General features: G+C 67.0%; 55 protein-coding genes (2 of these 55 only partly in view). 31 read left to right on the forward strand and 24 right to left on the reverse strand.

Annotated features, from left to right (window positions below; all coding sequences use genetic code 11):
• On the forward strand, window positions 1-157 hold the 3' portion of the coding sequence (locus tag AAFN89_RS00260; RefSeq protein WP_347534697.1) for a response regulator. 674 nt of this gene lie to the left of the window's left edge; 157 of the gene's 831 nt are visible here — the last part of the coding sequence; its start codon lies beyond the left edge, outside the window; its stop codon occupies window positions 155-157.
• A 4-nt stretch (window positions 158-161) separates the two neighbouring features.
• Here AAFN89_RS00260 and AAFN89_RS00265 read toward each other — a convergent pair whose 3' ends face one another.
• The 7 genes from AAFN89_RS00265 to AAFN89_RS00295 all read right to left on the reverse strand — a co-directional run bounded on the left by AAFN89_RS00265 (window position 162) and on the right by AAFN89_RS00295 (window position 8,048).
• On the reverse strand, window positions 162-2,042 hold the full coding sequence (locus AAFN89_RS00265; RefSeq protein ID WP_347534700.1) for a YjbH domain-containing protein: 1,881 nt from the start codon (window positions 2,040-2,042) through the stop codon (window positions 162-164).
• An 84-nt stretch (window positions 2,043-2,126) separates the two neighbouring features.
• Window positions 2,127-3,524, reverse strand: coding sequence for a cytochrome P450 (locus tag AAFN89_RS00270; protein WP_347534702.1), 1,398 nt, complete (start codon window positions 3,522-3,524; stop codon window positions 2,127-2,129).
• Window positions 3,525-3,598: 74 nt separating this feature from the next.
• Window positions 3,599-3,838: a hypothetical protein gene (locus tag AAFN89_RS00275; RefSeq protein WP_347534704.1), complete on the reverse strand. Its 240-nt coding sequence runs from the start codon at window positions 3,836-3,838 to the stop codon at window positions 3,599-3,601.
• Window positions 3,839-3,952: 114 nt separating this feature from the next.
• Entirely contained in the window at window positions 3,953-4,597 is a 645-nt protein-coding gene (locus AAFN89_RS00280) for an acyl-homoserine-lactone synthase (RefSeq protein WP_347534706.1), read from the reverse strand.
• A gap of 108 nt (window positions 4,598-4,705) precedes the next feature.
• Window positions 4,706-4,939, reverse strand: a complete 234-nt coding sequence (locus AAFN89_RS00285; protein ID WP_347534708.1) for a hypothetical protein — start codon at window positions 4,937-4,939, stop codon at window positions 4,706-4,708.
• Window positions 4,936-5,730, reverse strand: a complete 795-nt coding sequence (cysQ, locus tag AAFN89_RS00290; RefSeq protein ID WP_347534710.1) for a 3'(2'),5'-bisphosphate nucleotidase CysQ — start codon at window positions 5,728-5,730, stop codon at window positions 4,936-4,938. The genes AAFN89_RS00285 and cysQ overlap by 4 nt, the downstream gene beginning before the upstream one ends.
• Complete coding sequence (locus AAFN89_RS00295; protein WP_347534712.1) at window positions 5,727-8,048, reverse strand: xanthine dehydrogenase family protein molybdopterin-binding subunit; 2,322 nt, start codon at window positions 8,046-8,048, stop codon at window positions 5,727-5,729. The genes cysQ and AAFN89_RS00295 overlap by 4 nt, the downstream gene beginning before the upstream one ends.
• A gap of 124 nt (window positions 8,049-8,172) precedes the next feature.
• On the opposite strand from AAFN89_RS00295, the gene AAFN89_RS00300 reads away from it, so the two are divergent.
• Window positions 8,173-8,691, forward strand: coding sequence for a thermonuclease family protein (locus tag AAFN89_RS00300; protein ID WP_347534714.1), 519 nt, complete (start codon window positions 8,173-8,175; stop codon window positions 8,689-8,691).
• Between the two features lie 6 nt (window positions 8,692-8,697).
• On the opposite strand, the gene AAFN89_RS00305 is transcribed toward AAFN89_RS00300, so the two are convergent.
• The 3 genes from AAFN89_RS00305 to AAFN89_RS00315 all read right to left on the reverse strand — a co-directional run bounded on the left by AAFN89_RS00305 (window position 8,698) and on the right by AAFN89_RS00315 (window position 10,885).
• Complete coding sequence (locus tag AAFN89_RS00305) at window positions 8,698-9,192, reverse strand: hypothetical protein (RefSeq protein ID WP_347534716.1); 495 nt, start codon at window positions 9,190-9,192, stop codon at window positions 8,698-8,700.
• An 84-nt stretch (window positions 9,193-9,276) separates the two neighbouring features.
• Window positions 9,277-9,795, reverse strand: coding sequence for a hypothetical protein (locus tag AAFN89_RS00310; protein WP_347534718.1), 519 nt, complete (start codon window positions 9,793-9,795; stop codon window positions 9,277-9,279).
• Between the two features lie 112 nt (window positions 9,796-9,907).
• Entirely contained in the window at window positions 9,908-10,885 is a 978-nt protein-coding gene (locus AAFN89_RS00315; RefSeq protein ID WP_347534719.1) for a sugar-binding transcriptional regulator, read from the reverse strand.
• A 239-nt stretch (window positions 10,886-11,124) separates the two neighbouring features.
• On the opposite strand from AAFN89_RS00315, the gene AAFN89_RS00320 reads away from it, so the two are divergent.
• The 6 genes from AAFN89_RS00320 to AAFN89_RS00345 all read left to right on the forward strand — a co-directional run bounded on the left by AAFN89_RS00320 (window position 11,125) and on the right by AAFN89_RS00345 (window position 16,855).
• A complete protein-coding gene (locus tag AAFN89_RS00320) occupies window positions 11,125-12,438 on the forward strand; it encodes a sugar ABC transporter substrate-binding protein (RefSeq protein ID WP_347534722.1) in 1,314 nt (437 codons plus the stop codon).
• Between the two features lie 79 nt (window positions 12,439-12,517).
• The gene (locus AAFN89_RS00325) at window positions 12,518-13,405 is read left to right on the forward strand and encodes a sugar ABC transporter permease (RefSeq protein WP_347534724.1); all 888 of its coding nucleotides are present in this window, start codon (window positions 12,518-12,520) and stop codon (window positions 13,403-13,405) included.
• A 7-nt stretch (window positions 13,406-13,412) separates the two neighbouring features.
• On the forward strand, window positions 13,413-14,234 hold the full coding sequence (locus AAFN89_RS00330; RefSeq protein WP_347534726.1) for a carbohydrate ABC transporter permease: 822 nt from the start codon (window positions 13,413-13,415) through the stop codon (window positions 14,232-14,234).
• A gap of 28 nt (window positions 14,235-14,262) precedes the next feature.
• A complete protein-coding gene (locus AAFN89_RS00335) occupies window positions 14,263-15,039 on the forward strand; it encodes an SDR family oxidoreductase (protein ID WP_347534728.1) in 777 nt (258 codons plus the stop codon).
• A 10-nt stretch (window positions 15,040-15,049) separates the two neighbouring features.
• On the forward strand, window positions 15,050-16,087 hold the full coding sequence (locus tag AAFN89_RS00340; RefSeq protein ID WP_347534730.1) for an aldo/keto reductase: 1,038 nt from the start codon (window positions 15,050-15,052) through the stop codon (window positions 16,085-16,087).
• A 48-nt stretch (window positions 16,088-16,135) separates the two neighbouring features.
• A complete protein-coding gene (locus AAFN89_RS00345; protein WP_347534732.1) occupies window positions 16,136-16,855 on the forward strand; it encodes an HAD family hydrolase in 720 nt (239 codons plus the stop codon).
• 675 nt (window positions 16,856-17,530) lie between these two features.
• Here AAFN89_RS00345 and AAFN89_RS00350 read toward each other — a convergent pair.
• From AAFN89_RS00350 to AAFN89_RS00365, 4 genes are all read right to left on the reverse strand, one after another.
• A complete protein-coding gene (locus AAFN89_RS00350) occupies window positions 17,531-18,337 on the reverse strand; it encodes an ATP-binding cassette domain-containing protein (protein ID WP_347534734.1) in 807 nt (268 codons plus the stop codon).
• Window positions 18,334-20,280, reverse strand: a complete 1,947-nt coding sequence (locus AAFN89_RS00355; RefSeq protein WP_347534736.1) for a dipeptide/oligopeptide/nickel ABC transporter permease/ATP-binding protein — start codon at window positions 20,278-20,280, stop codon at window positions 18,334-18,336. The genes AAFN89_RS00350 and AAFN89_RS00355 overlap by 4 nt, the downstream gene beginning before the upstream one ends.
• On the reverse strand, window positions 20,277-21,227 hold the full coding sequence (locus AAFN89_RS00360; RefSeq protein ID WP_347534738.1) for an ABC transporter permease: 951 nt from the start codon (window positions 21,225-21,227) through the stop codon (window positions 20,277-20,279). Before AAFN89_RS00360 ends, AAFN89_RS00355 begins: the two co-directional genes overlap by 4 nt.
• A 118-nt stretch (window positions 21,228-21,345) precedes the next feature.
• Window positions 21,346-22,953: an ABC transporter substrate-binding protein gene (locus AAFN89_RS00365; RefSeq protein ID WP_347534740.1), complete on the reverse strand. Its 1,608-nt coding sequence runs from the start codon at window positions 22,951-22,953 to the stop codon at window positions 21,346-21,348.
• 150 nt (window positions 22,954-23,103) lie between these two features.
• On the opposite strand from AAFN89_RS00365, the gene AAFN89_RS00370 reads away from it, so the two are divergent.
• Genes AAFN89_RS00370 through AAFN89_RS00380 form a run of 3 tightly spaced genes read left to right on the forward strand, consistent with a single transcriptional unit; the run spans window position 23,104 to window position 25,915 of the window.
• Window positions 23,104-23,943, forward strand: a complete 840-nt coding sequence (locus AAFN89_RS00370) for an FCD domain-containing protein (protein WP_347534742.1) — start codon at window positions 23,104-23,106, stop codon at window positions 23,941-23,943.
• Entirely contained in the window at window positions 23,940-24,656 is a 717-nt protein-coding gene (locus AAFN89_RS00375; RefSeq protein ID WP_347534744.1) for a DUF1028 domain-containing protein, read from the forward strand. The genes AAFN89_RS00370 and AAFN89_RS00375 overlap by 4 nt, the downstream gene beginning before the upstream one ends.
• Window positions 24,653-25,915, forward strand: coding sequence for an allantoate amidohydrolase (locus tag AAFN89_RS00380; RefSeq protein WP_347534746.1), 1,263 nt, complete (start codon window positions 24,653-24,655; stop codon window positions 25,913-25,915). The genes AAFN89_RS00375 and AAFN89_RS00380 overlap by 4 nt, the downstream gene beginning before the upstream one ends.
• Here AAFN89_RS00380 and AAFN89_RS00385 read toward each other — a convergent pair.
• Window positions 25,879-26,820: a hypothetical protein gene (locus AAFN89_RS00385; protein ID WP_347534748.1), complete on the reverse strand. Its 942-nt coding sequence runs from the start codon at window positions 26,818-26,820 to the stop codon at window positions 25,879-25,881. The two genes, AAFN89_RS00380 and AAFN89_RS00385, sit on opposite strands and share 37 nt — an antisense overlap.
• Before the next feature lie 225 nt (window positions 26,821-27,045).
• Between AAFN89_RS00385 and AAFN89_RS00390 the strand changes: the two genes are divergently transcribed.
• Genes AAFN89_RS00390 through AAFN89_RS00400 form a run of 3 tightly spaced genes read left to right on the forward strand, consistent with a single transcriptional unit; the run spans window position 27,046 to window position 29,877 of the window.
• Window positions 27,046-28,017, forward strand: a complete 972-nt coding sequence (locus tag AAFN89_RS00390; protein WP_347534750.1) for a TRAP transporter substrate-binding protein — start codon at window positions 27,046-27,048, stop codon at window positions 28,015-28,017.
• A 39-nt stretch (window positions 28,018-28,056) separates the two neighbouring features.
• Window positions 28,057-28,563, forward strand: a complete 507-nt coding sequence (locus AAFN89_RS00395) for a TRAP transporter small permease (RefSeq protein WP_347534752.1) — start codon at window positions 28,057-28,059, stop codon at window positions 28,561-28,563.
• Window positions 28,564-28,581: 18 nt separating this feature from the next.
• A complete protein-coding gene (locus AAFN89_RS00400; protein ID WP_347534754.1) occupies window positions 28,582-29,877 on the forward strand; it encodes a TRAP transporter large permease subunit in 1,296 nt (431 codons plus the stop codon).
• A 181-nt stretch (window positions 29,878-30,058) separates the two neighbouring features.
• On the opposite strand, the gene AAFN89_RS00405 is transcribed toward AAFN89_RS00400, so the two are convergent.
• From AAFN89_RS00405 to AAFN89_RS00430, 6 genes are read right to left on the reverse strand one after another with little or no spacing between them, the layout of a single operon-like run.
• A complete protein-coding gene (locus AAFN89_RS00405; protein ID WP_347534756.1) occupies window positions 30,059-30,583 on the reverse strand; it encodes a hypothetical protein in 525 nt (174 codons plus the stop codon).
• Window positions 30,584-30,612: 29 nt separating this feature from the next.
• The gene (locus tag AAFN89_RS00410; RefSeq protein WP_347534758.1) at window positions 30,613-31,218 is read right to left on the reverse strand and encodes a hypothetical protein; all 606 of its coding nucleotides are present in this window, start codon (window positions 31,216-31,218) and stop codon (window positions 30,613-30,615) included.
• The gene (locus AAFN89_RS00415) at window positions 31,215-31,844 is read right to left on the reverse strand and encodes a hypothetical protein (RefSeq protein ID WP_347534760.1); all 630 of its coding nucleotides are present in this window, start codon (window positions 31,842-31,844) and stop codon (window positions 31,215-31,217) included. Before AAFN89_RS00415 ends, AAFN89_RS00410 begins: the two co-directional genes overlap by 4 nt.
• Window positions 31,841-32,593 carry an ABC transporter ATP-binding protein gene (locus tag AAFN89_RS00420; protein WP_347534762.1) on the reverse strand — a complete coding sequence of 251 codons (753 nt, stop codon included), beginning with the start codon at window positions 32,591-32,593 and terminating at the stop codon, window positions 31,841-31,843. Before AAFN89_RS00420 ends, AAFN89_RS00415 begins: the two co-directional genes overlap by 4 nt.
• Window positions 32,590-33,642, reverse strand: coding sequence for an iron ABC transporter permease (locus AAFN89_RS00425; RefSeq protein WP_347534764.1), 1,053 nt, complete (start codon window positions 33,640-33,642; stop codon window positions 32,590-32,592). Before AAFN89_RS00425 ends, AAFN89_RS00420 begins: the two co-directional genes overlap by 4 nt.
• Before the next feature lie 10 nt (window positions 33,643-33,652).
• Complete coding sequence (locus AAFN89_RS00430; RefSeq protein WP_347534766.1) at window positions 33,653-34,726, reverse strand: ABC transporter substrate-binding protein; 1,074 nt, start codon at window positions 34,724-34,726, stop codon at window positions 33,653-33,655.
• Window positions 34,727-34,943: 217 nt separating this feature from the next.
• Between AAFN89_RS00430 and AAFN89_RS00435 the strand changes: the two genes are divergently transcribed.
• From AAFN89_RS00435 to AAFN89_RS00480, 10 genes are all read left to right on the forward strand, one after another.
• Window positions 34,944-35,942, forward strand: coding sequence for a BMP family protein (locus AAFN89_RS00435; protein ID WP_347534768.1), 999 nt, complete (start codon window positions 34,944-34,946; stop codon window positions 35,940-35,942).
• A gap of 62 nt (window positions 35,943-36,004) precedes the next feature.
• On the forward strand, window positions 36,005-37,540 hold the full coding sequence (locus AAFN89_RS00440; RefSeq protein WP_347534770.1) for an ABC transporter ATP-binding protein: 1,536 nt from the start codon (window positions 36,005-36,007) through the stop codon (window positions 37,538-37,540).
• Window positions 37,530-38,579: an ABC transporter permease gene (locus AAFN89_RS00445; RefSeq protein ID WP_347534772.1), complete on the forward strand. Its 1,050-nt coding sequence runs from the start codon at window positions 37,530-37,532 to the stop codon at window positions 38,577-38,579. Before AAFN89_RS00440 ends, AAFN89_RS00445 begins: the two co-directional genes overlap by 11 nt.
• Window positions 38,580-38,587: 8 nt before the next feature.
• A complete protein-coding gene (locus tag AAFN89_RS00450) occupies window positions 38,588-39,529 on the forward strand; it encodes an ABC transporter permease (RefSeq protein ID WP_347534774.1) in 942 nt (313 codons plus the stop codon).
• A complete protein-coding gene (locus AAFN89_RS00455; RefSeq protein WP_347534776.1) occupies window positions 39,526-40,818 on the forward strand; it encodes an amidohydrolase family protein in 1,293 nt (430 codons plus the stop codon). The genes AAFN89_RS00450 and AAFN89_RS00455 overlap by 4 nt, the downstream gene beginning before the upstream one ends.
• A 99-nt stretch (window positions 40,819-40,917) precedes the next feature.
• Window positions 40,918-42,096 carry an ABC transporter substrate-binding protein gene (locus tag AAFN89_RS00460; RefSeq protein WP_347534778.1) on the forward strand — a complete coding sequence of 393 codons (1,179 nt, stop codon included), beginning with the start codon at window positions 40,918-40,920 and terminating at the stop codon, window positions 42,094-42,096.
• Window positions 42,097-42,150: 54 nt separating this feature from the next.
• Window positions 42,151-43,071: a branched-chain amino acid ABC transporter permease gene (locus tag AAFN89_RS00465; protein ID WP_347534780.1), complete on the forward strand. Its 921-nt coding sequence runs from the start codon at window positions 42,151-42,153 to the stop codon at window positions 43,069-43,071.
• On the forward strand, window positions 43,064-44,077 hold the full coding sequence (locus tag AAFN89_RS00470; RefSeq protein ID WP_347534782.1) for a branched-chain amino acid ABC transporter permease: 1,014 nt from the start codon (window positions 43,064-43,066) through the stop codon (window positions 44,075-44,077). The genes AAFN89_RS00465 and AAFN89_RS00470 overlap by 8 nt, the downstream gene beginning before the upstream one ends.
• Window positions 44,074-44,823: an ABC transporter ATP-binding protein gene (locus AAFN89_RS00475; RefSeq protein WP_347534785.1), complete on the forward strand. Its 750-nt coding sequence runs from the start codon at window positions 44,074-44,076 to the stop codon at window positions 44,821-44,823. The genes AAFN89_RS00470 and AAFN89_RS00475 overlap by 4 nt, the downstream gene beginning before the upstream one ends.
• Window positions 44,820-45,530 carry an ABC transporter ATP-binding protein gene (locus tag AAFN89_RS00480; protein ID WP_347534787.1) on the forward strand — a complete coding sequence of 237 codons (711 nt, stop codon included), beginning with the start codon at window positions 44,820-44,822 and terminating at the stop codon, window positions 45,528-45,530. Before AAFN89_RS00475 ends, AAFN89_RS00480 begins: the two co-directional genes overlap by 4 nt.
• On the opposite strand, the gene puuE is transcribed toward AAFN89_RS00480, so the two are convergent.
• Window positions 45,527-46,441 carry an allantoinase PuuE gene (gene puuE, locus AAFN89_RS00485; RefSeq protein ID WP_347534789.1) on the reverse strand — a complete coding sequence of 305 codons (915 nt, stop codon included), beginning with the start codon at window positions 46,439-46,441 and terminating at the stop codon, window positions 45,527-45,529. The genes AAFN89_RS00480 and puuE overlap by 4 nt on opposite strands.
• 180 nt (window positions 46,442-46,621) lie before the next feature.
• Here puuE and ilvD point away from each other — a divergent pair, with 180 nt between their 5' ends.
• Window positions 46,622-48,316 (forward strand): dihydroxy-acid dehydratase, encoded by a 1,695-nt coding sequence (ilvD, locus tag AAFN89_RS00490; RefSeq protein WP_347534791.1) that lies wholly within the window; start codon window positions 46,622-46,624, stop codon window positions 48,314-48,316.
• A gap of 14 nt (window positions 48,317-48,330) precedes the next feature.
• Complete coding sequence (locus AAFN89_RS00495) at window positions 48,331-49,152, forward strand: transporter substrate-binding domain-containing protein (protein WP_347534793.1); 822 nt, start codon at window positions 48,331-48,333, stop codon at window positions 49,150-49,152.
• Window positions 49,153-49,161: 9 nt separating this feature from the next.
• Here AAFN89_RS00495 and AAFN89_RS00500 read toward each other — a convergent pair whose 3' ends face one another.
• Both AAFN89_RS00500 and erpA read right to left on the reverse strand, forming a co-directional pair.
• On the reverse strand, window positions 49,162-49,941 hold the full coding sequence (locus AAFN89_RS00500; RefSeq protein ID WP_347534795.1) for an exodeoxyribonuclease III: 780 nt from the start codon (window positions 49,939-49,941) through the stop codon (window positions 49,162-49,164).
• Window positions 49,942-50,005: 64 nt separating this feature from the next.
• A complete protein-coding gene (gene erpA / locus AAFN89_RS00505; protein ID WP_347534797.1) occupies window positions 50,006-50,359 on the reverse strand; it encodes an iron-sulfur cluster insertion protein ErpA in 354 nt (117 codons plus the stop codon).
• A 117-nt stretch (window positions 50,360-50,476) separates the two neighbouring features.
• On the opposite strand from erpA, the gene AAFN89_RS00510 reads away from it, so the two are divergent.
• From AAFN89_RS00510 to AAFN89_RS00530, 5 genes are all read left to right on the forward strand, one after another.
• Window positions 50,477-51,640 (forward strand): deoxyguanosinetriphosphate triphosphohydrolase, encoded by a 1,164-nt coding sequence (locus tag AAFN89_RS00510; RefSeq protein ID WP_347535505.1) that lies wholly within the window; start codon window positions 50,477-50,479, stop codon window positions 51,638-51,640.
• Window positions 51,641-51,748: 108 nt separating this feature from the next.
• Window positions 51,749-52,600, forward strand: coding sequence for an SPOR domain-containing protein (locus AAFN89_RS00515; protein WP_347534799.1), 852 nt, complete (start codon window positions 51,749-51,751; stop codon window positions 52,598-52,600).
• Complete coding sequence (gene nagZ, locus AAFN89_RS00520; RefSeq protein ID WP_347534801.1) at window positions 52,590-53,522, forward strand: beta-N-acetylhexosaminidase; 933 nt, start codon at window positions 52,590-52,592, stop codon at window positions 53,520-53,522. Before AAFN89_RS00515 ends, nagZ begins: the two co-directional genes overlap by 11 nt.
• Before the next feature lie 3 nt (window positions 53,523-53,525).
• Entirely contained in the window at window positions 53,526-54,206 is a 681-nt protein-coding gene (locus tag AAFN89_RS00525; RefSeq protein WP_347534803.1) for a site-2 protease family protein, read from the forward strand.
• Between the two features lie 14 nt (window positions 54,207-54,220).
• Window positions 54,221-54,898, forward strand: the 5' portion of a protein-coding gene (locus AAFN89_RS00530) for a ScpA family protein (RefSeq protein WP_347534805.1). The gene runs 102 nt beyond the window's last position; only the first 678 of its 780 coding nucleotides appear in the window; its start codon is at window positions 54,221-54,223; its stop codon lies off the right edge, out of view.

Genomic DNA, 54,898 nt, shown 5'->3' on the forward strand with positions numbered 1-54,898 from the left:
TGACGTGCCCGTGATCTTCGTAACGGGCTATCCCGAAAAGCTGCTGACAGGACAGCGGCCGGAGCCGACCTACGTACTCAGCAAGCCTTATGAGCCTGAAATCCTGAAAACGGCGATAGGGCACGCGCTGTCCATCCATCCTCCGCAAGCAGTTTAAGAAATCACTTCAGCAGACGCGGCCATTCTCTTGATATAGCGCTATAACCTGCTGAATCCGTCAGGCCCATAAGAGATAGCCGCTGGTCGACCCGCCGAGCCGCATTGGCGTCCCGATCCTCGACCGTCACCTCCGCTATCGATCGCAGGCCGCGTGGCGCCAGCGCGTGAAGCGGCACCGACAGGCGCACCGAGGGATGGAACCGGTCCGCGCCGTCATTCAAACCCAGCACCGCCCCGACGACCACACCATTCGGGAAGCGGCGGGCAAGTCCGATCTCCGCCCCAAACTCCCCGCCGGTAAAGCGGCCAAATGACAGCCGCGTCTCCAGTCCGTCGATCGACGGGCGGTAGTGCAGGTCAAGAAAGCCGCTTGCCACCGCCTCCCGCTCCAGCGCGAGCGCATGGCCTTCCGCCCTGCGGGCGATCATCCCGATAGAGCCGCCGATGGCCCAGCGGGCGCGGTAGGGGCGGTAGAGAACTTCCGTCTCAAGGCCCGCATGATACTCGTCGAACCAGCCGGCGCTGATGCGGCCGAACAGATTTCGTCCGACGGGACGGAGCCAGGAGATATCCAGCCGCTCGACATCGAGCGATCGTTGTCGCTGGTCGGTATAGGCCGCCCGCGCCGCCGCGCCCAGAACGATGCCGGTGCGGTGATGGTATTCCGCCTCGGCAACGAGCCCGGCGCGATGGCCGTCGCCGTCGGGATCGAGGTCCAGGAACGGATACAGCCCAAAGCCGAGGCCGGAGGGCGGGGACGGATTGCCGAACGGTCGCGGATCGGCGGTCCGCCACATCTCTTCCGCGCTGACGGCGTGACGGGCCGTCCGCTCGATATCGTCGCGGTAGAGGGTGACTTCGCTGACGCCGAGCCCACGGTTCGACATGCCGATATCGAAGGCCCGGACGGGTGCTCCGGCATAGCGGGTCGCGACGCGGGCGGCCCGGCCTGCCGTGGTCGGAAGCGCCTCTCCCGGACGATGCTCGACGGCGATCGCCAGCGTTCCCTCCGCCGGTTCGGCGACGGATGCTGCAATCCCCTCCGACCGCAGGGCCTGCTCCAGCGCCGTGACATCGGTCGCGGCGGGAGCCTGTTCTCTCGGCACGGGAACCGGCGGAACGCTTGAGGGTCGGGCGGTAGGGATGTCGTTCGCGCCGAGACGGAAGGTCGCCCGCACCCCGACCCGTCCCTCGACATCCCAACTCGCACCCGCCTGAAACCAGCTTGTCGGTTGCCAAGCCAATCCGACGCGCAATGCGGAGGTTTGGTCTCCGGTCGAAAGCGGTCCCCTCTCCAGTATGGCGGTCACGCCGGGGATCGGCGTATCGGCGGCGATTCCGGCCATGATCCCGATCTCCGGCCCGGAGAGGGCGGCGTTCCAGACATGGTCGCCCGATGACCGCGCCTCGCCAAAGCCGGAACCGAGCGCGCGGAGCGGATTGGGCAGGTCGCCATCGCCCGCGAAGCGTCCCCAGCCGACGCCGAGATGGAAGTCAAATCCGCCGAACCGCTTGGCCAGGACAAGATATTCTCCCTCGGTCCCGCTCTCCGAGCCGAGACCGCTGAAGCCGAAGGCGAGGGCGGGTTGGTAGCGCCCCTCGTCCAGCAACGCGATCTTCGCGTCCAGCACGGTTGTTCCGCCGTTCGTCGCGGCAGGCTCGTTCCGCCGCAGCACCAGTTCCGCCCAGGGCAGCGGCTGGAATCCGGCGTAGAAGACGGTCCTGTCTTGATCCATACCGGCGCCGGCCCAGAGATCTCCTTCGTCGAAGGTCCGGACGCTGGGCCACACCGCCAGCCCCGCCCCGCCATCTTCGGTGACGGGCTGGGCGAAGGATGGAAAGGATGCGAACAGGATGGAGAGAAGAAGGAGAGGGCGATGCATGGATGGTGACGTGACGGAACCGATGCCCCTGTCGGGCAGTGGACTGTCGCCGTCGTCGCTTGTCGATGCAACCCTCGGATGATCTCAGGCTGCCAATCGTTCCTTCTTTTTGACGGTGTGTGCGGTAGCCCAGATCCCGTCGCGAGGGCGCAACGTGATCATCGGCTCCGGCGTCACGGGGCGGCCGGGGACTAGGTCCAGGCGGAAACGCTGCGCGGTCATGGCGAGGATGAGGCAGCTTTCCATCTGCGCGAACCTGTTGCCGAGGCAGGTCCGGGGGCCGCCGCCGAACGGGAAGTAGGCATACCGCTCCCGTGCCTCGATCCGGTCGGGCAGGAACCGCGTCGGATCGAAGCCTTCCGGATTTTCCCAAAGCGACGGGTTCCGGTGAACGGCGTAGGCGCAGGCCATTACCGTCTGCCCGGCCTTGACGGTGACCCCGTCCATGGAATCGTCCGCCAGCGCCCGGCGGGAGATCGTCCACACCGGCGGGTAGAGTCTCATCGATTCCTCGAAGACCATCCGGCAATAGGGCAGGGATTTGAGATCGGCATAGTTCGGCGGCCGGCCCTCCAGCACGCGATCGACCTCTTCAGTCAGCCGCCGTGCGACGTCCGGGTTTCTTGACAGAAGCGCGAAGACCCAGCCGAGCGCGATGGCGGTGGTCTCATGGCCGGAAAGGATGATCGACAGCACCTGGTCCCGCAGCAGGCGCTGGTTCGTAGCATCGTCCGGTCCGTCGCCCTCATGAGTCCTCACCAGATGCGTCAGCAGATCGTCGGGCGGATCGGCCATCGCCCGACGATCGGCGATGACCTGGCCCGTAACCTCGTCCAGAATGCGCAGCGATTTCAGCCCGCGCCGGTCGAACACGTCCAGGATTCGCGGCGGCAGGGGCGTCCAGACCCGTCTCTCCGCCCGGCGCAGGAGGGCGGTCAACGCGCCGTAGATCGCCCTATGATCGTCCTCCAGCCGGATGCTCAACAGCGCGCGGACGGCGCAATCCAGCGCCAGCCGCATCATCTCCATCGACAGGTCGAAGGCCGTGCCGGCTCGCGCATAATCCTCCCAACGGTCCAGCGTCTCGTCCGTAGCGGCCACGATATCCCGCGCCATGCGCTCGAACTGGGCGCCGGCGAAGGCCGGGCTGGCGGATCGCCGCTGCGCCAGCCACTCATCCCCTTCGGAAAGGAAGATGCCGTTCCCCAGGATCGGCCTCAGCGGCTCATAGAAGCGGCTCTTGACGTAGTTCCGGTGGTTGTCCTGGAGAACGTGGCGGATCAGCCGCGGCGCGTTCAGCATCACCACCCGGTCCAAGCCTATATCGTATGAGACGGCGTCCTCGTGCCGCCGCATCATCTCCACGAAATGGCGGAGCGGATCGCGGCGGATGTCCAGCAGGTCGCCCAGCACCGATTTCCGGCGACGAGCAAGCGGGTCGGGCAGGACCTGCTGGAATGTCGTTTCGGCAAGGCTCGTCATGAATCCGCTCCTCGGATGACCAGTCCGGGGAGACGGCGGCGGATCCTACCCCGCCGGGACGGCGCGGTTTCTCCTCAGCAGGTCGTCTTTCCCGGCGTGAAGGCGATTACATTGTCGTCGGAAGGCTGGTCGTCGGCGATGTCGCGCACCGCTTCCGCCGCTGCGCCGACCAGTGCGGCGGCAAGGGCGAAGCCGGCGCGGGACGTCTCCATCTGCAGATAGTCCAGGCAGTGGAGCAGCGTCTCCGCCGATGCCGGCGCGTCAGGGCGGTCGCCCGCGGCATGGGGCCGTATAGGAAAACCGAACACATTCATCACTTCGCTCCCGATAGGGGCGGCGGCGGAATTTTCCGCCTCCGGATATCGGAAGCATTGGACTGCATGCGCATGCATTCGGCAGTCCCCCAAAAAGGGGGGAGTGGACGGAAATCATGCGGCCTGACCTTTCCGCCAGGGCGCGTGCCCGACGACGCTGCCCGATATGCCGGTCGCCTCCCTTATGGCGGCCAGCATCGCCGGGCCGGCATCGAACAGGCCGGCATGGGTCGGGACGCCGCCGATCGGCATCGGTCCGACGGTCCATAATGGATGGCAGCCCACGCGCGGCAGCAGCCGGGCGATCCGCCGATCGTACACGGTCAGGATCTCCTCGATTCCTTCCGCCATGCAATGTTCGACAAGACCGTGGAACAGCTCCGCTGTGATCTGGCCGACCGCCGCCAGCCCGCCGTCGCTGCCCGACCCCATATCGACGGCGAAGCGGCTGGCTTCCCACAACCGTGGCCTGCGCGGCGCTTCGCCATCCTTCAACAGCGGGTGGAAAGCCTCGGTATCCTTCATCATATAGGGGCCGGTCGTCGGCAGGAGCCGCCATGATCCGGCCACCGCCCCTGTCGGACCGAACGCCAGCAGATAGGTCGGATCCAGATCGTCGAAAGCGTCACGCTCGCGGCCGTCGCGGCAATCGACCTCCCAGCCCAACCGATCCTTGAAAACCCGGCCGCGCAGCAGGTGCATCGCGTCGAAATCCTCCGCCCGCGCCCTGCGGTCGACATTCGTCAAGATGTCGATCACCCCGTCCTCCGTCATCCATGGCGATGACGGAATTCGACCGCTAAAAGGTGCGCGCGGCACTTCCCCCCGAAAGGGGGCAGGCCGATGCGATGATATGCGAGGTCGAGGCTAGTTCGGCGGCGGCTTCAGGGTGAAGTCGCCCCGGCGGATGCGATCCGGCAGATCGTCCATCAATCGGGCGATGGCCTCTTCCCCATGCTCCTCCACCATGTCGGTGAGGGCGGTATAGATGGCCGTGGTCGCCAGAAGCTCCGGCGCCACGCCCTGCCGCAAGGCAGCGTCCCAGGCGTCCAGAAGCAGGTTCAGCGCGATCCGCTTCTGTTCCGCCGGATCCCGCGTCAAGACCGGCATCCGAAAGCGATGAAGTCCGTATTCTCGAATCCCGGCTTGCCGTAGTGGAGCGGCGCGCCGTCCTCGGTCTCCACCGATCCGCCGGCTGCATTCAGCACCGCGTGTCCCGCGGCCGTATCCCACTCCATCGTCCGGCCGAAGCGGGGATAGATATCCGCTTCGCCCGCCGCGATCAGGCAGAATTTGAGGGAGGAGCCGACGCATTTCTCCTCCGCGACCGGCATGTCGGCCAGGAAGGCGCGCAGCCTGTCGGCGTCGCCATGGCGGCGGCTCGCCACCACCACGGCGCCCGCCGCCGGCGGCGGGCGGGCGGCGATGGTCCGGGTCGGCTGGTCGGAATCATCCAGCATGGCGCCGCCGCCGACGCGGCCGCAGAAGGTCCGGCCCAGCGCCGGCGCATGGACGACGCCCAGCACCGGGCGGCCATGCTCCACCAGGGCGATGTTGACCGTGAACTCCCCGCTGCGGTTCAGGAACTCTCGTGTGCCGTCCAGCGGGTCGACCAACCAGAACCGATCTCCCCCCGAAGCGGGGCAGCAGCCGGCGCTGTGCGCTTCCTCCGCGATCACCGGGATGCCGGGCGTAAGGTCGCGCAGCCCCTTCAGGATGATCGCTTCAGCCGCCGCGTCCGCCGCCGTCACCGGGCTGCCGTCATCTTTGATCGTGGCGGCAAGGTCGTCGCCGCCATAGATCTGCAGGATCGCGCGGCCGGCTTCTATGGCCAGCACGCGGACGGCGCTGCGCAGCCGCTCATCCTCGGATATCGCCGTAACGACCGTCATGGCTGAGCCGCTCCGCGTTCGGAGATAAGGGTCCATAGAGCCTCCGGCGTCGCCGGCATGTCGACATGGGCGACGCCATGATCCGACAGGGCATCGACCACCGCATTGATGACCGCCGGCGGCGCGCCGATCGCGCCGGCCTCGCCCGCGCCTTTCACACCCATGGGATTGGTCTTGCAGGGTACGACGTTGGTGCGAAAGGTGAGGAACGGCAGATTGTCCGCCCGGGGAAGGGCGTAATCCATCAGCGATCCGCTGAGCAACTGCCCGTTCTCGTCATAGACGGTGCGTTCATGCAGCGCCTGACCGATCCCCTGGGCCACGCCTCCGTGGACCTGGCCTTCCAGCAGCAGGGGATTCAGCACCACGCCGAAATCATCGACTACCGTATAGGCGACGATCTCCGTCGCGCCGGTGTCGGGATCGATCTCCAGTTCGCATACATGGGCGCCGTTGGGAAAGGTGGCGGCGGGCGGTTTGAAGTCGCCGCCCTCGTCGAAGGCGATGTCTTCCGCGCTGGCCTTCGCCACCTCGACAAAGGCGATCGATCGGTCGGTGCCGACGATGGTGAAGATTCCGTCGGAGATCTCGATATCCGCCGTCGCCGCTTCCAGCATGTCGGCCGCCTTCACCTTCGCGGTCTCCAGGATCGCCTCCGACGCGCTGGATATCGCCATGCCGCCGACCGGGATGGAGCGTGATCCGCCCGTGCCCGTGCCGGTCCTGATTCGCGCGGTGTCGCCCTGGACCACCGTCACCGCCTCCGGCGACAGGCCGAGGCGGCTGGCGACGATCTGCTTATAGGCGGTTTCGTGCCCTTGGCCGTTCGACTGTGTACCGGCATAGACCGTCGCCTCGCCCGATTTCTCCACGACGATGCGAGCGGCCTCCGCCGGGCCGCCGGCACATGCCTCGATATAGGTGGAGAGCCCGAGACCGCGCAGTTTGCCTCGCCTGCGTGCCTCCCGCCGCCGGTCCTCGAAACCGGCCTGGTCGGCGATCTCCAGCGCGTCGGTCATGTTCTTGTCGAACGCGCCGCTGTCATAGGTGAGGCCCAGCGCCGTGTCGTAGGGCATGGCATCCTCCGGGATGAAGTTGCGGCGCCGCAGTTCCCAGGGCGGGATGCCGATCTCCCGCGCGGCTGCGTCGACCAGCCGTTCGACCAGATAGGCCGCCTCTGGACGCCCGGCCCCGCGATAGGCGTCGACCGGTTGGGTGTTGGTGTATGCGCCCCGGACGGAGACGTGGACAGCAGGCATCCGGTAAAGCCCCGTCAGCATCCGGCAACCGGCCATCGTCGGAATGAAGGGGCCAGCGGCGGAGAGATACCCGCCCATATTGGCGACCGTCTCCACCTTCAGGCCCAGGAACTTCCCATCGGCATCCAGCGCCAGTTCGGCGTTCGTGACATGATCGCGGCCGTGATCGTCGCTGATGAAGGCTTCCGACCGTTCCGAGGCCCATCTCACAGGCCGTCCGAACTTCCGCGCGGCGTAGAGGGTGCAGACATATTCGGGATAGAGGAAAAGCTTCATCCCGAAGCCGCCGCCGACATCCGGCGTGATGACGTGGAACCGGTCGTGCGGCAGGCGGAAGATATCGCCGGCCAGCGTGTCGCGCATGTCGTGCGCGCCCTGGCTGGAGACGTAGAAAGTGAACTTCCCGTCGCTATAGTCGGCCACGCAGGCGCGCGCCTCCATCGGGTTGGCGACCACCCGGTTGTTGACCAGCTTCAGGCTGACGGTGCGGTCGGCGCGCGCCAGCGCGTCGGCGACTTTGCCGGAATCTCCCAACTCCCAGTCGAAGGCCAGATTTCCCGGAATCTCGTCCCACAGCGCGGGTGCCCCGCCTTCCAGGGCTTTGACAGGATCGGCCACGGCGGGGAGCATGTCGTAGTCGATGTCGATCAGTTCGGCCGCGTCGCGGGCGATCTCCAGCGTTTCCGCGACGATCAGTGCCAACGGCTCCCCGACATGGCGTATCCGGCTGCGGGCCAGCGCGGGACGCGGCGGCTTTGTCAGATCGCTGCCGTCGCGGTTGTTCAGCCCCACCTCGCATGGCAGCGTTCCAATCCCGTCGGCGTCCAGATCGGCGGCGGTGACGATTCCGATGACGCCCTCCACTGCCAGGGCCTCGGACGTTTCGATCGCGCCGATGGTCGCATGGGCGACCGGCGACCGCAGGAAATAGCCGTGGGCTTGCCCGGGCAGGACGACATCGTCGGTATAGCGTCCGCGGCCGGTCAGCAGCCTCGGATCCTCGCTGCGGCGGATCGCTTGGCCTATTCCGAACTTCGCGGCGGCGGTTTCTGCCGTCATGGGCGGGGGCTCCGATGGCTTTGGGGGAGGGCAGGGAAGATCGTTCTAACATCGCCATGCGAAGGGGAACGGTCAACTCGGCGTTAAGCAAAAGGCAACCCGGCTCTGGTACGCTCCCTCTCCCATGCGTTGGATCCTTTCTTCCCTGCTTCTCGCTGTATCGTTCCTGCCGGCCGGCCCTTCGTCGGCGCAAAGCCAGTTCGATCCATACGAGGAGATCACCGGCCTGACCCAGGTGCTGGAAGGCGATCTCCTGTCCGTGAACGGGATGATCGTCAGGCTCTACGGCATAGACGCGCCGGAGCTGGGCCAGTTCTGCGAAACCCGCGACGGCCGCCCCTATGATTGCGGCCTGGCCGCGAAGAACGTCCTGACCCGCCTGCTGAACGGCCGCGATGCGAGTTGCACCCTGTTCGCCGCGCTGCCTTCGACCAACCGTTCGGGCGTCTGCCGGCTTGAAAACGTCGACCTGGGCGGCGTCATGGTGCTGAAAGGCTGGGCCTTCTCCTATCGCGGCCTGTCGAACCGCTATGAGCCCCATGAGGCGCGGGCGCAGGCGACGGGCCAGGGCATGTGGTCGGGCCGGGCGCAGCGCCCATGGGTCTGGCGGCAGGAGCAGGCGGAGCTTCGGAGCGCCGGCTAGTACCGGCTAGCGTCGGAGCTTGTCGATCACGCCGATGATCGCCGAAACCCGGCCGCTATCGTCGACGAAGGGGCAATCCACCGATTCGAAGGCGATGTGGCTCCGGTCGAACATGCTGAGCGTACCCGTGCAGATGCGGCATCGCCGCTCGGTGACCACGGTGGTGTAATAGGCGTGGAGCGCGTGGCCGTATTCGCTGCCGTCCCCGGGCATCACCAGATTGCCGGTATTGTTGCGCCCGAACATCCGGATCACCTCTTCGCCATGAAGCTTCAGCAGGAAGTTCCCGTCATTCTGGGCCTCCACGAGGAACAGCTTGCCCACGACGCCCTTGTGTTCGGTCACGTCGAACAGGCGGCGGTTTGGCGGCAAACCATCGGCCGCCTCCAGCCACCATCGATAAAAGCTGCCCACCGCCCGGCTTTGGAAGTCCGTGTCTCCGTCGACTGGCGTGTCGCGCAGATCCAGAACCTGACTGAAGGCTGAGGGACGGGATAGCATCGCTCACCATTCCAGAAATCGTCGCGACACGGGTTCTAACGTGTCGGCATCGTCTTCGTTCGCGATTTGACGATCTTCGATGGATTATTGCAACGTGCGGCCTTCCTGCCGGGGCAGCGCCCATGGCGCCGTCCGGGGAATGGAAATCTCATGCCAGTCGCCATGCTCCAGGCTAAGATGGACCGCGCAGCAGATCAGCATGTCGACCTCCACGCCGTCCATGGACAAGGGCGCGACCAGCCCCACGGTCCTCTTCATCGCCTGCGGCTCGACCGCGAAATGATCGGCGATCTCGATCGGCTGATGGAGCGTGAGGCATCGTCTGAAATCCTGGGCCAGACCTGAGATGAGGGGATTCTCCCGGATCATCTCCTTGAGCCGGCGTCCCCGAGGATGAGGGCCATAATCATACACCAAATTCTCGCCGCGCAGCCGGCACAGGAAATCGTCGCCATCGCCGATCACCTGCCATAGCGATACGTTGGCCAGGATGGCGCCCAAATCCTCCGGGACGATGTCGGCCTTCGCGGGAAGCAGCCCGTCATGGCAGCGCGACCGCCAGTAGGCCCCGAACCTGATCACCTTCTCATGCGTAACCTGCATGGCCGCCTCGCCATCGCTCCCGCACATTGCCTAAACCGTACAGCCGGAAAAGGACGGCGGAGAAGCTGGGAACAAGGGGCTTATCCCAAAGGCGTACACCTGCGCTTTGGCGTCAGGGCACGGCGGAAAGGATCGCGGCGGCCGCGGCCTCGTCGGTGATCAGGCCGGTGAGCAGGCGACCTTTCAGCGCCGCCCGGATGGCCGGCGCCCTGTTCTCGCCTGCAGCGATGCCGATGGTGAGGTTGCCGGGCGGCTGGTGCGGGGGCAGGGCGGTCACCCGGTCGTTCGTGCCGCCCTCGACGATCCGCCCGTCCGTGTCATAGGCCCAGCCCGCGATCTCTCCGACAGCGCCCAACTCGATCAGCTCCGCCAGTTCGGCGTCCTTGATGAAGCCGTCGATATGCAGGGGAGCGTTCCATCCGATCGGGCCGACACCGAAGAAGGAGACTTTCGCGGCCGAGGCCATCTCCATCACCACTTCCGCCCAATGCTGGGCGTGGAGGAAGGTCCGTTGCTCGCGACTTTCGGCGATCAGCGGCATGGGCAGGGGGAAACATTGCGCGCCGACCCTGTCGGCCAACCGGATGACGACATCGTAGGGCGTCGCCCTGCCGTCGCGGGTCAGGTTGCCGACGACGGAGACAACCTTGTGCTGCGGCTGGTCGGTCGGCGACACCTCCCGGATCGTGGCGCGGAGCGTCCGGCCGGTGCCGAAGGTGAGGATCTGGGGGGCGCGTTCGGAAAGATAGCGGTCGATCACCACCGACGCCGCGGCGGCCAGCCCGGCCACATGACCGGGCTTTGCGGGGTCGCTGGGCACCACCTCGCAATAATCCAGCTTGAACCGCTCCGTCAGCCGTTCCGCCAGTTCCATGCAGGCGACGATCGGATGGTCGATCCTGAAGCGGATCAGCTTCTCCGTCTGCGCCAGCGCGATCAGGCGTTGAGCGCCGGGACGGGAGAGGCCCAGCTTCGTCGCGATCTCATCCTGGGTGTTGCCCGCGATGTAGTAGAGCCAGGCGGCCCTCGCCGCCTGATCCAACCGCCTAGTACCCGCAGGAGCGATCTCGCTCTTGATCGGATCGGTCATCCTGGCCCTTTCCCGCCACACAAACGCTCATTGCTTCTTAGAGTGCCCATCGGCGTCCTTTCAAGCATTTGCGCGCCGCTTGGCTATATTGCGCTGCAATAATAGATCGTCATGCCTATGCGCATCTTGACATAAATTCCATCAAGAGTGAGCATATGATTGCCAATTGAGCGAATGCTCAAACAAGCAGGTGCCTCGTCAAGGGCATCTCGGACCATCAAAGACAGGAGGAGGCGCACATGTCGGTATCCCGCTATGCCTTTCTCGCGACGGGACTTCTGTTCTGCGCGACGGGGACGGCCGCCGCGCAGGAGACGTTGACGATCGCCACCGTCAACAACGCGGACATGATCATCATGCAGCGCCTGTCCCCTCAGTTCGAGGAGGAGACGGGCATCGACCTGGAGTGGGTCGTGCTGGAGGAGAACGTGCTGCGTCAGCGCGTGACGACGGATATCGCGACGCGCGGCGGCCAGTTCGACATCGTCACCATCGGCGCGTACGAGACGCCGATCTGGGGCGCCCAGGGCTGGCTGCTGCCGGTCGACGATCTGGGCGAGGAATACGACTACGACGACATATTCGACCCGGTGAAGAACGGCTTGTCCCATGACGGGACGCTCTACGCCGTGCCCTTCTACGCTGAAAGCTCCTTCACCTACTATCGCACCGACCTCTTCGAGGAAGCCGGGCTGACCATGCCCGAGGAGCCGTCCTACGAGGACATCCGCGGCTTCGCCGAAACTCTTCACGATCCGGAGAATGACATCTACGGCATCTGCCTGCGCGGCAAGCCGGGCTGGGGCGAGAACATGGCCTATGTCGGCACGCTGGTGAACACCTTCGGCGGCCGCTGGTTCGACATGGAATGGCAGCCGCAGCTAACCAGCCCGGAATGGACTGAGGCGATCAATTTCTATGTCGACCTGTTGGGCAATTATGGCCCGCCGGGCGCCAGCTCCAACGGCCATAACGAAAATCGGGCGCTGTTCGCCTCGGGCAATTGCGCGATGTGGATCGACGCCACTTCGGCCGCCGGATACATCTACAATCCGAATGAAAGCCAGGTCGCCGACGTGACGGGGGTTGCAGCCGCGCCGGTCGCGGTGACGCCCAACGGTTCGGCCTGGTCCTGGTCATGGGCGCTGGCCGTCCCGGCCTCGTCCTCGAAGGAGGAGGCGGCCAAGCAGTTCCTCGCCTGGGCGACCTCCAAGGAGTACATCGCGCTGGTCGGCGAGACGGAAGGGTGGGTGGCCGCTCCTCCCGGCACCCGGCAGTCGACCTACGACAATCCGGCCTATCAGGAAGCCGCGCCCTTCGCCGATCGGGTGCTGAACGCCATCCTGACCGCCGATCCGTCCAACCCGACGCGCGACCCGGTTCCTTATACCGGCGTCCAGTTCGTGGCGATTCCCGAATTCCAGGGTATCGGCACGCAGGTCGGGCAGGTGATCGCCGCGGCGCTGGCCGGCAATATCAGCGTCGAGGAAGCGTTGCAGTCGGCGCAGGAGGCGACCGAACGGACGATGCAGCAGGCGGGCTACATCGACTGACGAAGGATCGGCCGGGGCGAGGGTGCAGGCTCTCGCCCCGGCCCTCCGCTCGTACCCCTCCAGCATCGGGAATGCGCTCATGGCGATCAACCGCTTCATGCAGCAGCGCCGGCGGGTGAACACGCTGCCGCTCGTCGCGCCTTCGGTTCTCGTCCTCCTGGTCTGGATGATCGTGCCGCTGGCGATGACGCTCTGGTTCTCCGTCCAGCGCTATAACCTGCTGAACCCGACGCTGACCGGCTTCGCCGGGCTCGACAACTATGTCTATCTGCTGAACGACCCGGCGCTCTGGCGGGCGATGTGGAACACGCTGGTCCTGGTCGGTTCGGTGCTGGCCATCACGGTCGTCTTCGGCACCCTCCTGGCCGTGCTGTTCGATCAGCATTTCCCCGGCCGGTGGGCAGCGCGGCTGCTCATCATCGCGCCCTTCTTCATCATGCCGACGGTCGGGGCGCTGATCTGGAAGAACATGCTGATGCACCCGGTGAACGGCATTTTCGCCTGGATCACGGATTTATTCGGCCTGCCTCCTGTCGACTGGTTCGCCAACCTGCCGATGCTCTCGGTCATCATCATCGTCTCATGGCAATGGATTCCCTTCGCGCTGCTGATCCTGCTAACCGCTATCCAGTCGCTGGATAATGAGCAGAAGGAAGCCGCGCGCATCGACGGGGCGGGGCCGGTGCAGATGTTTTTCTACATCATCCTGCCCCACCTTCGCCGGTCGATCTCCGTCGTGGTGATGATCGAGACGATCTTCTTCCTGACCATCTTCGCGGAGATCTATGTCACCACCTCCGGCGGTCCCGGCCTCGCCACCACGAACCTCGCCTTCCTGATCTATATCAAGGCGCTGCTGCAGTTCGACATCGGAGCGGGATCGGCCGGCGGCGTCATCGCGATCGTGCTGGCCAACATCGTCGCCATCTTCCTGATGCGCACAGTCGCGCGAACCATGGATTCGTGAGGCCGCGATGCGTGAGAAACCGCACACAAGGGCGCTGACAGTCATCCTGGGCTGGGCCGCCGCGCTGATCATGTTCTTCCCGATCCTGTGGATGATCCTGACCGGCTTCAAGACGGAGATCGACGCCGTCGCCACGCCGCCGACCTTCTTCTTCGATCCGACCCTGTCCAGCTATGAGGAGGTGTTCAGGCGGGCGGACTATCTGAAGTTCGCGATCAACAGCGTCGTCGTCTCCATCGGAGCGACGGCGCTGGGCCTGCTGATCGGCATTCCGGCCGCCTACGCCATGGCGTTCTTCCCGACCCACCGGACCAAGGGCACGCTTCTCTGGATGCTGTCGACCAAGATGCTGCCGCCGGTCGGCGTGCTGGTGCCGATCTACCTGCTGTTCCGGGACCTGTCGCTGCTGGACACGCGGACGGGCCTCATCCTGATCTACACGCTCATCAACCTGCCGATCCTGGTCTGGATGCTCTATTCCTTCTTCAAGGAGGTGCCGTCGGAGATCCTGGAAGCCGGCAGGATGGACGGCGCCACGCCCCGGCAGGAGATGTGGTTCCTGCTGATGCCGCTGGCGCTGCCGGGCGTCGCGTCGACCGCGCTCCTGTCGGTGATCCTGAGCTGGAACGAGGCATTCTGGAGCCTCAACCTCACGACCTTCGACGCCGCGCCTCTGACGACCTACATCGCCTCCTTCTCCAGCCCCGAAGGCCTCTTCTGGGCAAAGCTCTCCGCCGCCTCGACGCTCGCCGTCGCGCCGATCCTGGTCTGCGGCTGGCTCAGCCAGCGCCAGCTCGTGCGCGGCCTGACCTTCGGCGCGGTCAAATAGTTCCGTTTTCGCTCAAGGACTAACCTTCATGTATCTCGAAAAATACGATCTTTCCGGACGGGTGGCGGTGGTCACGGGCGGCGGCCGCGCCATCGGGCTGGCCTGCGTGCAGGCGCTGGCCGAGGCCGGGGCGTCGGTGGTGATCGCCGATGTCGATCGGGCGGCCGCGGCCGAAGGCAAGGCGACCGTGGAGGCCGCCATCGGGAAGTCCGTCCATACCGTCCAGCTCGACGTCACGGACCCCGATCAGGTGACGGAGGTCGCAGGCCGGCTGGAGAAGGAGCACGGGAAGGTCGACATCCTCGTCTGCAATGCCGGCATCGCGCGCAGCGACACGCCGGCGGAGGAGGTCGCCGACGAACATTGGCGTAACGTGATCGACGTCAATCTGAACGGCGTCTTCTGGTGCTGCCGTGCCTTCGGCGGCGCGATGCTGAAGCGGGGGCAGGGCGCGATCGTCAATGTCGGCTCCATGTCCGGCTTCATCGTCAACAAGCCGCAGCCGCAGGCCTACTACAACGCCTCCAAGGCCGCCGTTCATCACCTGACCCGGTCCCTGGCGGCGGAGTGGGGCGCGCGCGGCGTCCGTGTCAACGCGGTGGCGCCGACCTATATCGAAACCCCGCTCACCCGCTTCGGCATGCAGGACCAGCGGATGTACCCGGTCTGGCTGGAAAGCACGCCGATGGGCCGTGTCGGCCAGCCCGAGGAGATCGCGTCGGTCGCTCTTTTCCTGGCGTCGGACGCTTCCAGCCTGATGACCGGCTCCATCGTGCTGGCCGACGGCGGCTATACCTGCTGGTAGGGGAGGCGGCATGGTCGACCTTTCAACGCGACGACGGCTCGGCGGATCGGATGTCGAGGTCGCGCCCCTCGGGTTCGGCGGCAACGTGCTGGGGAACCTCTATGCCGAGGTGCCGGAGGAGGAGGCGCTGGACACGGTCGTTGCCGCCTATGAGACCGGAATCCGCTTCTTCGATACTGCGCCGCTCTACGGCCACGGCCTCAGCGAGCATCGGATGGGCCATGTGCTGCGCCGCTATCCACGCGACAGCTACGTGTTGTCGACCAAGGTCGGGCGTCTGCTGAAGCCCCACGGAAAGGTCCCGCCGCCGCGCCTGCCGGCCAGCCAGGGCGGCATCTTCACCGGCGAACTGCCGTTCCAGCCGGTGTTCGACTTCACCTACGACGCCATCATTCGGTCGGTGGAGGACAGCCTTCAGCGGCTGGGGACCAACAGGCTGGACGTGGTCTTGATCCATGACGCCGACGAATGGACCCATGGGGCCGGGATCGGCGAACGGCTGGAGGAGGTCCGGACCGGTGCGCTCCCGGCGCTGAACCGGCTGCGGGACGAAGGGGTGATCCGCGCCTTCGGCGCGGGCGTCAACCAGGCGGAGGCGTGCGAGTGCCTGCTGGATATCGGTCCGTTCGACTGCTTCCTGCTGGCCGGACGCTATACGCTGCTGGAGCAGGGGGCGCTGGACGGGCTACTGCCCCGATGCGAGCGGGAGCAGGTTTCGATCATCCTGGGCGCGCCGTTCAATTCCGGCATCCTGGCGACCGGCGCGGTTCCTGACGCGCGCTACAACTATCAGCCGGCGCCGGAGGAGGTGAAGGACCACGTGAGGCGGATCGAGGAGATCTGCCTGGCCCATAAGGTCAGCCTTCCGGCCGCCGCGCTCCAGTTCCCGCTGGGTCATCCCGCCGTCGCCACCGTCATTCCCGGAGCCAAATCGCGGGCGGAGGCGGAAAGCAATGCGAGGCTCATGACGGCCGCCATCCCGCCCGCCTTCTGGCGTGACCTGAAGACCGGCGGCCTCAGCCGCGAGGATGCGCCGACGCCGGAATAGGCGGTCGCCCTGAATCATGACAGGGTGAATTTTCCAGGGGCTGGACGGGTGGCGATCCTGATGGCGGCAAGGCTGGTGATCTTCGATTGCGACGGCGTTCTGGTCGACAGCGAACCGATCGCCCTTGCCTGCTTCCGCGACGCCCTCGCCGGAATCGGGCTGGATCTGACCCTTGATGAGACGACACGACGGTTCCTCGGCCGAAGCGCAGCCGATTGCCGACGGCGCATAGAAGATCTCACCGGCCGGCTGCTGCCGAAGGATTTCCAGGAGAGGTTCCACGAAACCCTTTTCGATGTGCTTGAGCGCGAATTGCGGCCAATGGTGGGGATCGAGCAGCTTCTGGACGGGCTCGACGCGCCGGTCGCCGTCGCCTCCAGCAGCGCGCCGGACCGGCTACGCCATACGCTGAAGGTTGCCGGACTTCTGAACAGGTTCGAAGGCCGCCTGTTCAGCGCGACTATGGTGCCGAACGGCAAGCCCGCCCCCGACCTGTTCCTTCACGCCGCCACCGTGATGGGTTTCGATCCTGCCGATTGCATCGTCGTGGAGGACACGCGACCCGGCGTCGAGGCGGCGAGGAACGCCGGAATGCCTTGCATCGGCTTTCTCGGGGGCGGCCATCACGCCCTGACCGGATCTCCGCTCGAAGCCGACTGGCTGGCGCGGACCGCCGAAGACCTCGCGGCGATCCTCCGCGACCTTCTGGACGTTCGCGTCGCGGCCCGGCCAGCGGCAAAAATCGCGGAGGACGCAGCGCCCGCATAGCGGCCGGTCATGGGTGCAGACCGTCTGGCTGTGGATCTTCACGAGGCAATGCCAGGAATCGATCGCCGCCGTATCCCAGCTTTTCGGGATGAGGTCGTTCAGCAGCCGGTCCGCCTTTCGGTCGTCCGCTCTCGCGGGGATCAGGCCGAGCCTCGCCGCGACCCGATGGCCATGCGTATCCACCGGCAGGACCGGGCGCGCCAGGGTGCTGAAGCAGAGGGTTGACGCGCTGATCTTCGGCCCGACGCCCGGAAGGCTTTCAAGCCATGCCCTGGCCTCCGGTACCGGCGGTCGGTCGAGGAAATCGAGATCGAGAGAGCCCCGCCGCTCCATGACCGCGTTAAGCGACGCCTGCACGAACCGCGCCTTGTCCAACGGCCATGTGGTGCGGGACAGGATATCGGCGAGAAGGGCGGTCGGCGCGCGCCGCGCCTCATCCCAATTTTCGAACCGTCGAACCAGCACGTCGAACGCCGCTCCCGATTCCTCGTCCTTCGTGCGGCAGGAGATCAGCGAAAGGACCATCTGACTCAGCGGGTCGAGCCGCCGCCGTGGCGGGAGGTCGCCATGAGCGGCGCGAAGCCGCCTCATGATCCCGTCCATCGGCCCGTCGAACAGGGGAAGCGTGCCGGTCATACAGCATGATAGAACAAAACAGGAACATATAGGAAGGGTCTAATGCAGCCGGCGCTGTCCCGGCACCGGCACGGCGGCGAGAAGCTGGCGGGTATAGTCATGCGCCGGGCTGGCGAACAGCTTCTCCCTCGGCGCATGCTCGACCAACTCGCCGAAATACATCACCGCCACCTCGTCGCACAGACTCTCCACCACCGCCAGGTCGTGGGAGATGAAGAGGTAGGTGAGGCCCAGCTCCGCCTGGAGTTCCCGCAGCAGCTTCAGGACCTGCGCCTGGATGGAGACGTCGAGCGCCGATACCGGCTCGTCCAGCACCAGGATTGGCGGCTGCGCGGCCAGCGCGCGGGCGATGCCGATCCGCTGGCACTGACCGCCGGAGAATTCGTGCGGGTAGCGATCGATGAATTCGGGACGCAGGCCAACGATGTCCATCAGCTCCGCCACCCGCGCCTTCCGCGCCGCGCCATCCAGATCGGTCAGCGCCCTCAGCGGGGCCTCCAGCGCCTCCCGCACCGTCTTGCGCGGGTTGAGGGAGGAGAGCGGGTCCTGGAACACCATCTGTATCTTCCGGTGGAAGGCGCGCTTGTCCTTGCCGGAGAGCGCGGCGACATCCTCACCGTCCAGGCGGATGCTGCCCTCCGTCGGCTCCAGCAGGCCGACGACCATCCGGGCCAGCGTGGACTTTCCGCAGCCGCTTTCGCCGACGATGCCCAGCGTTCTGCCCCGCGCGATCGACAGGGAAACGTCCTTGACCGCCCGGATCACGGGTTTCTTCCCGCCGGTGATGGTCCGCCCGCCGCCGAAATCGCGGGAGAGATTGCAAATATCGACGACGATGTCGCTCACAGCTTGCCCTCCCGGCGCAGATCCTCGGTCCTGATGCATCGCGCGCGATGGCCCTCTTCGACGAGATCGAGCGGGATGACGCCCTGCCGGCATGCGTCGATCGAATAGGGGCAGCGGGGTGCAAAGGAGCATCCCGGCGGCAGCCGGTTGACCGCCGGGGGCAGTCCCGGAATGGCGTCGATGGATCGTTCCGGCTGGCCCAGCACCGGCACGCAATCCATCAGCCTGCTGGTGTAGGGATGGCCCGGCCGGTCGAACAGGGTGGCGACGGGGCCGCTCTCAACGATCCGCCCGGCATACATCACCAGGACGCGGTCGCAGACCTCCGACACCACGCCGAAATCATGGGTGATGAAGATCAGCGCCGCGCCCTGTTCCCGCCGCAGCTCGTCCAGAAGCGTCAGCACCTGGGCCTGCGTCGTCACGTCCAGAGCAGTCGTCGGCTCGTCGGCGATGATGATTTCCGGATCGTTGGCCAGCGCCATGGCGATCACCACGCGCTGTCTCTGGCCGCCCGAAAGCTCGTGGGGATAGGCGTCCGCCTTCTCCGCCGCCGAAGGGATCCGGACCTGGTCCAGCAGTTCCACCGCCCGTTTCATCGCCGCCCCGCGATCCGTCCCCTGATGCCGGCGCAGCGTCTCGGCGATCTGCTCCCCGATCGGGAAGAGGGGATTCAGCGTCGTCAGCGGGTCCTGGAAGATATAGGCGATCCGGTTGCCCCTGATGTCCTGGAGCCGCTTCAGATCCGCACCGACCAGATCCTCCCCGCGATAGAGCACCTGGCCGGAGACAATCCGCCCCGGCGGCGTCGGCGCCAGCCCCAGGATCGACAGCGCGGTCACCGACTTGCCCGATCCGCTCTCCCCGACGATGCCCAACGCCTCTCCGGCCCTGAGGTCGAAGCTGACATCGTTCACCGCACGGTAGGTCTCCGACCCGATCGTGAAATGGGTGGACAGGTTCCGCACCGACAGCACGGTCTCCGACTCCGCCGGATCGTCGCCGATTCCGCGTTCGGCGGCTGGCGCGGCGTCGGTCATGGCGACGGGACGGGAGAGGGCGCCGGATTTCAGGCGCGGGTCCAGCACGTCGCGCAGCCCGTCGCCCACCAGGTTGATGCCGACCACCAGCACCAGGATCAGCACCCCCGGCACCACCGCGACATGGGGCGCCAAAGTTATAAGGCTGCGCCCGTCGCCCAGCATGTTGCCCAGATCGGCCTGCGGCGGCTGCGCCCCCAGCCCCAGGAAGCTGAGCCCCGCCGTCTCCAGGATCATCCAGCCGACGGTCGTCGACATGGTGATGACGATGATCGGCAGGACGTTGGGAAAGATCTCGCTGGTGATGATGCGCGTGTTGCTGAGGCCGTTCAGCCTCGCGGCGTCGATGAATTCCCGATTGACCAGCGACAGCGTCGCCCCGCGCACCGCCCTGGCGAAGAACGGGATGTTGACGATTGCGATCGCCAGCAGCGCGTTGAACAGGCCCGGCCCCAGCACGGCGACGATCGCCAGCGCCAGCAGCAGATAGGGGAAGGCCATCAGCATGTCGATGCCGCGCATCAGGATGTTGTCGATCACCTTGCCGTAGAAGGCGGCGATCAGGCCGATCAGCGATCCGATGATGGCGGCGACCAGCGTCGCGGCGACCCCGACGGCGAGGCTGATGCGCGTTCCCCAGACCAGCCGGGAAAGGATGTCCCGGCCCAGCGGATCGGTCCCCAGCCAGTGCCCTTCGCTCAGCGGCGGCAGCAGGCGGTCGGCCGGCGCGGTGGCGTTCGGGTCCTGCAGAGGCAGGATCGGCGCCAGCAGCGCCACCGTCACGATCACCGCCAGCAGGCAGAGGCCGAAGACAGCCAGATGATTGCGCGACAGCCGCGCCCAGGCGCCGGGGCGGCTGCTCTTGCGGGGCGTCGTCGCGCCTTCTTCGGCGACGGCGGTCATCGGCCCCTCACGCGCGGGTCGATCATGCTCTGGACCACGTCGGCCGCCAGATTGATCAGCACATAGGCCGTCGCCACCACCAGCACCCCACCCTGGACCAGCAGGATGTCGCGCTGGCCGATGGCGTCGACCAGCATTCGGCCGATGCCGGGCCACTGGAACACGCTTTCGATATAGACCGCGCCGCCCAGCACGAAGCCTGCCTGGATGCCGATGATCGGGATGATGTTGACCAGCGCGTTCTTGAAGGCGTGCTTGTAGATCACGGTCCCCTCGCGCAGCCCCTTGGCCCGCGCGGTGCGGACATAGTCCTGCCGCAGCACCTCCAGCATGTTCGATCGGGTCAGGCGCGCCACCACGCCCGTCGCCACCACGGCCAGCGCCGTCGCCGGCAGGACCAGATGGTAGAGCAGGTCGAGGATGCCGCGATCGCCGAACAGATCGTACATGCCGCTGGTCGGGAACCAGTCCAACCTGACCGCGAACCACAGGATCAGCAGGATGCCCAGGAAGAAGGAGGGGGTGGAGATGCCGATCAGGACCAGGAGGGTGATCAGCTTGTCCTGCCAGCCATATTGCTTGACCGCCGCGACCACGCCGGCCAGCACGCCGAAGATGGTGCACAGTAGAAGTGATGCTCCGGCCAGGATCAGCGTCGGCCCCAGCCTCTCCCCGACCTCCGCCGCCACCGGACGGTTGAGCGCGTATGACCGCCCCAGATCGCCCTGAAGGACTCCCGTCAGCCAGGAGATGAACTGGACCGGCAGCGGCCGGTCGAGCCCCAGTTCCGCATTCAGCCGGGCGGCGTTCTCCTCGGTGTAATAGCCGCCCAGGATGGCCAGCGCCGGGTCGCCCGGGATCAGGGAGATCACCAGGAACACAATGACGGAGATTCCCAGCAGCACCGGGATGACCAGCAGCAGCCGTCGGGCGATGTAGGAGATCATCTTGGGCCTTCCGGAGCCCTACCCCCACCCCGACCCTCCCCCGCCTTGCGGGGGAGGGAGTCTAATAGCCCCCTCTCCTGCTTGCGGGAGAGGGGGTTGGGGGTGAGGGTGGTTCGGCTCACTCCGCCGGGGCCTTGGTCACGTCGTGGAGGAGCAGCAGGAAGGAGGGCTGCAGTTCGAAGTTCTGGACCTCGTCCGTTGAGACGGCGTTCTGCTGCCAGCTCGCGATGAAGGCCCAGGGGGCGTCCTCGTAGACGATCTCCTGCATCTCCTTGTAGAGACGGGCGCGCTCCTCCTGGTCGGTGGAGGTGCGGGCCTGCTCCAGCAGGGCGTCGACCTCCGGATTGGAGTAGTAGCCGGAGTTGAAGCCGCCATCCTCCGGCATCGCCTCGGACCGGAGCGCCAGGAAGGGCAGGGTGTCTGGATCGTTGGTCATCCAGGACATCTCCGCCATGTCGGCCTTGCCCTCCAGACCGGAGTTCACCTCCGCCAGGAAGGTGTTCCACTCGTATGTCTCGATCTCCGCATTGATGCCGACCTCCGCCAGATCGGCCTGAATGGCCGTGCCCATGGCGACGGGATCGAGCATGCCGGAGCCGCCTTCCGTGACGTAGAAGGTGACGTCCACGCCGTCGCCATAGCCCGCCTCCTCGATAAGCTGTCGAGCCTTCTCCGGATCATAAGGGTAGGGCTCCAGCTCCTCGTTGAACGCCCATTCGAAGGCGGCCGGCACCGGGCCGGTGGCGACCGTCGCCGTCCCCTGGAGGATTTCGTTGACCAGCGCTTCCTTGTCGATGGCGTAGTTGACCGCCTGCCGCATCAGCTTGTTGTCGAACGGCTCCTCCCGCATGTTGAGGATCAGGAACCAGAGATGCGGGCCCGCCTGCTCGTAGACGATGTAGTCGGGATTGTCGCGGAAGGCGGCGACCTGGTCGGGCGGCACCTCGACCATCAGGTCGATGTCGCCGGCCAGCAGGGCGCTGACCCGGGCGTTGGCGTCGGTCAGAGGGCGGAAGACCACGCCGCGCAGTTCCGGCGCGCCGTCCCAGTAATCCTCGTTCGCCTCCACCGCGACCTGCGTGTTGCTGTCCCAGCGGGCGAACTTGTAGGCGCCGGTGCCGGAAGGATTCCGGCCATAATCCTGGCCGTACTCCTCCACCGCTGAGGGGGAGACGATCAGGCCGGTCGGATAGGCGAGGTTCGACAGCAGGGGGGCGAACGGTTCGGTCAGATGGAAGCGGACGGTCAGCTCGTCCACCACCTCCGTCTCCTCGATCACGGAGAAGAAGAAGGCCAGCGGGAACGGCCCCGTGTCGTGATAGGGGTGGTTCTCGTCCAGCATCCGGTCGAAGTTGAACTTCACCGCTTCCGCATTGAAGGGCGAACCGTCATGGAAGGTGACGCCGTCGCGCAGGTGGAAGGTGTAGGTCTTGCCGTCCTCGCTGATCTCCCAGCTTTCGGCCAGCGCGGGCTCCACCTCCAGCGTGCCGTCGGCGAACCGGACCAGCCCGTCATAGATATTGACCAGGATGCGGAAGTCGTTGACCGCCGTGACCGTGTGCGGATCCAGGGATTTGGGTTCGGCGATCTGTCCCACGACCAGGACGTCCGGCGGGGTTTCCGCCTGGGCGGGGGCCATCCCCACCGTGAGGGCGCCGAGCGAGAGGCTGGCGGCCAGAGCTGTGGCGAGCGTGGCGCCCTTGAAAGCGCGTCCCATCCAGGTCATCGGGGAAACCTCCATGTCTTGTCGTTCATGGGCCGGATTCGGCCGCGAGCTTCGCGTTCCTCTCGAAAAATCCAGGACCCAGCCTGTCACAACAAACTGTCGAGTCATACCCCTAGCCTGTCAAGGTTTATCATGATAAACCGCATAAACATGATTGAATCGAACCCGCCGACGGCCCGCCGTTCGCCGCCCCGCAAGCGGTCGGATCTGGTCGCGGATCAGATGAAGGGCTGGATCATGAGCCGGGGTCTGGCGCCGGGGGACCGGCTGCCGCCGGAGCGGGATCTGATCGATCTGTTCGGCGTGTCGAAAAGCACGGCGCGGGAGGCGCTGAGGTCGCTGGAGGTCCAGGGACTCGTCCGCATCTCCACCGGCCCGCCGGGCGGCGCGATCGTCACCGCGGTGACAGAGGGCAGGGCGCTCAGCCTGCTCGGCAACTATTTCTATTTCAGCAATCTCGGCCTCGGCGACATCTATGCGGTGCGGCGGGTTCTGGAGCCCGAACTGGCGGCGTCGGTCGCGGGACGGCTGGACGAGGCGCAACTCGACCGGCTGGAGGCGCTGAACGAGGAATGCAGCCATCAGCCGTCGACGCGCGCGGAGGAACACCGGCAGCGCCTGGTCGAACTGGAATTCCACGATTTGCTTGCCGAGGCGACCGAGAACCGACTGCTGGGCTTCCAGTGCCGGTTCATCAACGCCGTGCTGCGCGACTGCATCGTCTACCGCAAGCTTTACGGGCCGGAGGAGGACCGTCAGGCGCCGACCGACGAGGTGCGGCCGATGGCGGAGTCCGGACTAGACCATCACCAGAAGCTCATGGCCGCCTTCCGCGAAGGCGACGCCGAGCAGGCGCGATCGGTGATGGCCGAACACATGGCGGAGGCCCAGTCTCATATGGAGCGGCTGGAGGCGGTCATCGAAGCCCTGATCGTCGACGAACCCAGCGGCGTCACCTGGCTCGCGCCCCATCGCCGGACCGGCGCATGACCTTCTCCATCCTCGCTGTGGAGCCCGACCGCCGCCGGATCGGCCTCGCCATCGCCAGCCGTTTCCTCGCCGTCGGTTCCTACTGCCTCTACGCGCGCGGCGGCGTCGGGGCGGTCGTGACCCAGGGGCTGGGCAATCCGGTGCTGGGCGTGCGGGGGCTGGAACTGTTGGGCAGGGGAGAAGCGCCCGCCGCCGCTCTGGACGCGCTGCTTGCGGATGATGCGCAGGCGGACTGGCGTCAGACCATGATCGCCTCCATCGATGGCCGCATCGCTGCGCGCACCGGCTCGCAGTGTGGCGCATGGGCCGGGGAGGCGGTGGACGGGACGGTCGCCGTCGCGGGAAACCTGCTTAATGGCCCTTCGGTGGTGGAGCGCGTGCTGGAAGCCTTTCGCGCCTCTCCGTCTTCGACATTGGCGGATAGGCTTATGGACGCGCTGTCAGCGGGGCAGTCGGAGGGCGGCGACTGGCGGGGGATGCAGGCGGCCGCTCTTCAGATCTGGCCGGACGAATGCTATCCGGAGGTCGATCTCAGGGTCGACGACCATCCCGATCCGATCGCCGAGCTTCGCCGCCTCCACCGCCGGCACCTGTCGGAGGACGTCCAGCAGGTCCGCGCCACCATGCCGACCAATACCAACTCGACGCCGTCCTATCCGCCCGTCGGCGATATCTCGGCGAGTCTTAAGACCAATCAGGAGCTAGAGGAATGACCGGTTTTGCGCTGCCCGAAATCCAGGCGATAGGGGCGGAGATCATGGCCCGTGCCGAGACTCTGGGCGCGATCAGCGAGGGCGGCCCTGGCGTCACCCGCCTGACCTGCACGCCGGAGCATCGGCGGGCCTTTGAGGTCATCCACGGCTGGATGGCGGAGGCCGGCATGACCAGCCATGTCGACGCTGTCGGCAATCTGGTCGGCCGTTACGACGGAGCTGAGCCGGGCGCGCCGGCCCTTATGTCCGGATCGCACCAGGACACCGTCCGGCAGGGCGGCAAGTATGACGGGATGCTGGGTTTCCTCGTGCCGTTGAGCGGCGTCGCCGCGCTCCACAAGGCCGGAATCCGGTTCCCCTTCGCGATCGAGATTCCGATCTTCTCCGACGAGGAAGGCGTGCGCTACGGCACCAGCCTGTTTGGGTCGAAGGCGCTGGCCGGCACCTTCGACTTGGCGGAACTGGAGCGTGTGGACGCCAACGGAATCACGCTGCGCCAGGCGCTGGTCGATTTCGGCTGCGATCCCGATGCCATCCCGGCCATCGCCCGCCGGCCGGAGGACGTGTTGGCTTTCCTTGAGGTCCACATTGAGCAGGGCCCCGTCCTGGAGGCGGAAGGGCTGCCGATCGGCGTGGTCGACGCCTTCGCCGGCGGCGACCGGATCAGGGTCACGGTGACAGGGGACGCCGGTCATGCCGGCACGGTTCCGATGGGTCGTCGGAAGGATGCGCTGACAGCGGCGTCGGAGATGGTGCTGGCGGTGGAGGAGATGGCCGCCGCCGACGGGCTCGTCGGCACGGTCGGCTGGCTGGAGGTCAAGCCGGGCGCGATCAACGTCATTCCCGGATCGGTCGCCTTCACGATCGATCTGCGTGGACCGGATGATGGAGAGCGGCGTCGCGTGCGGGGGCTGCTGCTGGAGAGGCTGTCGGAGATCGCGGCCCGGCGCGGCGTTTCGGCGGAGATGGAGAACATCTACGAGATCCTGGCGCAGCGCTGCACGCCCTGGATGGTCCGGCAGGCCGAGGCGGCCGTGCGGGCGGAAGGGGTGGAGCCGCTGACCCTCTATTCCGGGGCCGGCCATGACGCCATGGCGATGGCCGACCTGACGGCGATCGCCATGCTGTTCGTCCGCTGCCTCAGGGGCGTCAGCCACAATCCGGCGGAATCGATCACGACCGAGGACGCCGGGACGGCGGCGCGGACCTGGCTGCGCTTCGTTCAAGATTTCAGGCCGGAGCCGATCAGCGACCGGTAGATCGGCTTCGCCAGCGCGGGCAGGACATAGATCGGCACCTGGGCGACGGCGAGGTAGAGCAGCAGATCCTCCCCGCCCAATCCGCCGGCCAGCGCGAAGATCAGCGCCATGTTCCTGTTGCCGGACATGAGCGCGATGCTGGCCGCCATACGACGCCCGGCCATCCAGAACAGCCCCAGCGCCGCCGCCTGGAGGCCGACATTGGCGAGGATGGCGACGGCGAGGAACAGCAGCACCGTCGCCGGATCGGCCAGCAGCCGGGCCATCATGCCGTCCATGACCGCGATGGCGAAGACCAGAAGCGCGATGACGGTCGCTCCGGCGATCGCGTCGTCATGGCGGGCAAGCGTCGCTTCGCTCGCAATCCGCCGTATGATGATGGCGGCGGCGAAGGGAAGGGCGATGAACCAGCCAACCCGCGCGGCGAAGGCGGCCGGGGACACCGCCATCTCCAGGTCGATCAGCCAGTAGGCGAGCGGCGGGATGGTCAGCGGCAGCAGCAGCGTGCCGATGACGACCACCACAATCGACAGCGGCGCGTCGAGGTCCAGAAGCTGCGCGAAGGCGGCCGACGACATGATGGGGGAGGCCGCAGCGTTGAGCGTCAGCGCGACCAGCAGCCCCGCCGGCAGGCCGACCGCCGCGCCGATCGCGTAGGCCAGGACGGGCGACAGCAGCAATTGCCAGCCGACCGCCAGCCCGACGATGCCCGGCCGTCGTGCCTGCGCGGCCACCGCCCGCCAGTCCAGCCGGACGAGCGCCAGGGTCAGCATGGCGATGATGGACGGCAGCAGCAGCGGCTGGAGCATCGAAGCCAGCGGCGGCGCCAGCAGTCCAGCGAAAATGCCGATGGCGAGCGCAGGCGTGGCGATTCGGGCGAGCGCGGGCAGGGCGCGTGACGGCATCGAATCCCGCGCCGGCTCAGGCCGCGATCAGGCCGGTCGTGTCGCCGTCCAGAACCAGTATCTTCATCAATCCATCCTTGTTGCCCGGAAAATGGGCGCTCGCGGCCGCCGTTCGTCAACCCCTCCATGGTTGGCCATGCATGGTTGGCAGGACGCCGAAAATTGTTCAGCATGAGGGAATCAACCGGGACAACCCGGAACTTCAAGGAATGGGGAGGGTGCGAGATGCGTTTCGGGACCACGATGGCGGCGAGCGCCGCGTTCCTGCTGACGGCGGGAACGGCGGCGGCGGAGAACTGGGACCTTCCGGCGGCTTATCCGGCGAGCAACTACCACACCGAAATCCTCGAAAGCTTCGCCGATTCGGTGGAGGAGAATACCGGCGGCGAAATCACCATCACCGTCCACGCCAACGGCTCGCTCTACAAGGGCGACGAGATCAAGCGCGCGGTCCAGACCGGGCAGGCGCAGATCGGCGAACGGCTGATCTCCGCCCTGGCGAACGAGGACCCGCTGTTCGGGCTGGACGCCGTGCCGTTCCTGGCCTCGGACTTCGACAGTGCGCGCCGCCTCTACGAAGCTTCCAAGCCGGCGCTGGTCGACCTCCTGGCTGAACAGAACCTGCATTTCCTCTATGCGATCCCCTGGCCGCCGCAGGGCCTCTACACCCAGCAACCGATCAATTCGGCCTCCGACATGGAGGGCGTGACCTTCCGCGCCTATAACCCGGCGACGGCCCGGCTGGCTGAGCTGACCGGCGCGGTGCCGACCCAGATCGAGGCCGCGGAAGTCACGCAGGCCTTCGCCACCGGCACGGTCGAAAGCATGATCTCCTCCGGCGCCACCGGCTACGACACTAAGCTGTGGGAGCATGCGGAGTATTTCTACGACGTGCAGGCCTGGCTGCCGAAGAACATGGTGTTCGTGAACGCCGATGTCTGGGAAGGGCTGACCGACGACCAGCGTTCGGCGATCGAGGCCGCGGCGGCGGAGGCCGAGACGGCCGGCTGGGCCAAGGCCGAGGAACTGGCCCAATGGTACAAGGACGAGCTGGCGGCCAACGGCATGACGGTCGAGGCGCCCAGTGAAGAGCTCAAGGCCGACCTGACCGCCATCGGCGAGACGATGACGGAGGAATGGCTGGCGAGCGCCGGGGAGACCGGGCGGGAGATCATTGACGCCTACCGGGGGAACTGACCTGGCTTCCTTCCGTCCGGCGACGGGGCGCGGTCGCCGATGACCTCGCCCCTTTCGCCCCTCTACCGAATCTGCGGCGGGCTTGCCGCCTTCTTCCTGGTGATGATCGCGGTCTTGACCGGGCTCTCCATCGTCTCCCGGCTGATGGGCTTCACCGTCCTGGGGCTGACTGCCTATGCCGGCTACTGCATGGCCGCCTCCAGCTTTCTCGCGCTGGCCTATACTTTCGGCCATGGCGGCCACATCCGGGTCAGCCTGCTGCTCACCCGGCTGAAGGGCAGAGCGCGGTATTGGGCCGAACTCTGGTGCCTCGCCGCCGCAACGTTCTTCGCCGGCTATCTCGCCTGGTACTCCATCCGCATGGTCCAGGTGTCGCTCAAGATCAACGACATCAGCCAGGGGACCGACGCCACGCCGCTCTGGATACCGCAGATCGGCATGGCGGCGGGATCGACCGTCCTGGCGATAGCCATCCTCGACCGGCTGATCCAGGTGGCCCGCGGCGCGCCGATCGTCGACGACGATCCGGAACTCCAAAGCGAATGACGGACGGGAGATTTCGTTTTGGATGAATTCCTGCTGATCGGCGTCTTCCTCGCCGTCCTCTTCTTCTTCCTGGGCAGCGGCATCTGGGTTGGCCTGTCGCTGCTTGGCGTGGCGCTGGTGGGGATGGAGATGTTCACCTCCCGTCCGGCCGGCGACGCGATGGTGACCACCATCTGGACGGCAAGCTCCTCCTGGACGCTGACGGCGCTGCCGATGTTCATCTGGATGGGGGAGATCCTGTTCCGCACGCGCCTCAGCGAGGATCTGTTCCGGGGGCTCTCCCCCTGGCTCAGCCGGCTGCCGGGCGGACTGCTCCACGTCAATATCGCCGGCTGCACCCTGTTCGCCGCCATCTCCGGCTCCTCCGCCGCGACGGTGGCGACGGTCGGCAAGATGGCGATCCCTGAACTTCGCCGGCGGAATTATCCCGAAGGCCTCATCATCGGCACGCTGGCCGGGGCGGGTACGCTGGGCCTTCTGATCCCGCCCTCGATCATCCTGATCGTCTATGGCGTGACGGTGAACCAGTCGATCGCGCAGCTTTTCATCGCCGGCATCCTGCCGGGGGTCATGCTGGCCAGCCTGTTCATGGGCTACATCCTGTTCGCCGCCCTCCGCCGGCCGGACCAGATGCCATCGATCGAACATTCCGGTTCCTGGCGGCAGCGATTCCGGGAATCGGTCTTCCTGCTACCCGTCCTCCTGCTGATCGGCGCGGTGCTGGGATCGATCTATACCGGCGTCGCCACTGCGACGGAGGCCGCGGCCATCGGCGTCGCCGGCGCGCTCCTCCTTTCGGCCTTCCAGGGGTCGCTCACGCGCGAAAGCTTCATCGCGAGCCTGATGGGCGCGACCCGCACCTCCTGCATGATCGCGCTGATCCTCGCGGGATCCGCCTTCCTGACGCTGGCGATGGGCTTCACCGGCCTGCCGCGCCATCTGGCGGGGGCGATCGCGGCGATGGAGTTGTCGCCGCTCACCCTCATCATCGCGCTCACCATCTTCTACATCGTTCTCGGCTGCTTCCTGGATGGTATCTCGTCGGTCGTGCTGACCATGGCCGTCGTGGAGCCCATCGTCCGCGCCGCGGGGATCGACCTCATCTGGTTCGGCATCTTCGTCGTGCTGGTGGTGGAGATGGCGCAGATCACGCCGCCGGTCGGCTTCAACCTGTTCGTGCTCCAGGGGATGACCGGCCACCAGATCACCTACATCGCGAAGGTCGCCTTCCCTATGTTCCTGGTGATGTGCCTGGCGGTCGCGCTCATCATCATGGTGCCCGAGATCGCGACCTGGCTGCCGGCTCATATGTAGCGGTCCTACTCTTTTGCGGACGCTAGCGAAGGTCGGGGCAACCGCGCTCCTGGATCCCGGATCAAGTCCGGGATGATGTTGTTTTTGTTGGTCATTCCGGACTTGATCCGGAATCCATAAACCCTCGCTACCCGCTGGCGGGCCGTCATTCAGGCCGGAAAGCTGATCTTCTTCCCGTCGTTTACGACAGGGCTAGCACCTCGTAGACATCCTCCGCCGGCATGGCGACGAGCCTGCCGGCCATTTCCTGCTTCAGTTCGACAAGCCGGGCCTCCTCGGCCTCGTCCAGGCCAATCGCGGCCTTCTGGCGCAGGATGTCTATGAATTCCTGCCGCACCAGCCCCGGCTTCGCGCCCAGATCGATCGTGCGGCCCTCATGGCCGATGCGGAAGAAATAGCGGCCGCTCGGCGCTTCCGGAACGGAAGGGGCCTCGAAGCCGGTATCGACCGTGTAGCGGCCGGCGGTGACGGCGCGGGTGACCATCTCGATCGCGTCGCGCGCGCCGGGGCCGGGGAAGGCGGTGAAGACCGTGAAGGTGCCGCGCCGCGGCGGCCGGTCGGGCGACAGGGCGGAGAATGCCCGCTGCAGCATCTTCAGCCCGTGCGCCACGCCGCCGATCGAATGGCGGCCGTGATATTTCAGCAAATCGTCGAAGGTGATGCGCAGGATGTCGCCACGGTCGGCAACCTCGATCCAGTCGGTCATCGGGAATCCAATAGGTTAAGCGAAAAATCTCAGGCGATGGTGTCGCGCAGCCAGGGCAGGAAGCGGTCCAGGAACCGCGTCGCCGCCGGCATGAAGAAGCTGCCATGGTGGTAGCAGGGGTCCAGCGTCGTGGCGAGCAGCCGGCCGCCGAAATTCGCCCGGTCCTCCAGCAGGATGGAGCCGCCCTCCTGGCAGTCGACGATGGAGGTGACACCGTCCGCCGGGGTGAAGTAGCCATGATAATGCCAGGTCGCGTCGCGAAGCGTCATGTGCTCCATCAGGGGATGATCCGGCGCGGGATTGGCCAGGTTCAGACTCGCGCCCGGCTCCAGCCACCACCAGAAGTTCGCGTCCGTATGGGTCCAGGTCAACGGCAGCCAGGTATGGGCCTCGCATTCGCCCATCACGACCAGCGTGCCGCCATCCTCCAGATAGCGGCGGAGGCGCGTCTCATGCCGGCGCAGCAGGTTGGGGTTGGAGCGGCTGGTGACGTAGAGCGCCTCCGTCCGATCCAGCGGTTCCTGATCGAAATCCGGCAGATAGATGACCCGGTCGAAATAGCGCCCGAACCGCGCGCCCCGCAGGGTTTCGTCGTGATAGTAGGTGCCATCGTCCAGCGCGGTCAGCCGGGTCATGCCGACAGCCTCTCCGACGGCGCGGGGCGGGTTTCCAGCCAGTCCAGGAGCTGAGCCGCGATCCGGCTGACTGTGGAGTTCTCCCGCGCATACATCCAGAGATCGTTGCCGCCATGGGCCAGCAGGACTCCGCCGCGCGGCCGCTGCCACAGCCAGTCGATCGGCGCCTTGTCGCCGGCCAGCCTGTTCAGCACGACCGATCCCGGCGGAGGCGGGTTGTGGCCGCGCCCGTAGAAGCCCGCGACGCCCCGACGAAGGAGCATGTCGCCTTCCTCTACGCCCTCGAACACGGGGTGCGCGGCGACGCGGATCACCGCCAGGTCCTTCGGGCCGGGCTTGTCTAGCGGCACGAACCGCCGGAGGTCGGGCAGGAAGAAATGGGCGACATGGCCGTTGAAGACGATCGTCCCGCCTCGATCCATATAGCCTTCCAGCACATCCCGGCATCGAAGGAGGTGGCGCTGGTCGGCATGCATGGAGATGAGCAGGCCGCGACAATCGTCGAGGTCGAGCGTCGCCAGATCATAGATCGTTTCAGCCCGCACCCGGCTCTGAGCGGCGGGGAGATCGAGGAATGCCGGCCGATCGGAAGGTCCGCGCGCCAGATAGATTATGCTTTCGGTCACGCGAACACCGGCAGGACGGCGCGCAGCGTCTGCCCCTCATGGTCCAGATCGATCGCGCGGACAGGAACGCCGTAGAGCCTGGCCAGCTTCGCTTCGGTCATGATCGCATCCCGGGGGCCGATCTCGTAGTCATCCACGTCATGCATCAGCATCACCTTGTCCGCTACCTGCTGGGCGTGCTGGGGCATGTGCGTCGAGAAGATAACCGTCAGGCCGCCATCCGCCAAGGTGCGGAGCGTCCTGAGAAGCGTGTGCTGATGCCGGAAATCCAGCGCCGAGGCCGGCTCGTCCAGCATCAGGATATCGCAGCCGGCGGCTAGGGCACGGGCGATCAGCACCCGTTGCCGTTCCCCGCCCGACAGCGCCGCCATCGTTCGCTGGGCCAGGTGCAGGCCATCCAGTTGCGCCAGAGCCTGGCGCGCGGCGTCGAAATCGGCGCGGCCGGGAGATCTGAACAACCCCAGATGCCGGGCGCGGCCCATCACCACCATGTCCAGCACGCGATAGGGGAAGGGGGTTTCACCGGTCTGCGGCACATATCCCGTCTCGCCGTCCAGCCTGACGGTTCCGCGCGCCGGCGTCGCCAGCCCCAGCAGGCATTTGATCAGCGTCGTCTTGCCCCGCCCGTTGGGGCCGAGGATCGTGAGGATTTCGCCCTTGCCGAGGCTGAGGCCATGCCCGCGAAACACCCAGCCGCCGTCGCCATAGCGGAACGACAGATCCTCCGCCAGGACGCGCTGCCCCATCATCGCCACCCCCGCCCATGGGACCGGCGCAGCAGCCAGGCGAAGACCGGCGCGCCGATGATCGCGGTCAGCACGCCCAGCGGGATTTCCGCCGCCGACGCGCTGCGCGCCACCGTGTCGACGACGATGACGTAGCCCGCCCCCAGCAGCGCGGACGCCGGCAGCAGGGCGCGGTGATCGGGGCCGACCATCATCCGAGCGATGTGGGGCACCACGAGGCCCACCCAGCTCACGATGCCGGCGACCGCCACCGAAGCGGCCGTGATGGCGGTGACGCATAGCAGCACCAGCCAGCGCGTCCGCTCCACGCGCACGCCGATCGCCGAGGCTTCCTCGTCGCCCAGCGACAGGACGTTGACGCGGAACCGCATCAGCATCAGCGGAACACCGCCCAGGAATAGGGCAAGGGAGAAGATACCCAGCTTGCCGTAATCGGCGCTGGAGAAGCTGCCCATCAGCCAATAGACGATAGCCGGCAGGGCGTCCTCCGGATCGGCGACGTATGTGACGAGCGAGACCATGGCGGAGAAGAAGGATCCCGTCACCACGCCCGCCAGCACCAGCATCAGCACCGGGGCGGAGCCGCCGACCCGCGCCAGCCCGTAGGCGATCACCATGCCGGCAAGGCCGAAGAAGAACGCACCGCCCAGCAGCGCCGTGCTTCCCGCCGCCAGCATGATCGCCAGCGCCCCGCCGAACGCCGCCCCGGCGGAGACGCCGACGATGTCCGGGCCGACCAGCGGGTTGCGGAAGATGCCCTGCAACGCGGCGCCGGAAAGCGCCAGCCCCGCGCCGGCAAGGCCGGCGAGCGCGATTCGCGGCACGCGGATCAGTTCCACCACCCGCCGCTCAACGTCGGTCCAGACGGGGTCGATCGGCAGCAGGTTGCTGCCCAGGATGCCCAGCACGTGGCCCGGCGGCACGGCGTACCGGCCGAGACCGATCGCGATCACCGCCACGGCCAGGACGGCCAGCACCAGTAGCGGCCAGAACAGCGCCGCCCGCAGGCGGCCGCCCTCTCGCTCGATCTGTTCCGTGACGATGGCGCTCATGATCCGGCAGTCAGCCTTCGAACCGTTCGTAGCCGGCGGACTGCCCGTTCATGTCGACGCGCAGGATCTCGTCGATCTGCTCCTCCGTCGGCGTCTGGCCGTAGATCCAGCCATAGCTTTCCCTGATCTCCTCCCGGATCGGATAGTCGACCGCGTCGCCATGGATGATCATGGCCAGCCAGTGCCAGGAGAGAGGGGATTCGTGGCTGGGCGGATCCCAGCGATAGCCGCCCAAAGGCATCATATAGACCCGCCGGTTCTCCACCGCGGAGATGCCGGCCATCTGCGGATCGTCATAGACATCCTGCGGGTCCAGCCCTTCCTCGAAATTGTTCAGCAGGATGACGTCGGGATTCCAGGCCAGGACCTGCTCGATATTGACGGCGGTCCAGCCGGAGAGGTCCGCGGCCGGATTGACGCCGCCGGCGGCCTCGACCGCCCAGGCCTGATAGGTGCCGGTCCCCGGCGCCCTCAGTTCGGAGAGGAAGCGGCCCAGATAAAGCACTGTCGGACGGTCTTCTTTCGCGATCTCCTCGACCGTTGACTGAAGCTCGGCAAGCGTCGTCCGGTGCCAGTCGATGAGGCGGTTCGCCTTCTCCTCCTCTCCGGCGACCTCGCCCATGATGCGCATCCACTCCTCGGCCTCCTCCTGGCTGCCATAGGTGAGGCCAATGACGTTGAGCCCGACATCGGTCATCGGGCTGATGACGTCCGCGCCCCGGTTCGCCCACTGGAAGACCAGGTCCGGATTGACGGCCAGCATCTCTTCCACGTTCGGGGCGAACTGCGTGCCGATCATGTCCGTCGGCACGTCCAGCGCGCCGGGGAAGAAGTCTCCGAGGATGCCTTCCGCGATCGCCGCCTTCGACTGCTGGTGCATTCCGGCCAGCCGGTCCGCCGATCCGTCGATGGCTATGAACATGGCCGCCGCCGGCATCGGCACCGTGACGACCCGCTCGGCCGGCCCGTCCAGGACGATTTCCGCGCCCGTCTGATCCGTGACGGTCACCGGCTCCTGCGCGTGGGCGACGCCGAGGATCGTCATCGGCGCGAGGATCGCGGTCGCCAGGAATCTTGCCGTCATCATAATCGATCCCGCTGTTTGAGAATGGCCCCGCATCTAGCGCGCCCGCCCCATCCTTTGCAAGTCATTCGCAATCTCACATTTCGAGGCACGAAACCGCCGACGCGGTGCCTTCACAGCGGCCCGGCGGCTGGGTAGTGTGCCGAAGGTCGCGAGGGCGGCCCAATCGCCGCGCCGCGACGCGCGGGATCAGGTCCGAACAGGGGGAGTAAGAGGGATGATCGATCTGGCGCGCCGCCCGATGCTGGCGCTGATGGGCATGGCTGTGGCGGCGACGATGGCGCCGGCGGTGTCGTTTGCCCAGGAGGATGACAAGGTTTCGGTCGCGGCGGTCTACACCGTGCCGATCGAGCAGCAATGGGTGAGCCGCATCCATCTGGCGCTGAACGCTGCCGAGGAACGCGGCGACATCGACTACGTCTATTCGGAGAACACGGCCAACACCGACTATGAGCGCGTGATGCGCGAATATGCGGAGCAGGGCGCGGAACTGATCATCGGGGAAGCCTTCGGCGTGGAGCGCGGGGCGCGGGAGGTCGCGTCACAATATCCGGAGATCGCCTTCCTCATGGGCTCCAGCTTGCCGCCGCAGGAGCCGAACTTCTCCGTCTTCGACAACTATATCCATGAGCCCGCCTACCTGACCGGCCTCGTCGCCGGATCGATCACGGAAAGCGGGATCATCGGCATGGTCGGCGGTTATCCGATCCCGGAGGTCAACCGGCTGATGAACGCCTTCATGGCCGGCGCGCGGGAAGTCCGGCCGGACGTGGAATTCGCCGTCACCTTCATCGGCTCCTGGTACGATCCGCCGAAGGCCAAGGAAGCCGCCTTCGCCATGATCGACGCGGGCGCGGACGTGCTCTACGCTGAACGGTTCGGCGTTTCGGATGCCGCCAAGGAGCGCGGCGTTTACGCCATCGGCAACGTGATCGACACGGCCGACGAATATCCCGGCACCGTCGTCGCCAGCGCCCTCTGGCATATGGAGCCGACGATCGACCGCGCGATCGAGGCGGTGCGCGAGGGCACATTCACGGCGGAGGATTACGGCGTCTACAGCCATATGGAATATGGCGGCGGCTCGCTCGCGCCCATGGACGCTTCGATCATCGGTCAGGACACCATCGATCTGGTGGAGCAGAAGAAGCAGGAGATCCTGGACGGCACGCTGGAGGTCGAGATCGACGACAGCGAACCCGTATCCTCCATGTAAGCACCCAAATCGCCATCCCCTCCCATCTGCACGGCGGGAGGGGGCGGCGACGGGTTTCGCCCATGTCCTCATCCTCCCTCACGGAAAATCTCGTCCTCCGGCTCTCCGGCATCACCCGCCGCTTCGGTCCCGTCGTCGCCAATGAAGGCGTCGATCTGGAGCTTCGGCGCGGCGAGGTGCTGGCGTTGCTGGGCGAGAACGGCGCCGGCAAGACGACGCTGATGAACATCCTGTTCGGCCACTACGTGGCGGATTCCGGGATGATCGAAGTGGCGCGGCCGGATGGCGGGCTGACGCCGTTGTCTCCAGGGAATCCCCGGGCGGCTTTGGCGGCCGGTATCGGCATGGTCCATCAGCATTTCACCCTGGCCGACAATCTGACGGTGCTGGACAACATCCTGGTCGGCGCGGAATCCCTGTGGCGTCTGCGTTCGGACAGGGGCGGCGCGCGGGACAGGCTGACGGCGCTGATCGACCGGTCGGGCCTGTCGGTCGACCTGGACTCCCCGGTCAGCCGCCTGTCGGTCGGGGAGCGCCAGCGGGTGGAGATCCTGAAGGCCCTCTACCGGGACGCCCGGATCCTGATCCTCGACGAACCCACCGCCGTTCTGACCCCGCAGGAGACGGAGGGGCTGTTCGCGGTGCTGCGCCGGCTGGTCGCCGACGGCCTGTCCGTCGTCTTCATCAGCCACAAGCTGGCGGAGGTGATGGCGATCAGCGACCGGGTGACCGTGCTGCGCGGTGGCCGCGTTGTGCTGAACGTCGACACGGCGGAAACGGACCGCGCCCGGCTGGCCGAGGCGATGGTCGGGCGGCCCGTGCCGCCCAGCATCCGAACCGAACGGGAAGCGGGCCCGCCGGTCCTGTCGATCCGAAACGCCGCCGTGGGCGATCGTCTGCACATCGACGAGCTGACGATCCATGGCGGAGAGATCGTCGGGATCGCGGGCGTTTCCGGCAACGGCCAGCGCGCGCTGTCGGACCTGCTGGCCGGGCTGGAGCGGCCGACGGCGGGGGAGATCGCGCTGTTCGACCGTCCGGTTCGCCGGGAAACGCCGGCCGGCATGGTCGCGCACGGCGTCGGGCGGGTGCCGGAGGACCGGCACCGCGAGGGCGTCGTGGGGGAGATGACGCTGTGGGAGAATTTGATCCTGGAGGATTACCGGTCGAAGGATTCCCAGCGCGCCGGTTTCCTGAGGCGCGGAGCGGCGCGCGACCGGGCCGCCCGTGTGATTGAGGACTATGACGTGCGCTGCCCGGGTCCGGACGCGGAGATCAGGCTGCTCTCCGGCGGCAATATGCAGAAGCTGATCCTGGGCCGGGCACTCGGCCGCGCGCCGGGTTTCGTGCTGGCCAACCAGCCGACCCGCGGCCTCGATATCGGCGCGGTCACGGAGGTCCATCGCCGTCTTCTCCAGGCGCGCGGCGACGGCGCCGGCATCCTTCTCATCTCCGAGGATCTGGATGAACTTCTGGCGCTATCCGACCGTCTTTCGGTCATTTACCAGGGCAGGTTGACCCGAACCATGAAGACGGAGGATGTCACCATCCGCGATCTCGGGCTGATGATGGCCGGGCAGGGCGCCGATGCGGCTTGAACCCAGGGAAGGGGCCTCGCTGGCCCTGACGATCGGCGCGCCGGCCGCGGCGATCCTGCTTTCGCTCGGCCTCGCCATCATCCCGCTCGTCGCCGCCGGTGCGCCGGTCGGGCAGGCGTTCGTGGAGATGATCGACGGCGCGCTCGGCTCCCGCTTCGCGCTGACGGAGACGCTGGCCCGCGCCACGCCGCTGATCCTCACCGGTCTCGCCGCCGTCGTCGCCTTCCGGGCGAAGCTGTGGAACATCGGCGCGGAGGGGCAGCTCTATGCCGGCGCGCTGGCGGCCGTCATGGTGGGATCGGGCGCCATAGTCGCGCCGCCGATCGTGATGATCCCGACGGTGCTCATTGCGGGCGCGCTTGCCGGTGCGCTGCTGATGCTCGTCCCCACGCTGCTGAAGATACGGCTGGGCGTGGACGAGGTGGTGACGACGCTCCTGCTCAACTTCGTGGTGCTGCTGTTCGTCCAGATGATGCTGGAAGGCCCGATGCAGGACCCGATGAGTCTGGGCTGGCCGCAATCCGCGCCGATCATCGACCAGGCGACGCTGCCCACCCTCCTGGCCCGCACGCGGGTCCATGCGGGGCTGATCGTGGCAATCGTCGCCGCAATCCTTGTCTGGGTGATGATCGAGCGCACGGTCTGGGGCTATGAGGTACGCGCGACCGGCGCCAATCCCGACGCGGCGCGCTTCGCGGGAATGAGGATCGGCCGGATCATGATCCGGGTCGGCCTTCTCTCCGGCGCGCTGGCCGGGCTGGCGGGCGTGGGGGAGGTGGCCGGGCTGAAAGGCTACCTGACGCGCGACCTGTCGCCGGGGTTCGGCTATAGCGGGATCGCGGTGGCGATGCTGGCCCAGCTCAACCCGCTGGGCGTCCTGGCCGCCGCCTTCTTCGTCGCCGCCGTCTTTGTCGGCGCGGACAGTATGGGCCGGGCGCTCGGTGTTTCCAGCTACATCGCCGACCTGATCGTCGCGACGGCGCTGCTCTCGATGCTGCTGGCGGGACTCTTCACCCGCTACCGGCTGCGCTGGCGGTAGGGGGCGTCATGGGCGACATCCTCGACATCCTGCTGACCGCCACCTTCTGGGCCGCCGCCGTCCGGATCGCGACGCCGCTGATCCTCGGCACGCTGGGAGAGCTGATCTGCGAACGAGCGGGGGTCCTCAACCTCGGCATCGAGGGCATCATGACCGCCGGCGCGCTGACCGGCTGGCTCGCCGTCTATCTGGGGGCGGACCTCTGGACCGGCGTGCTGGTCGCGGCGCTGGTCGGCGCGCTGTTCGGCCTGCTGCATGGAGTTTTCACCGTGCCGCTCGGCCTCAGCCAGCATGTGACCGGCATCGGCATCACGCTGCTCGCCACCAGCCTCTCCTATTTCGTCTACCGCATCGTCCTGCCGGACGTCAGCAGCCCACCCCGGATCGAGGCGTTTGCGCCGGTCGCGGAAGGCTTGGCCGACATGCCGATCCTGGGGCCGATCCTGTTCCAGCAGACGGCTCTCACCTGGCTTGCCTTTATCGCGGTCGGCGTCGTCGCCTGGGCGCTCTACCGGACGCCGGTGGGATTGGCCGTCCGGACGGTCGGCGAGAATCCGGCGGCGGCGGAGGCGCAGGGGATCGACGTGGTCGCGGTGCGAGTCGGCGCGGTCATGGTCGGCAGCGCGCTGATGGCCGTGGGCGGCGCCTTCCTCACCATGTCCACCTTCAACGCCTTCTTCTTCGAGATGGTGGCCGGCCGCGGCTGGATATGCATCGCGCTGGTCGTCTTCTCTTCCTGGCGGCCGAGCAAGGCGCTCCTGGGCGCACTCCTGTTCGGCGTGTTCGACGCCTATCAGGTGCGCCTCCAGCAATCGGTCGGCGCGCTGCTGCCCTATCAGCTCTTCCTGATGCTTCCCTATGTCCTTTCCATCCTCGCCCTGATCGTGATGTCGCGGCGCGCGGCATATCCCCAGGCGCTGATGGTTCCCTACCGCAAGGGTGAACGATGAGCTTCGACCTGCTGCTGCGCGGCGCAAATCTTCCCGACGGCCGCACCGGCATCGATATCGGCATCTCTGACGGCCGGATCGCGGCCGTGGAGCCGGGCATAGAGGCGGAGGCCGGTCGGGAGATCGACGTGACCGGCCGGCTCGTCTCCTCGCCCTTCATCGACCCCCACTTCCACATGGACGCTACCCTGTCGCTCGGCCTGCCCCGGCTCAACCGGTCGGGCACGCTGCTGGAGGGGATCGCTCTGTGGGGGGAGTTGAAGCCGCGACTGACCCATGAGGCTGTGGTCGCGCGGGCGCTCGCCTATTGCGACATGGCGGTCGCCCAGGGCATCGGCGCGATCCGCAGCCATGTCGATATCTGCGACGACCGGCTGCTGGCGGTCGACGCGCTGCTGGAGGTCAGGCAGAAGGTCGCGCCCTATCTGGACCTCCAGCTTGTGGCGTTCCCCCAGGACGGGCTCTACCGGTCCCCGAACGCGGAGTCGAACCTGCTGCGCGCACTGGATAAGGGCGTCGACGTGGTCGGCGGCATCCCGCATTTCGAGCGGACGATGGAGGATGGCGCCCGGTCGGTCCGCCGGCTCTGCGAGATCGCGGCCGAACGCGGCCTGCCGGTGGACATGCATTGCGACGAGACCGACGATCCGCTCTCCCGCCATGTCGAGACGCTGACCGCGGAAACGCAGCGCCTCGGCCTCGGCGGCCGGGTCGCGGGGTCGCACCTCACCTCCATGCATTCCATGGACAACTACTACGTTTCCAAGCTGATCCCGCTGATGGCGGAATCCGGCATCGCGGCGATCCCCAACCCGCTTATCAACATCACCATCCAGGGACGCCACGACAGCTATCCCAAACGGCGCGGCATGACCCGCGTGCCGGAGCTGATGGCGGCCGGCGTGCCGGTGGCGTTCGGTCATGATTGCGTGATGGACCCGTGGTACTCGCTCGGCTCCGGCGACATGCTGGAGGTGGCGCACATGGCAGTCCATGTGGCGCAGATGACGGGGATCGATGCGATGCGGTCTTGCTTCGCCTCGGTGACGGAAACGTCGGCGCGCATCCTCGGCCTGGACGGCTACGGCATCGCGCCGGGCTGCCACGCCGACCTGGTCGTCCTTCAGGCGGCCGACCCGATGGAGGCCATCCGCCTCAAACCGACGCGCCTCATGGTCTTCCGACGCGGCCGGCTGGTGGCGGAGACGCCGGCGAAGCGCACGCGGCTCGACCTCGACGGCCGGCCGGCGGAGGTGGAGTTGACGTTCACGCCCGGCTCCATTCAATGACCGCTTTGGCGGGACGGGCATTTTGAAGTAGCGTTCAAGGGCACAACAAAACGATCGGCGGCGGAGCCTGCCGGCAAAGGGACGGGGAAGGGGAGCATCATGATATCGAACAGGTTTGCGGCGCTGGGCGCGGCGGCGGCTCTGGCGCTGGGGACGGCTGCGCCTGCTTCGGCGGCGGACGAAATCCGCATCGGCATGATCACCACGCTGTCGGGATCCGGCGCTGGCCTCGGCATCGACATCCGCGACGGGTTTGCGCTGGCGCTGGAACAGCTCGGCGGGTCGCTCGGCGGACTGCCGGCAACGGTGATCGAGGGTGATGACGAGCGGAAGCCGGACGTCGCGGTCCAACTCGCGAGCCGGATGATCGAGCGCGACGAGGTCGACGTGGTCACCGGCATCGTCTGGTCGAACCTGGCGCTCGCCCTGATGCCGACCGTGCAGCGGAACGAGGTTTTCTTCCTCAGCCCCAACGCCGGCCCGTCGCAGCTCGCCGGCGCGCAATGTAGCCCCTGGTTCTTCAACGTCGCCTTCCAGAATGACGGCCAGCACGAGGCGATGGGCCAGCATGTGCAGGATGCCGGCTATGAGAGCGTCTATCTCTTGGCTCCGAACTATCCGGCCGGCCAGGATTCGCTGACCGGCTTCAAGCGGTATTACGAGGGCGAAATCGTCGGGGAGGTCTATACCCAGATCGGCCAGCTCGACTACGCGGCGGAGATCGCAGCGCTTCGGGCTGCCGATCCGGACGCCGTGTTCTTCTTCTATCCCGGCGGCATGGGGATCAACTTCGTCAAGCAATACGCCCAGGCGGGCCTGAAGGGGGAGATCCCGCTGTTCGGCCCCGGCTTCTCCTTCAGCCAGGACATCCTGGCCGCCGTCGGGGAAGCCGCACTCGGCGTCGCCAACAGCGCGCAATGGAGCCCAGACCTGGATATTCCGGAGAACCGGGAATTCGTCGCCTCGTTCGAGGAGAAATACGGCCGCCTGCCGTCGCTCTACGCCGCCCAGGGCTACGAGGCCGCCTTGCTGCTGGACAGCGCCGTGGCCGCCGTGGAAGGCGCGATCGAGGACAAGGACGCCTTCCGCGCCGCCCTCCAGGCCGCCGACTTCACCAGCGTCCGGGGCGATTTCAGCTTCGGGAACAACCACTACCCGATCCAGGACTACTATCTGCGCGAAGTGGTCCAGGACGATGAAGGGCGGATCACCAACAGGCTGGTCTCCACCATCTTCGAAGACCATGTCGACGCCTACGCCGCCGACTGCCCGCTTTGATCACGACCGCCGCTGCCTGCATTCCATGGGCGGCGGCGGATCGAGGCTAAGTCGATGGATGTCTTCCTTCTCCTCGAACAGGCGCTGAACGGGCTGCAGCTCGGCGTGATGCTGTTCCTTATGGCGGCGGGGCTGACGCTCGTCTTCGGCATCATGGACATGATCAATCTCGCCCACGGCTCCTTCTACATGATCGGCGCCTATCTGACGGCGACCTTCACGAACCTGTTCGGGAACTTCTTCCTGGCGCTGCTTGTCGCCGTGCCGCTGGCGGCGATGGTCGGGCTGGTGGTGGAGGCGGTCGCGCTTCGCACCCTCTATCGCCGCGACCATCTGGACCAGGTGCTGGCGACCTTCGGCCTGATCCTGTTCTTCAACGAACTGGTCAGCCTGATCTGGGGTCCGGTGCCGATCTTCCTCAGCCCGCCGGACATTCTCTCCGGCACTGTGGAGATCGTGCCCGGCGCGGCCTATCCGGCGTTCCGGCTGGCGATCATCGCGGTCGGCCTCGCGGTCGCGCTCTTCCTCTGGTTCCTGATCCGCCGGACGCGCGTCGGCATGCTGATCCGGGCGGGCGCCAGCAACCGGGAGATGGCGACGGCGCTGGGGGTCGATATCCGCCTGCTGTTCACGCTGGTCTTCGCACTGGGCGCGGGGCTGGCGGCGCTGGCCGGCGCGATGGCGGGACCGGTCCTGGCGGTGCAGGTCGGAATGGGAGAGCAGATATTGATCCTGACCTTCGTCGTCATCGTCATCGGCGGCCTGGGGTCGGTCCGTGGGGCCTTTGTCGGCGCGCTTCTGGTCGGCTTCGTCGACACCTTCGCGCGGGTGCTGCTGCCGGGCCTGTTCGGTCTGGCCATGACGCGATCCGCCGCCGATGCGGCCGGGGCGTCCGTCGCTTCCATGTCGATCTACATCCTGATGGCGATCGTCCTCTCCTTCCGGCCGCGCGGGTTGTTCCCGGCCCATGGGTAACCGCCCCTTCACCCGTGGACGGCTGGTCGTTCTGGCGTTGCTGGCGCTGCTGCTGTTCCTGCCGCCGCTGGCCGAGGCGATCGACCGGAGCTTCTATGTCGGCGTCGCGACCCGCATCCTGATCTTCGCCATCGCGGCGGTGAGTCTGGATCTGATCCTCGGATATGGCGGGATGGTCAGCTTCGGCCATGCCGCCTTCCTGGGCATCGGCGCCTATGTCGTCGGCATCCTCTTCACCCATCAGTTCAACGGTACGACCATCCTGGGGCTGCCGGGAACGGTGAACGGCTTCATCGTCCTGCCGCTGGCCGCCCTGGTCGGCGGGCTGTTCGCGCTGGTCATAGGGGCGATCTGCCTGCGCACCGACGGCATCTATTTCATCATGATCACGCTCGCCTTCGCGCAGATGCTGTACTTTCTGTTCACCGGCCTGCGCGCCTATGGCGGGGCGGACGGCATCGCGCTCTGGACGCCGTCGCAGTTCGCGGGGGTCGTCGACCTCAACGACCGCTGGCACTTCTACTACCTGACGCTCGCCCTGCTGCTGGGCTTCCTCTATCTCTGCCGGCGGCTGGTCGGATCGCGCTTCGGCCGGGTCATCCGGGGATCGAAGGAGAACGACCGCCGGATGCGGGCCTTGGGTTACCCGACATACCGCTACAAGCTGGCGGCGTTCGCGCTGTCCGGCGCGGCGGCGGGCCTGGCGGGGGCGCTCCTCGCCAACGCGACCCTCTTCGTCGGGCCGTCCTACCTCGCCTGGACCCGGTCGGGGGATTTGATCGTGATGGTCGTGCTGGGCGGCATGGGCACTCTTGCGGGGCCGGTGTTCGGGGCCGCCGCCTTCCTGCTGCTGGAGGAATTCCTGCCTCAACTTCTGGACGGGCTGTGGGACGGGCTCGGCGATCATTGGAAGCTGTTCCTGGGGCCGATCCTGATCCTGATCGTCCTCTTCGCCCGGCGCGGGCTCTATGGCCTTGTCGAAGGCCGGAGGGGCGGCGCGCGATGACCCGTCCTCTGCTCCATGTCGAAGGGCTGGTGAAGCGCTTCGGCGGCCTCGTCGCCAATGGCGGCGTCGACCTTGAGGTCGAAGCCGGGGAGATCCATGCCGTCATCGGCCCCAACGGCGCGGGCAAGACGACGCTGGTCGCCCAGCTTGCCGGCGACTTGCGGCCAGATAGCGGCCGGATCGTCTTCGACGGGCGGGAGATCACGCGCTTGGCCTCCCACCGGCGGGCGCTGCTGGGCCTGGCGCGCAGCTTCCAGATCACCTCGATCCTCCCGGGCTTCTCGGCGGCGGAGAATGTCGGCATCGCGCTCCAGCCCCATGCCGGCCACAGCTTCCGCTTCTGGCGGCGCGCCGACGACGACCCGGCCCTCGCCGCCCCGGCGCTGGAGCTTCTGGCCCGCGTCGGGCTGGAGGATCGCGCCGCGACGCCGGCCGGAATCCTCGCTCATGGAGAGAAGCGGCAGCTCGAACTCGCCATGGCGCTCGCCGGGAAGCCCCGGCTGCTGCTGCTGGACGAGCCCATGGCCGGCATGGGGCTGGAGGAATCCGCCCGCATGGTCGCCTTTCTCCGCACGCTGAAGGGCGGGCCGGCGATCCTGCTGGTCGAACATGACATGGACGCCGTCTTTGCCCTGGGCGACCGCATCACCGTGCTGGTCGACGGACGGGCGCTCGCGACCGGTGCGCCCGAGGCGATCCGCAGCCATCCGGAGGTCCGGGCCGCCTATCTGGGGGAAGCCGCATGACCCCGCTTCTGGAGATCGAGGGGCTGGAGGCCGGCTATGGCGACACGGCCGTCCTGTTCGCCGTCGGCTTCACGGTCGGACAAGGGGAGGTCGCGACCCTGCTGGGCCGCAACGGCATGGGCAAGACCACGACCGTCCGCGCGCTGATGGGGCTGATTCCCCTCCGGAGCGGGAGCGTCCGTTTCGACGGCCGGCCTCTTGCCGGCGCGCCCGCCCATCGCATCGCGCGGGCCGGGCTGGGGCTCGCGCCGGAAGGCCGCCAGATCTTCCCAAACCTCACCGTGCGGGAGAATCTGGTCGCCACGGCGGGAAACCGGACCGGCCGTGACGATCCCTGGACGCTGGACCGGGTGATGGCGCTTTTCCCGTCCTTGAGCGCGCGCGCTGGCCATTACGGCAACCAGCTTTCCGGCGGGGAGCAGCAGATGCTCGCGATCGGCCGGGCGCTCATGACCAACCCGCGCCTGCTGATCCTGGACGAGGCGACGGAGGGGCTTGCGCCGCTCGTCCGGCAGGAGATCTGGTCCTGCATCGCGCGGCTGCGGGAGGATGGCCAGTCGATCCTCCTGATCGACAAGAATCTCGACGCGCTGCTGGATCTGGCGGACCGGCACACGATCCTGGAGAAGGGCAGGGTGGTCTGGTCCGGCCCGACGGAAGCCTTCCGCGCCGAACCCGATTTGCACCATCGCTATCTGGGCGTCTAGCCGCCGCTGTACGGATGCCGGGCGATCCAGTGCCGCGCGATATCCATCCGGCGCGGCACCCAGACCTTCTCCTTCCCGCCGATATAATTCAGGAAACGGGCCAGCGCCGCGGCGCGGCCGGGCCGACCGGCGAGGCGGCAATGGAGGCCGACGGACATCATCCTCGGCCGATCCTCGCCCTCCGCATGGAGCGTGTCGAACGTGTCGCGCAGATAGGCGAAGAACTGGTCGCCGCTGTTGAAGCCCTGGGCCGTGGCGAACCGCATGTCGTTGGCGTCCAGCGTGTAGGGCACGATCAGTTGCGGCCGACCATGGCTCGCATCCCAGTAGGGCAGATCGTCGGCGTAGGAGTCTGAATCGTAGAGGAAGCCGCCATCCTCCGCCACCAGCCGCCTGGTGTTCGGGCTGCACCGGCCGAGATACCAGCCCAGCGGACGTTCGCCGGTCAGCCTCGTAAGAGAGTCGATCGCCAGCCGCATATGCTCGCGCTCCATTGCTTCCGGTACGTGCTGATAGTCGATCCAGCGCCAGCCATGACAGGCGATCTCATGCCCGGCCTCCATCATCGCGGCGGCCGCTTCGGGATTGCGCTCAAGGGCCATGCCGACCGCGAAGCAGGTGTAGGGCAGCCCGCGCTGCCCGAACATCCGGTGCAGCCGCCAGAAGCCGGCGCGCGAGCCGTACTCGTAGATCGATTCCATGTTGACGTGCCGCGCCCCCGGGATCGGCTGGGCGCCCACGATCTCCGACAGGAAGGCCTCCGACGCCGGATCGCCATGCAGGGTGCAGTTCTCCCCGCCTTCCTCATAGTTCACGACGAACTGCACGGCGACGCGCGCGCCGCCGGGCCAGTCGGCGTGGGGCGGCGTCCGGCCGTAGCCGATCATGTCGCGAGGATAGGCGTCGGTCATGAGGGCATGTCCGCCATAAGCGAAAGATGTTCGACGAGGCTAGGCACGATCCGGACGGATAGCTACTCTTGCCGCCATCCGTAACGAAAGAATGTGGCCGGCGAAAGCGCCGGCGGGCACCGATAGGGGAAGATCATGCCGCTCGATCAGCGCGCCAACCCAAAATTCGACAAGTCGAGAATGCCCAGCCGACATGTCTCGGTCGGGCCGGACAAGGCGCCGCACCGATCCTACTACTACGCCATGGGGCTGACGGAGGAGGAGATCGCGCGGCCCTTCATCGGCGTCGCCACCTGCTGGAACGAGGCCGCGCCCTGCAACATCGCGCTCAGCCGGCAGGCGCAGGCGGTCAAGATCGGCGTGAAGGAGGGCGGCGGCACCCCCCGAGAGTTCACTACCATCACCGTCACCGACGGCCTCGCCATGGGGCATCAGGGGATGAAGTCCTCCCTGGCGAGCCGTGAGGCGATCGCCGATTCGGTCGAACTGACCATGCGCGGCCACTGCTATGACGGCATCGTCGGCCTCGCGGGCTGCGACAAGTCGCTGCCGGGCATGATGATGGCGATGGTCCGGCTGAACGTGCCGGCCGTCTTCATGTATGGCGGGTCAATCCTTCCGGGCCGCTTCAAAGGCCGCGACGTGACGGTCCAGGACGTGTTCGAGGCGGTGGGTGCTCATTCCTCCGGCAAGATGTCGGACGAGGATCTGCATGAGCTGGAATGCGTCGCCTGCCCCTCGGCCGGTTCGTGCGGCGGTCAGTTCACCGCCAACACCATGGCCTGCGTGTCGGAAGCCATCGGCCTGGCCGTCCCCGGCTCCGCCGGCGCGCCCGCGCCCTATGAGACGCGGGACGAATACGCCGCCGCGTCCGGTCGCGTAGTGATGGAGGCTCTGGCGCTCGGCATCCGGCCGCGCGACATCGTCACCCGCAAGGCGCTTGAGAACGCCGCCACCGTTGTCGCGGCGTCGGGCGGGTCGACCAACGCGGCCCTGCATCTGCCGGCCATCGCCCATGAGTGCGGCATCGATTTCGACCTGCATGCGGTCGCGGAGATCTTCAAGCGCACCCCATACATCGCGGACCTGAAGCCCGGCGGACGGTACGTCGCCAAGGACATGTTCGAGATCGGCGGCGTGCCGGTGCTGATGAAGGCGCTGCTGGATGGCGGCTATCTCCATGGCGACTGCATCACGGTCACCGGCAAGACCATCGCGGAGACTCTGACCGACGTTGTCTTCCCGACCGATCAGGACGTGATCCGGCCGACCTCCGACCCGATCACGCCGACCGGCGGCGTCGTCGGCCTGCGGGGCAATCTGGCGCCCGGCGGCGCGATCGTGAAGGTCGCCGGCATGAAGACTCTGAAATTCACCGGTCCGGCCCGCTGCTTCGACAGCGAGGAGGAGGCGTTCGCCGCCGTGCAGCAGCGCTCCTACAAGGAGGGCGAGGTCATCGTCATCCGCTATGAAGGCCCGCGCGGCGGTCCTGGAATGCGGGAGATGCTGGCGACCACCGCCGCGCTCTACGGCCAGGGCGTCGGGGACAAGATGGCGCTCATCACCGACGGCCGGTTCTCCGGCGCGACGCGCGGCTTCTGCATCGGCCATGTCGGGCCGGAGGCCGCCGTGGGCGGGCCGATCGGCCTGCTGGAGGATGGCGACGTCATTACCATCGACGCCGTTAGCGGCGAGCTGTCGGTCGACCTTTCCGAAGCGGAGCTGGCGGAACGGCGCAAGGCATGGAAGCCCCGCGAGACGGACTACCAGTCCGGCGCGATCTGGAAGTACGCCCAGCTTGTCGGCGACGCGGAGAAGGGGGCGGTGACGCATCCCGGCGGCGCGGCTGAAACCCATGTGTATGCGGATATCTGAAGGACGGACGGAAGATGAAGGTTCAACTCATAGCGGCCCTGGCGGCCGTCGCTCTCGCTCCCGCGCTGGCGGAGGCCGGTGAAACCCTCGATCGGGTCACCAGCACCGGAACCCTCACCGGCGCGGTTTCCGACGGCTATCCACCCGTTGCTTTCGTCAATGAGAACAACGAGCTGACGGGCTTCGACATCGAGGTGGCGGAGGAGATCGCCCGCCGCCTCGGCGTCGACTTCGCCTATATGACGCCGGCCTGGGAGGCGCAGGTCGCCGGCAACTGGGCCGGACGCTGGGACATCGCCGTCGGTTCCATGACGCCGACGGCGGCGCGGGCGGAGGTGCTGGATTTTCCGGCCATCTACTATTACACGCCCGCCGCCTTCGCGGTGCATGAGGACAATACCGACATCCAGTCCGTCGACGATCTGAACGGCAAGAAGATTGGCGCCTGCTCGGCCTGCTCTTATGAGGATTATCTGCGCGGGACGCTGGTCATCGACGCCGTCGGCGCCCCGCCCTTCGAGTTCATGGAGCCGGGGGAGATCCGGACCTATGAGAATGACGGGCTGGCGCTCGGCGACCTTCGGCTGGGCGACGGGGTGCGGTTGGACGCCGTGCTGTCCAACCTGCCGACCCTCAAGGAGGCGATCGACAACGGCCTGCCGCTCCGGATCGTGGGGGAGCCCGTCTTCTATGAACCGCTGGCCGTCGCCGTAGACAAGGGCGACGAGGAGTTCTCCGCCCGGATCGCTGAGATCGTGGAGGAGATGCACGCCGACGGCACGCTGACCGCCCTGTCGGAGAAATGGTTCGGCGTCGACCTGACCACCGCCGAATAGAGGCTGCGCCTAAGCTGCCTCGTCCAGCGTAAGCATCACGGGGGTGTGGTCGGAGGCCTTCGGCCGCCCCCTCGGCTCCCGGTCGACGGTGCAGGAGATGACCTTGTCGGCCGCCTGCGGGCTCAGCAGGAAATGGTCGATCCTCAACCCCTTGTCCAGCGGCCACGCCCCGGCCTGATAGTCCCAGAAGGTATAGGCACGCTCGGACGGATGCAGGGTGCGATAGGCCTCCGTCAGCCCGAGATGGAGCAGTTCGCGGAACTTCCGCCGCGTCTCCAGCCGGTAGAGCGCATCCTCCTCCCACGCCTTCGGGTCGTAACAATCCTCCGGCGCGGGAATGACGTTGTAGTCGCCGCCCAGTACGAAGGGCTGACCGGTCGCCAGCAGGTCGCGGATGCGCGCCTTCAGCCTGTCCATCCAGGCCAGCTTGTAGGGGTATTTCTCCGACGCCACCGGGTTGCCGTTCGGCAGATAGAGTCCGCCGACCCTGTAGCCGCCGGTCGTGGCCTCGATGTAGCGCGCGTGGAGGTCACCGTCGTTGCCCGGCAGGCCGAGCTGCACGTCCTCGATCGGCAGCTTCGACAGCAGCGCGACGCCGTTGTAGCTCTTCTGGCCCAGCACGGCGAGATTGTAGCCCAGATCCCCGATCTCCAGCGCCGGGAAAGCCTCCGTCTCGCACTTGATCTCCTGCATCAGCACGATGTCGGGCGCGGCCGATCTCAGCCACTCCAGCACGTTGGGCAGGCGGGCCTTGACGGAATTCACGTTCCAGGTGGCGATGGTCGGCATCGGGCGTTCCGGGGAAGGCGGACAAGGAAAAGGCCCGCATCATGGCGGGCCTCGCTGGATGGAGCTAGAGCGCGAAGGACGTGCCGCAGCCGCAGGAGGAGGCGGCATTGGGGTTCTTCACCTGGAAGGACGCGCCGATCAGTTCATCCACATAATCGACTTCCGATCCGTTCAGCAGGTCCAGAGAGACGTCGTCGACCACCAGCCTGACCCCGTCGCGCTCGAAGGTCAGGTCGTCCTCGTTCACCTGCTCGTCGAAGGAGAAGCCGTACTGGAAGCCCGAACACCCGCCGCCGGAAACGGTGAGGCGCAGCATCAGCCCGTCCTTGCCCTCACTCCGCGCAAGCTCCGCCACCCGCCGGGCGGCCGACGCAGTGAGGTTGATCTGACGTTCAATGGTCGTGGCGGTGTCCGTCATGACGGCCCTGTTGGTCGGAGAAACGATGTCCCCATGATGTAGGCACTCTGGGCGGCGTGTCAAAGCCGCGTGGGGCCGCCGTTGCCAGCCCGTCCGCCGCCGTCTAGTGTCCGCGCCATGGTCGCGCCCTATGCCGTCATGCCGGGAGAAACCCGTGGCCGTCTCCATCCGGAGCCGGAAAGCCCTACCCGATCCGCCTATCAGCGCGACCGGGACCGCATCATCCATTCCGGCGCATTCCGGAAGCTGCAATACAAGACCCAGGTCTTCGTCGTCCATGAGGGCGACTATTACCGCACCCGCCTGACCCACAGCATCGAGGTGGCGCAGATCGCGCGGTCGATCAGCCGGTCGCTGGGCCTGGACGAGGATCTGGCGGAGGCGGTGGCGCTGGCGCACGATCTGGGCCACACCCCCTTCGGCCATGCCGGGGAGGACGCGCTGGACGAGGCGATGCACGCCCATGGCGGCTTCCGGCATAACGACCAGACCCTCCGGGTCCTCACCACGCTGGAGCGCCGCTACGCCGCCTTCGACGGGCTGAACCTCACCTGGGAGACGCTGGAGGGCGTGGTCAAGCATAACGGCCCGCTGGTCCCGCTGTCCGAGGGGGAGACGCTGCCGACCACCATCGCCTCCTTCAACCGGCTATGGGATCTGGAACTGGATACCCAGCCGGGGGCGGAGGCGCAGGTGGCGGCGCTGGCCGACGATATCGCCTACAACAACCATGACATCGATGACGGGGTGCGCGCCGGGCTGTTCGCGCTGGAGGATCTTTACGATCTGCCGGTGATCGGCCCGCTGTTCGCCGGGGTGCGCCGCGACCATCCGGAGGTGGAACGCCGCCGGCTGATCCACGAATCGATCCGCCGGCTGATCGATCTGATGGTGACCGACCTCCTGACGGAAAGTCGCCGCAGGCTCTCCGCGCTGAAGCCGGAATCGGCCGCCGACGTGCGGGCTGCCGACCGCCCGGTCATCGCCTTTTCCGCCGAGATGACGGCCTGCGATCGGGCGCTGAAGGATTTCCTCTTCACGCACATGTACCGGCACTATCAGGTGAACCGGGAAACCAGCAAGGCGCGCCGCGTGGTCGGCGATCTCTTCGCCCTGCTGACGGCCGAACCGAACACGCTGCCCACGGAATGGCAGGGGCCGGCGGTGGCGGCAGACGCGGCGGGCAGGGCACGCATCGTCGCGGACTATATCGCCGGGATGACGGATCGCTACGCGCTGCTGGAGCATCAGCGGCTTTTCGATTTGTCACCGAAGATGTGAACCATTCGCCAAGACTTCTGGTGTAGTGCCGGGCGGGTGATGTAACACCGCTACAGGGTCGGCGACAGGCCGCCCGCCGGCGAACTACCGGAACGAGTTGATTTGTAGATGAGCGATTATCATTCGGACTATCCGGACGCGCCGGAAGTGCCCGACCCCCTGCTGGACGAAGCCCCGCGCCGCGGAAGCGGTTATCGCCGCGCGCTGATCCTGGGCCTGGTGCTGCTGGCCTTCGCGGCATTCGGCGCGCTGATCTGGTATGCCTACGCCACCTCGCAGAGCCCTGTCGCCGCCGGGGAGGTCCCGCTGATCCAGGCCGACCCGTCGCCCACCCGCATCCGGCCGGAGCAGCCGGGCGGCCTCGAAGTGCCCCATCAGGACCGGCTGGTCCTGCGCAGTATCGACCCCGATGCTCCCACCCCGGTGGTGGAGCAGCTTCTGCCCCCGCCCGAGCAGCCGATGGAGGTCCCCGAACCTCCGCCTCCGGCCGCGACTCCGGCGCCTGCCGTCCAGCCCGCGCCACCGCCGGCGGAGGACGATTTGCAACTGGCTCTTCGGCCCAGGGGAGAGGCGATCCCGCCGGCGGCGGAAACTGCGCCCGAAGAACCCACTGTCGAAACGCCGCCGCAGCCCGTGCCCGAACCGGAGCCGCCGGCCACTCCTGTCCCTGAGACTGCGCCGGCCGCCGAGCCCGCGCCCGTCGCTCCGTCGTCGCAGGGCGGTGTCCATATCCAGATGGCGGCGGTCCGGACTCAGGAGGCCGCGCGCGGTGAATGGGCCCGGCTTCAGGGAGAATTCCCGGACCTTCTGGGCGGGCTGCAATTGCGGGTCCAGGAAGCCGATCTCGGCGAACGCGGCATCTTCTATCGCGTCCAGGCCGGCCCTCTGGACGAGGCGAGGGCGGAACAGGTCTGCGGCGGGCTGAAGGCGCAGAACACGGACTGCATCCTTGTCCGCTGACGCCTCGCCGACTCGCGCCCTCATCCTCGGCTGCGCCGGCCCCCGCCTGGGCGAGGAGGAGGCGGCGTTCTTCCGCCGGGCCGACCCGCTGGGTTTCATCCTCTTCCGGCGGAACTGCGAGAATCCCGATCAGTTGACCACGCTGGTCCGCGATCTGCGCGCCAGCGTGGGACGGCCCGGCGCGCCGGTCATGATCGACCAGGAGGGCGGCAGGGTGCAGCGGCTGCGCCCGCCCCACTGGCCAGCCCACCCGCCGGCCGCTCATTTCGCCGACCGGCCGGAGGCGGAGGTCAGGGCGAACGCCGCCTCGATCGGCCGGATGGTCGCGGCCCATGGAATCTCCGTGGTCGCCGCCCCGGTCCTCGATCTCCGGTTCGAGGGGGCGAGCGACGTCGTCGGCGACCGGTCCCTGGGCCGCGATTCCGAAATTGTCGCCCGGCTGGGCCGCGCCTGGATCGAAGGCTTCCGCGACGTAGGTGTCACTCCGGTCATCAAGCATCTGCCGGGACACGGACGGGCGCGGGTGGACAGCCACCTGGCGCTGCCCGTCGTCGACGCGCCGCTGGAGGAGTTGGAGCGGGAGGATTTCGGTCCGTTCCGCCGGCTCGCGGATGCCGGGGCATGGGGGCTCACCGCCCATATCGTCTTCACCGCCATTGACCCCGACCGGCCGGCGACGCTGTCGCCGACCGTTATCGGTGACATCATCAGGGGCCGTATCGGCTTCGATGGAATCCTCCTCAGCGACGACCTCTCGATGGGCGCGCTCAAGGGAAGCATGGGCGAACGGGTCGCCGGCGCGCTGGCCGCCGGCTGCGACATCGCCCTTCACTGCAACGGGAAGATGGCGGAGATGATCGAGGCGGCGGAGGCGGCGACGCCGCTGAGCGAAGAAACCCGGCGTCGGATGGGGCAGGGCTGACGGATGGAATTCATCTATCAGGCTTCGGTCTGGATCGTCCCGGTCATCCTCGCGATCACGCTCCATGAGGCGGCGCACGCCTGGGTCGCCCAGAAGCTGGGCGACGACACGGCCCAGCGCCTCGGCCGGGTGACGTTCAATCCGATCGCCCATATCGACCGCTTCGGCACGATCATAGTGCCGGGCCTTCTGCTGCTGATGAATGCCGGCTTCCTTTTCGGCTGGGCGAAGCCGGTGCCGGTCAATTTCCGCCGCCTGCGCAACCCCCGGCGGGACATGGTGCTGGTCGCCGCCGCGGGTCCGGCGATCAACATCGCCATCGCCATCTTCTCCGCCTGGCTGCTGCGGTGGCGCGGATTGCTGCCGGACGCGGCGATCGACTGGGCGCAAAACGCGCTCTACGCGTCAGTGGTCATCAACGTCATCCTGGCGGTCTTCAACATGCTGCCCCTGCCGCCGCTCGACGGCGGACGGATCGCCGTCGGCCTGCTGCCGGCCCCGCTGGCCCGGCCGCTCGCACGGCTGGAGCGGTACGGGTTCATCATCCTGCTGGGCTTCCTGTTCCTGCTGCCCTGGGTCGGCGCGCAGATGGGCCTGGACCTCAACCTGTTCGGCCGCCTGATTCTGGAGCCGACACTCTGGATCATATCGTTCATCATGGGGCTGATGGGTTTCGGCGGCTGAGGACGACGGCTCGCATGGAAGAGGATTTCGAGGACCCCAGGGACGGCTTGCGGGGCGACGACGACGCATTCGTCCTGCGGCTGGAATCCTATGAGGGTCCGATCGACGCCTTGCTGGAGCAGGCGAGGGAGCAGAAGGTCGACCTGACCCAGATCTCCATCCTGGCGCTGGCCGACCAGTATCTGGGCTTCATCGAACGGGCGCGGGCGCTTCGGCTGGAACTGGCGGCCGACTATCTGGTGATGGCGGCGTGGCTGGCCTATCTGAAATCCCGCCTGCTGCTGCCGCCGGAAGAGGATGACGACGAGCCGTCGGGCGAGGAGCTGGCGGCGGCGTTGGCCTTCCAGCTCCAGCGGCTGGAGGCGATGCGGGAGGCCGGGACGAGGCTGATGGCGCGTCCGATGGTCGGCCGCGACTGGTTCGCCCGTGGGGAACCGCCGCCCGACCTGGTCGTTCGCACCACGGTCTACGACCTCTCTCTCTACGACCTTTTGAAGGCTTATGGGGGCATCCAGCGGCGCAACGTCGGCGGCGGCGCGCTGCACATCCAGGCCTCCAACCTCTATTCCACCGAAGCGGCGCTGGAGCGGCTGACGGTGATGCTTGGCCGGGTCCCCGGCTGGACGACGCTCTTCAGCTTCCTGCCCGCCGACCTCAAGGACCCGCTCCAGGTCCGGTCGGCCATCGCCTCC

The organism is Inquilinus sp. CAU 1745 (genome assembly GCF_039839375.1).
Classification (GTDB): Bacteria; Pseudomonadota; Alphaproteobacteria; order DSM-16000; family Inquilinaceae; genus JBDOQU01.

What these genes read in the sequence shown, in the direction of transcription:
- AAFN89_RS00265 (WP_347534700.1), bottom strand. Translation starts at nt 2,042, where the DNA reads ATGCATCGCCCTCTCCTTCTTCTCTCCATCCTGTTCGCATCCTTTCCA.
- AAFN89_RS00270 (WP_347534702.1), bottom strand. Translation starts at nt 3,524, where the DNA reads ATGACGAGCCTTGCCGAAACGACATTCCAGCAGGTCCTGCCCGACCCG.
- AAFN89_RS00275 (WP_347534704.1), bottom strand. Translation starts at nt 3,838, where the DNA reads ATGAATGTGTTCGGTTTTCCTATACGGCCCCATGCCGCGGGCGACCGC.
- cysQ (WP_347534710.1), bottom strand. Translation starts at nt 5,730, where the DNA reads ATGACGGTCGTTACGGCGATATCCGAGGATGAGCGGCTGCGCAGCGCC.
- AAFN89_RS00295 (WP_347534712.1), bottom strand. Translation starts at nt 8,048, where the DNA reads ATGACGGCAGAAACCGCCGCCGCGAAGTTCGGAATAGGCCAAGCGATC.
- AAFN89_RS00300 (WP_347534714.1), top strand. Translation starts at nt 8,173, where the DNA reads ATGCGTTGGATCCTTTCTTCCCTGCTTCTCGCTGTATCGTTCCTGCCG.
- AAFN89_RS00305 (WP_347534716.1), bottom strand. Translation starts at nt 9,192, where the DNA reads ATGCTATCCCGTCCCTCAGCCTTCAGTCAGGTTCTGGATCTGCGCGAC.
- AAFN89_RS00310 (WP_347534718.1), bottom strand. Translation starts at nt 9,795, where the DNA reads ATGCAGGTTACGCATGAGAAGGTGATCAGGTTCGGGGCCTACTGGCGG.
- AAFN89_RS00315 (WP_347534719.1), bottom strand. Translation starts at nt 10,885, where the DNA reads ATGACCGATCCGATCAAGAGCGAGATCGCTCCTGCGGGTACTAGGCGG.
- AAFN89_RS00320 (WP_347534722.1), top strand. Translation starts at nt 11,125, where the DNA reads ATGTCGGTATCCCGCTATGCCTTTCTCGCGACGGGACTTCTGTTCTGC.
- AAFN89_RS00325 (WP_347534724.1), top strand. Translation starts at nt 12,518, where the DNA reads ATGGCGATCAACCGCTTCATGCAGCAGCGCCGGCGGGTGAACACGCTG.
- AAFN89_RS00330 (WP_347534726.1), top strand. Translation starts at nt 13,413, where the DNA reads ATGCGTGAGAAACCGCACACAAGGGCGCTGACAGTCATCCTGGGCTGG.
- AAFN89_RS00335 (WP_347534728.1), top strand. Translation starts at nt 14,263, where the DNA reads ATGTATCTCGAAAAATACGATCTTTCCGGACGGGTGGCGGTGGTCACG.
- AAFN89_RS00340 (WP_347534730.1), top strand. Translation starts at nt 15,050, where the DNA reads ATGGTCGACCTTTCAACGCGACGACGGCTCGGCGGATCGGATGTCGAG.
- AAFN89_RS00355 (WP_347534736.1), bottom strand. Translation starts at nt 20,280, where the DNA reads ATGACCGCCGTCGCCGAAGAAGGCGCGACGACGCCCCGCAAGAGCAGC.
- AAFN89_RS00360 (WP_347534738.1), bottom strand. Translation starts at nt 21,227, where the DNA reads ATGATCTCCTACATCGCCCGACGGCTGCTGCTGGTCATCCCGGTGCTG.
- AAFN89_RS00365 (WP_347534740.1), bottom strand. Translation starts at nt 22,953, where the DNA reads ATGACCTGGATGGGACGCGCTTTCAAGGGCGCCACGCTCGCCACAGCT.
- AAFN89_RS00370 (WP_347534742.1), top strand. Translation starts at nt 23,104, where the DNA reads ATGATTGAATCGAACCCGCCGACGGCCCGCCGTTCGCCGCCCCGCAAG.
- AAFN89_RS00375 (WP_347534744.1), top strand. Translation starts at nt 23,940, where the DNA reads ATGACCTTCTCCATCCTCGCTGTGGAGCCCGACCGCCGCCGGATCGGC.
- AAFN89_RS00380 (WP_347534746.1), top strand. Translation starts at nt 24,653, where the DNA reads ATGACCGGTTTTGCGCTGCCCGAAATCCAGGCGATAGGGGCGGAGATC.
- AAFN89_RS00385 (WP_347534748.1), bottom strand. Translation starts at nt 26,820, where the DNA reads ATGCCGTCACGCGCCCTGCCCGCGCTCGCCCGAATCGCCACGCCTGCG.
- AAFN89_RS00390 (WP_347534750.1), top strand. Translation starts at nt 27,046, where the DNA reads ATGCGTTTCGGGACCACGATGGCGGCGAGCGCCGCGTTCCTGCTGACG.
- AAFN89_RS00395 (WP_347534752.1), top strand. Translation starts at nt 28,057, where the DNA reads ATGACCTCGCCCCTTTCGCCCCTCTACCGAATCTGCGGCGGGCTTGCC.
- AAFN89_RS00405 (WP_347534756.1), bottom strand. Translation starts at nt 30,583, where the DNA reads ATGACCGACTGGATCGAGGTTGCCGACCGTGGCGACATCCTGCGCATC.
- AAFN89_RS00410 (WP_347534758.1), bottom strand. Translation starts at nt 31,218, where the DNA reads ATGACCCGGCTGACCGCGCTGGACGATGGCACCTACTATCACGACGAA.
- AAFN89_RS00420 (WP_347534762.1), bottom strand. Translation starts at nt 32,593, where the DNA reads ATGATGGGGCAGCGCGTCCTGGCGGAGGATCTGTCGTTCCGCTATGGC.
- AAFN89_RS00425 (WP_347534764.1), bottom strand. Translation starts at nt 33,642, where the DNA reads ATGAGCGCCATCGTCACGGAACAGATCGAGCGAGAGGGCGGCCGCCTG.
- AAFN89_RS00430 (WP_347534766.1), bottom strand. Translation starts at nt 34,726, where the DNA reads ATGACGGCAAGATTCCTGGCGACCGCGATCCTCGCGCCGATGACGATC.
- AAFN89_RS00435 (WP_347534768.1), top strand. Translation starts at nt 34,944, where the DNA reads ATGATCGATCTGGCGCGCCGCCCGATGCTGGCGCTGATGGGCATGGCT.
- AAFN89_RS00440 (WP_347534770.1), top strand. Translation starts at nt 36,005, where the DNA reads ATGTCCTCATCCTCCCTCACGGAAAATCTCGTCCTCCGGCTCTCCGGC.
- AAFN89_RS00445 (WP_347534772.1), top strand. Translation starts at nt 37,530, where the DNA reads ATGCGGCTTGAACCCAGGGAAGGGGCCTCGCTGGCCCTGACGATCGGC.
- AAFN89_RS00450 (WP_347534774.1), top strand. Translation starts at nt 38,588, where the DNA reads ATGGGCGACATCCTCGACATCCTGCTGACCGCCACCTTCTGGGCCGCC.
- AAFN89_RS00455 (WP_347534776.1), top strand. Translation starts at nt 39,526, where the DNA reads ATGAGCTTCGACCTGCTGCTGCGCGGCGCAAATCTTCCCGACGGCCGC.
- AAFN89_RS00460 (WP_347534778.1), top strand. Translation starts at nt 40,918, where the DNA reads ATGATATCGAACAGGTTTGCGGCGCTGGGCGCGGCGGCGGCTCTGGCG.
- AAFN89_RS00465 (WP_347534780.1), top strand. Translation starts at nt 42,151, where the DNA reads ATGGATGTCTTCCTTCTCCTCGAACAGGCGCTGAACGGGCTGCAGCTC.
- AAFN89_RS00470 (WP_347534782.1), top strand. Translation starts at nt 43,064, where the DNA reads ATGGGTAACCGCCCCTTCACCCGTGGACGGCTGGTCGTTCTGGCGTTG.
- AAFN89_RS00475 (WP_347534785.1), top strand. Translation starts at nt 44,074, where the DNA reads ATGACCCGTCCTCTGCTCCATGTCGAAGGGCTGGTGAAGCGCTTCGGC.
- AAFN89_RS00480 (WP_347534787.1), top strand. Translation starts at nt 44,820, where the DNA reads ATGACCCCGCTTCTGGAGATCGAGGGGCTGGAGGCCGGCTATGGCGAC.
- puuE (WP_347534789.1), bottom strand. Translation starts at nt 46,441, where the DNA reads ATGACCGACGCCTATCCTCGCGACATGATCGGCTACGGCCGGACGCCG.
- ilvD (WP_347534791.1), top strand. Translation starts at nt 46,622, where the DNA reads ATGCCCAGCCGACATGTCTCGGTCGGGCCGGACAAGGCGCCGCACCGA.
- AAFN89_RS00495 (WP_347534793.1), top strand. Translation starts at nt 48,331, where the DNA reads ATGAAGGTTCAACTCATAGCGGCCCTGGCGGCCGTCGCTCTCGCTCCC.
- AAFN89_RS00500 (WP_347534795.1), bottom strand. Translation starts at nt 49,941, where the DNA reads ATGCCGACCATCGCCACCTGGAACGTGAATTCCGTCAAGGCCCGCCTG.
- erpA (WP_347534797.1), bottom strand. Translation starts at nt 50,359, where the DNA reads ATGACGGACACCGCCACGACCATTGAACGTCAGATCAACCTCACTGCG.
- AAFN89_RS00510 (WP_347535505.1), top strand. Translation starts at nt 50,477, where the DNA reads ATGGTCGCGCCCTATGCCGTCATGCCGGGAGAAACCCGTGGCCGTCTC.
- AAFN89_RS00515 (WP_347534799.1), top strand. Translation starts at nt 51,749, where the DNA reads ATGAGCGATTATCATTCGGACTATCCGGACGCGCCGGAAGTGCCCGAC.
- AAFN89_RS00525 (WP_347534803.1), top strand. Translation starts at nt 53,526, where the DNA reads ATGGAATTCATCTATCAGGCTTCGGTCTGGATCGTCCCGGTCATCCTC.